Raw genomic sequence first — 55,192 nt, 5'->3', positions numbered from 1 at the left:
CCGTGGGCCGCCCTCTTGCATGTCAGGAGGCGCGGTGCGGCGGCGCGTCATTGCGCCATTCCACCAGGGGGCCGCCGCAGGGCGCGTAGATGCGGTCAACCGTCTCGACAACCGCCCCCGGCTCGGCTCGCGCGAACAATGCCTCGAAAGCGGCGATCAGCGCTGGGCCGATTTCGCTCTCCTCCTCGCGCAACAGGCGCAAGGCGTGCTTGCCGCGCCCGCTCCAGAGCCCGCGCGACCGGCGCAGGTGATCCAGCGCGTGCGGATAGAGCAGCGCACCGATGATGCGGATCTCGTCGGGATCGGTCGCGCCGCGCAGGTCTTCGAGCAGGTCGCCCGCGATGAAGCGAGAGCGCTCGAGCTCCGCGGCGCTCCAGGGGCGCGGACCGTCGGCAAGGCGGCGCTCGGCCAGACTTCGCGCCGCGTCCGCCACCGGGCCGGCGCGCAGGACGACGCTGCGGGTCACCATGTCCATGAGCACCGGCAGGCCGCGCGCGGAGTCCTTCTCGAAGAATAGGTCGAGCGAGTCGAGATCATGCACGAAGACCTCGAAGAGCCGCCCCTCTTCGAGAAAGCTCTCTCGCCATGCATGGTCGAGCCGGTCGAAGACGACGACGAGGTCGATGTCGGAGCTTTGCGTGCCAGTGCCGCGCGCCAGCGAACCGGTCCAGAACAGGGCCGCCGCCCCGGGGTAGCGGGCTTCGGCCACGCGCCGGGCCAAGGCTTCGTGAAGGATCATGATGTCACCGGTTCGAACGGTGGCGGGCGGCCATGGCGACCGCCCGCCGCTGGATCAACCCTCGAAGCCTTCGAGATAGGCGCTCAGGATGTCGCGCGCGGCCTCGAGATCGGTGCGGTCGACCATCTCGGTCACTGTGTGGATGTAGCGGGTGCCGACCACGATGCCCACGGCGCGGGCGCCCGCCGCCGCCTGCTGCGCCGCCGCGCCGTCCTGGCCGCCGGCGGCCAGCATGGTGCGCTGCAACGGGATGCCCTTGTTCTGCGCCAGCTTCTCGATCTCGGCGACGAGGCCGCGATCGGCGATGAAGCTGCTGTCGCGCACATGCAGGCCGAAGCCCTTGCCCTGCACCGTTGTGCGGTCCTTGTCGGGCACGCCGGGCGTGTCGCAGGCCAGCGTCGTGTCGACACCAATGCCGATATCGGGACGCACCTTGTAGGCGGCGGTGCGGGCGCCGCGCAGTCCGACTTCCTCTTGGGTGGTGAAGACGACGTGGATCTCGGCGCCGCGACCCTTATCGGCCAGCTGGCGGATCGCCTCGATGCCGAGCCAGCAGGCGACGCGGTTGTCGAGCGCCTTGGAAACGAACTTCTCGCCCATTTCGAGGAACGGCTCGTCCATCACCACCATGTCGCCGATCTTCACCTTGTCGGCGGCGGCTTTGCCGAGGCCGGTGTCGATGTAGAACTCGCCCAGCTCGGGCACCTTCTTGCGGTCCTCGGCCGAAGAGATGTGCAGCGGCTTGCCGCCCGGGTTCATGACGCCCTTGATGTCGCCCTGATCGGTGCAGATCAGCACCCGGCGCGAGAAAAGGTTGCGCGGGTCGAAGCCGCCGACCGGCTGCAGCCACACGAAGCCCTTCTCGTCGACATGGCTGACGAGAAAGCCGATCTCGTCCATGTGACACAGCAGCATGATCTTCGGCGCGCCCTCGTTGGCCGCGTCGCGGCGGCAGATCAGGCTGCCCATCGGATCGGTCTCGACATGGTCGAACAGGCCTTCGATCTCGGCGGTGATCAGGTCGCGCACACGGTGTTCGTGGCCCGGTACGCCGGGCATCTCGCATAGGCGCTTCAAGAGGTCGGTGTTCATGGCAGTCTCCCGTTTTGCGGCGGAGGCTGACGCAGCCCGCGATCGGGTGCAACGCCCGTCGTGACGGCAGCGTGCCCCTGCGGAACCGCCAAGGGGCGATTCGGTTATCCACAAGAAATGTCGGGAGTGATTCTCGAATCGGTCGAATCGGGGAGATTATCCCCAAGAAACGACTTTACAGCGACTCGGTCGAGACTCACCATATACACTCGAAGCCAAGCGGGTGGAAGAACCCCTGCCGCCGGATCCGAGACGGGCCTCCGCGTGCCCGTCGCCGCAAAGAAAAGAGGCCGTCATGGCGCTGTCAGAGTCCTATCTCGACGACGAGATCCACCCGATCGACCTGGTCGAACAGGTTGCCGACCTGCACGAATGGGCGGTCGAAAGGGTGGCCGAGGATCAGATCGCGATGACGCTCAAGGGGCAGTGGCGCGATTACGCGGTGACGCTGGCTTGGCAGCCCGCCGACGAAACGCTGCGGTTGGCCTGCATGTTCGAGATGGAGCCGCCCGAGCCGCGGTTGCCGCAGATCTACGACCTCATCAACCGCATCAACGACCGTTGCTGGGCCGGTGGCTTCACTTGGTGGGGCGCGCAGGGAATGATGGCCTATCGCTATGGGCTGGTATTGTCCGGCGGCCAGATCGCGGGACCCGAGCAGGTCGACACGATGATCCACACGGCATTCAACGCCTGCGAACGCTTCTACCCGGCCTTCCAGCTCGTGTCCTGGGCGCATCGCGATCCGGCTGCTGCGATGCAGATCGCCATCGCCGAGGCCTACGGCCGGGCCTGATCGGAAGCCCCGTTCAGAACCACTGCCCGGGTTCGATCAGCCCCAGATCGAGAAGCTGCCGCGACCGCCAGGCAAAAGGCGTGGCGCCGGGCCAGTCTAATCCGTCGATCACCCCGCGCGTGGCGGGGTTGCGGCGCAGCGCCTTTGCGGTACGAAACGAGGCGGTCGCCGCCGTGGGCGAGCGGTGCCACGGGCTTTGCAACGTGTTGTATTCTGCTTGGTTGAGCCGGTGATCTGCGCCGAGCTTGAGGCCCGGCGCCGTGCGGAACAGCGCGATCCGCAGGACCTGCCGCCGGTCGGCGGGCACGTGCTCCTCGAGGCGCCAGCGCAATCCGCCATGGATATCGGGTTGCCGCTCCAGCAACCGGCCCTGCGCGTCGTAGCGATCGCGTGCGAAGTAGCCGATCCGGTCGAGATGCGCGGCCTCGCGTGTGACGCCGGTTGGGTGGGTCTCGAAATCGGTGGCGAATAGGTCGAGCGTGACGCAGGGCACGCTGTCGCGCCGCTCCTCGGCCACGAAGGCGCAAAGATCGGCCACCCCGCGATCCTCCGAGAACGGGAAGAACAGGTATTCGGCATTATAGCAGTAGAACAGCCACTGGCCCGGTGCCGCGGCGGCGATCACGGCATTGACGAAATCGGAGCAAGCGCCATCGCGGCGCGTCTCGCCGCGCACCCAGTCGAGGCGGGGATCCGAAAGATCGGGCCGCGGCAGATCATCGGGGACGATGGCCACGACCTGCGAGAACCCCAGATCGAGGTGGTGGCGCAGCGTGCTTTCGATCTCGATGCCGTCCTCGATCAGCACCAGCGCGACCGGCCCCGAGGGGCCCTGCCGCGCCTTGCGCAGCGCCGCCGCGAACTGCTCGATGCCGTCATGCTCCATTGCCGTCTCCCGCCGTTCGCCCACAGGGATGGCGGGGGCGGGGCGACATTGCAAGATGCCGGGCTTTGGCTTAGACCCGGCCCCTGATCTCGCAAAGGATGGCCGCGATGGACCAGGCGCCCAAGAAGCTCTTCATCAAGACCTATGGCTGTCAGATGAACGTTTATGACAGCGAGCGCATGGCCGAGGCGCTGGGCGGGTCGGGCTACGTCACCACCGAGACGGCAGACGAGGCCGACATGGTGCTGCTCAACACCTGTCATATCCGCGAGAAGGCCGCCGAGAAGGTCTATTCCGATCTCGGGCGGCTGCGTCCGCTCAAGGAGGCCAAGCCTAGCCTGAAGATCGGCGTCGCGGGCTGTGTCGCGCAGGCCGAAGGCGAGGAGATCCTGAACCGGATGCCGCTCGTCGATCTCGTGGTGGGTCCGCAGAGCTATCACCGCCTGCCGGAGATGGAAGCCCGGGTCGGGCAGGGCGGTCGTGCCGTCGACACGGATTTCCCCGAAGACGACAAGTTCGCGGTGCTGAAATCCCGACCCAAGGCCAAGCGCGGTCCGACCGCCTTTCTTACCGTGCAGGAGGGCTGCGACAAGTTCTGCGCGTTTTGCGTGGTGCCCTACACCCGCGGCGCCGAAGTCAGCCGCCCGGCTGATCGCATCGTCGCCGAGGCGCGCGGGCTGGTCGAGGCCGGGGTTCGCGAGATCACGCTGCTCGGCCAGAACGTCAACGCTTGGCATGGCGATCTGGGCGGTGCCGAGGGTGGTCTCGCGGCGCTGGTAGGCCAGCTCGCGGCGATCGACGGGCTGGAGCGGATCCGCTACACCACCTCGCATCCCAACGACATGGACGAGGCGCTGATCGCGGCGCATGGCAACGAGGCCAAGCTGATGCCCTATCTGCACCTGCCGGTCCAGTCGGGCTCGGACCGGATCCTCAAGGCGATGAATCGCAAGCACACGGCCGAGCAGTATCTGCGGCTGATCGAACGGATTCGCGCGGCACGGTCCGACATCCTGCTGACCTCGGATTTCATCGTCGGCTTTCCCGGCGAGACCGACGCCGATTTCGACGCGACGATGCAGCTCGTGCGCGAGGTCCGCTACGGTTCGGCTTACTCGTTCAAGTATTCGCCGCGTCCCGGCACCCCGGCCGCCGAGCGCAAGGTCCAGGTGGAGCCCGCGGTGATGGATGAGCGGCTGCAGCGGCTGCAGGGTTTGCTCGGCGAGCAGCAGCGAGCCGCGCAGCAGGCGATGGTCGGCCGCGAGACTACGGTGCTGTTCGAAAAGCCGGGGCGGCTGCCCGGGCAGATGGTTGGCAAGTCCGAGCATCTCTTTGCCGTGCATGTTGACGCGCCCGAGACGCGGCGCGGCGACATCGCCCGCGTTCACATCACCGCCTCGGGGCCGAACTCCTTGGCGGGCGAGCTCCTGGAATAGGCGCCGGGCGAATCAAGCCCTCTTCGTTGTGAATGCGGCGGAAGCAAGGCGCGTTCAGTGACTTGGCACGCCCCAAGGGTGAATGAGTTGCCTGTACCGTGACAATGCCGGGGGCGCTGGACCTACTGTTGCCGCAATTCTCGGCAATTTACTGCCGAGGCCTTCCCAAGTCCTCGATCCGCATTAACACTCCTGCAACAGACCGCCTCCCAGCTGCCAGAGGAGGGGTTCGTCGGTATGTGTTCGGGAAGGAAACAGTCAATTGGCCTCATTCATCAAAGCTAAGCTACGCGCCGCGGTCGGGGGGATCGTCGTGGCCGGGCTGGCGCTCGGAGTATTGAGCGTGCCGGCTGCGGCGCAAGATCCCCGGATCGTCGATGCCGAGCGTTACAGCCCGAACATCTGGATCGACCCGGATGGTTGCGAGCATTGGGCCATGGATGACGGGGCCGAGGGCTATATGGGGCCGCGACGCCGCCGCGATGGCAGCCCGGTCTGTCACCGTTCCGAGATCTGTGGCGTGGTGCCGACCGACACGCTCTTTGCCACTGACCGCTACGATATCTCGGCGGCGGGCCGCGAGCGGCTACGCCAGTTCTTCACCCAGGCCAACGCCTTCGGTTTCCTGATTTACGGTCATACCGACAGCCGCGCGAGCGATGAGTACAACATCACCCTGTCCGACAACCGCGCCCGCGCGGTCGCCAGCGTGGCCCAGGGGGTTGGTGCCCGCGTTGTTGACGTGCGCGGCTTCGGGGAGCGCAAGCCCAAGGTGTCGAACGCGACCGCCGCCGGCATGCAGACCAACCGCCGCGTCGAAATCTACTGCCTGCGCTGAGGAGCGAGACATGACCATTCTCAAGAGTTTCGCGATCCTCGGCCTGTTGGGTTCCGCAGCCGCCTGCACGCCAATCGGGCCGGACAAGACCGCCGATCGCGGCATCAACTCGCACGATCTGTCGACGATGGTCGCCGGGATCTGGGTCGATCCCGATGGCTGCGACCACTGGATCATCGATGACGGGTTCGAAGGCTACATGAGCGAGCGCCTGACCCCCGACGGGCTGCCGGTCTGTTCCGGCGTGGCGCAGCCCGGCGTCGCGGTGGGCCCGTTCAAGGATGGCTCGCCGATCCCCGACCCCCTCTGACGAAGAAGGCGCTCGAACGCCCGGAAAACGGGCGCCGGAGCGGGGCCGTGCCGGAAGGCGCGGCCTTTTTCGTGCGAATGACCGGAAACGTGATCCGGGCTTGCGCGTTTTCTTTCAGGCTCCCATGTGATGCGCTTGCGCGGCCAGCCGCGAATTGCGACCATCGGGTTGCCGCTCGGCACCATCCGGCATGAGGAGTCCTGCTTGTCCATCGCCACCCCGACCGAGACCGTACTCGAGTTTCCGAACAATTTCCTGCTGATAGATCTTTGCGGTGAGCATGATCGCCACATCGCGGCGATCGAGGAGCGGCTGGGTGTGCAGATCCTGCGGCGCGGCAACCGCCTGTCGGTGATCGGCGAGGACGAGGCGGGTGCCGATGCGGCGCGCGTGCTTCGCGCTCTTTATGCCCGGCTCGAGGCCGGGCGCGCCGTAGAGCCCGGCGATGTGGACCGCGAATTGCGCATGGGCAGCCTCGAGCCCGCCGGCAGCGGCGAAGCCGACCAGATCGACCTGTTCAAGGCCGATCCCACCGCCGAGCGCATCGAGATCAAGACCCGCCGCAAGCTCGTCGAGCCGCGCACAGAGGCGCAGAAGGCCTATGTGCGTTCGCTGTTCGACAACGAGCTGTGCTTTGGCATCGGTCCCGCCGGCACCGGCAAGACTTATCTGGCGGTCGCAGTGGGCGTGTCGATGTTCCTGCAGGGTCATGTCGACAAGATCATCCTGTCGCGGCCGGCGGTCGAGGCGGGTGAGAAGCTTGGCTACCTGCCCGGCGACATGAAGGAGAAGGTCGATCCCTACATGCAGCCGCTCTACGACGCGCTGAATGATTTCCTGCCCGGCAAGCAGGCCTCCAAGATGATGGAGGAAAAGGTGATCGAGATCGCGCCGCTGGCCTTCATGCGCGGTCGCACGCTGTCCCGCGCCTTCGTGGTGCTGGACGAGGCGCAGAACGCCACGACGATGCAGATGAAGATGTTCCTGACCCGTCTGGGCGAGGGCTCGCGCATGGTGGTCACCGGTGACCGCAGTCAGGTCGACCTGCCGCGGGGCGTGACCTCGGGTCTGCATGACGCCGAGCGGCTGCTCAAGGGCATCCCGAAGATCAGCTTCAACTACTTTACCTCGAAGGACGTGGTGCGCCACCCGCTGGTCGCCGCGATCATCGATGCCTACGAAGCCGATGGCGCAGCGTAAACCGGCCCGGCCGCCATTGGTCGACTGCCTGATCGAAGATCATCGCTGGGAGGCTGCTGGGCTCGAAGCGCTGGCCGAGGCCGCCTGTGCGGCGGCGCTGCGCGGCGTCGGGCTCGACCCGGCAGGCTTCGAAATCAGCCTTCTGGGATGCTCCGACGCGCGGATCGCCGATCTCAACGCCGATTTCCGGGGAAAGCCAAAGCCGACCAACGTGCTGAGCTGGCCCTCCGAAGAGCGCGGCGCGGACCGGCCCGGCGCACGGCCTGCGTCGCCGCGGCGCGATTCGATGGGACCGACCGAGTTGGGCGATGTCGCCATTGCCTGGGAGACCTGTACCCGCGAAGCCGAGGCCGGGGGGCGGACAACCGCCGATCACGTGACGCATCTGTTGGTGCACGGGACCCTGCACCTGCTGGGCTATGACCATGAAACCGACGCCGATGCGGCGCTGATGGAAGGTCTCGAGACGGAGATACTTGGCAAGATGGGGGTGGCAGACCCATATGCCGCAACAGAGGCAGCACCGGAAGGAGACGATGGGCGACGCGTTTGACACGGCCGAAGCGGGACAGACCCGCGACGGCGACGGAGATGGTCCCGAGGGGCCAAGTAGCGTCACCGCCGAGAATGGCGGAGGGCGCGGTTTCTTCAGCCGCATCATCGGGGTGCTCAATCCCCCCGAGACGGACCTGCCGCCGATAGAGGCGCCGCGCAGTTTCGCGCAGGTGCTGCCGGTTCCGGGGATGCTCAATCTGCGCCGGATGCGGGTCGAGGATGTGATGGTGCCCAAGGCGGACATCACGGCGGTGCCCGTCACCATTCCGATGGAAGAGCTGGTCGAGGTGTTCCGCGAAAGCGGTCTCACCCGAATTCCGGTTTTCGACGGCACGCTCGATACGCCGATCGGGCTGGTGAATCTCAAGGACTTCGCGCTCAAGTTCTGCTTCGTGGCGGAGCGGCCCGATTTCAGCCTGCGCGATATGCTGCGCTCGCTGCTCTACGTGCCGCCCTCGATGCCGCTGGGCGTGCTGCTGCAGAAGATGCAGACCGAGCGGATCCACATGGCGCTGGTGATCGACGAGTATGGTGGCACGGACGGGCTCGTCACCATCGAGGATCTGATCGAAACCGTGGTCGGCGAGATCGAGGACGAGCACGACGTCGACGAGGCCCAGAGTTTCCTGCGCGAGAAGCCCGGGGTCTGGCTGGCGCTTGCGCGCACGCCGCTCGAAACCTTCGAACGGGCGATCGGCATGGATCTCACCGATCACGAAGAGATCGATGAGGAGGAGATCGATAGCCTCGGCGGCCTTGTGTCGATGCTGGCGGGTCACGTGCCCGCGCGCGGCGAGGTGATCGAGCACCCGGCCGGCATCGAGTTCGAGGTGATCGATGCTGATCCGCGCCGCATCAAGCGGCTCCGCATTCGCCTCCCCGAGAGCCGGGACGCCTGAGCGGATGAGTGCCGCCAGCTTGCGGTCCGGGGCCCGCCCCGCCGTGCGACGCATGGCGGCGCGGCCTTGGCCGCGGGCTGCAATGGCCGGTTTCGCGGGCGTGGCGGGGGCGCTGGGCCTCGCGCCGTGGGGGGCGTGGTGGCTGACGCTGCCGGCGATCCTCCTCCTTCTGGTGCTGCGCCGCCATGACGCGACGCGCGGCGGCGCCTTTCTGACCGGTTGGGCCTTCGCCGCGGGCTGGTTCGGGCTTGGTCTGTCCTGGATCGTCGAGCCCTTCTTCGTGGATGCCGCACGTGATGGCTGGATGGCGCCCTTCGCGGTGGTGCTGCTCTGTGGCGGGTTGGCGCTGTTCTGGGGAGCGGTCTTCGCACTCGCGCATCGCCGAAGCGCGGCCCTGCTGGTGGCACTCTGGGTCGCGGCGGAGATGGCGCGCGGCGTGGTCTTCACCGGCTTTCCCTGGGCAATGCCGGGACATGTCTTCATCGGCACGCCGGTGGCGCAACTCGCGGCGTTGGGCGGCGCGCCGCTTCTGACACTGATTACGCTGGGTCTGCCGGCGGTGGCGCTGTCCATCGGTCGCAGCCTCTGGCTTGCGGTGCCGGCGCTGGCCTGCGCCGGGGCATGGGTCATGCTCGATCCCGGCCCGGCGCCAGCCCCGTCCCCCGATGCCCCTCTAGTGAGGCTGGTGCAGCCCAACGCGGTGCAGTCGCTGAAATGGGACCCGGACTGGGCGCCTGTGTTTCACGACCGGTTAATGTCCCTCACGGCAGAAGGCCCCGTGCCCGACCTCGTCGTCTGGCCGGAAACGGCGCTGCCATGGCTTCTGGATCAGTCGGAGGCCGCCTTGGCCGAGGGTGTGGCGGCGGCGCGCGGAGCGCCACTGGCGCTGGGCATCCAGCGGCGCGAGGCCGCGCGCTACTACAATTCCGCCATCGTCGTGGACGGGAAAGGACGGATCGCGTCGCTTTACGACAAGACGCATCTCGTACCGTTCGGCGAATACATCCCCTTTGGCGAAGCGGCCGCGCGCTTCGGCATCCATGGTCTCGCGGCGAGCGAGGGCGGCGGTTACACGCCCGGCCCCGGGCTGCACCCGGTCGCGGTGCCGGGGATTGGTCTGGCGCTGCCGCTGATCTGCTACGAGGGGATCTTCGCGCGAGAGATCAACGCGGCTGCGGCGATCGGCGCGCTGCGGCCTCGGCTGATGCTCCTGATGACCAATGACGCCTGGTTCGGCACCCTGTCGGGGCCCTATCAGCACTTCGCACAGGCCCGGCTGCGCGCGATCGAGCAGCGCATGCCGATGGCGCGGGTCGCCAATACCGGCGTGTCGGGCATGATCGATGCCCAAGGCCGGGTGACGGCGCAGATCGGGCTGGACGAGACCGGGGCGCTGGATGCGGCGCTGCCGCCGCGCGGTGCCGCGCCTGCCTATGCGCGATGGGGCGATGGGCCGATGATCTCGGCGCTGCTGCTTCTGGGATTGGCTGCTATGCGCCGAAACCTGCTTGACCGGGGGCGGGTCGGGGCGTAGCGGAGGCGGATTCCCGGCACAACGGCTTCCTGGCGTGCCGGGCGAATTTCAATGGAGCGCCTCTTCATGTCCCGCCAGAACTACATCTTCACCTCCGAATCGGTGTCCGAAGGCCATCCCGACAAGGTCTGCGACCGGATCTCCGATGCGGTGCTCGACGCGCTGCTGGCCGAGGAGCCGGAGGCGCGCGTCGCCTGCGAGACCTTCGCCACCACCAATCGCGTCATCGTCGGCGGGGAGATCGGCCTGCGGGATCGGGGCCGTCTCGAGACGGTGCTCGGCGGGGTTGAGGGCATCGTGCGCGACTGCATCCGCGACATCGGTTACGAGCAGGACGCCTTCCACCACCGCGATGTCGAGGTAACCAACCTGCTGCACGCGCAATCGGCGCATATCGCCCAAGGTGTCGACGCCGCCGAGGGCAAGGAAGAGGGCGCGGGCGACCAAGGCATCATGTTCGGCTATGCATGCCGCGAGACGCCCGAATTGATGCCGGCGCCGATCCACTACGCACATCGCGTGCTCAAGCGGCTGGCCGAGGCGCGCAAATCCGGCGCCGAGCCGACGCTGCGCCCCGATGCCAAGAGCCAGATCTCGCTGCGCTACGAGAACGGCATGCCGGTCGGCGTCACCTCGATCGTGCTGTCGACCCAGCATTCCGACGAGGGCCAGACCAGCGCCGACATTCGCGAGATCGTCGAGCCCTATATCCGTGAGGTGCTACCGCAGGGCTGGATCACGCCCGAGACCGAATGGTGGGTGAACCCCACCGGCCGCTTCGTGATCGGCGGACCTGACGGCGATGCGGGGCTCACCGGTCGCAAGATCATCGTCGACACCTATGGCGGTGCCGCGCCGCATGGGGGCGGCGCCTTTTCGGGTAAGGATCCGACCAAGGTCGACCGCTCGGCCGCCTATGCCGCGCGCTACCTCGCCAAGAACGTGGTCGCCGCGGGACTCGCCGAGCGCTGCACGATCCAGCTCTCCTACGCGATCGGCGTCGCCCGGCCGCTGTCGATCTATGCCGACACCCATGGCACGGGCGAGGTCGCCAACGCGGCGATCGAGCGCGCCGTGGCGCAGGCGATGGACCTGACGCCGCGTGGCATCCGTACCCATCTCGGGCTGAACCGTCCGATCTATGCCCGCACTGCCGCCTATGGCCATTTCGGCCGCGCCCCCGAAGCGGATGGCGGGTTCTCCTGGGAACGCACCGATCTGGCCGAGGCGCTCAAGCGCGGGCTGTAAGGGCGGCGCTCCGCCCTGTTACGGGGCGCCTCGGAATGGGCGCTCCATTTGCGTAATTTGAGAAAGATGAACCATGAGGCGCGCTCGGCCCGGTTCATTTTCCCATAAATACGCATGGCGACCGGCCGGGGCGCCCTGCGCCGACAGGGATGTTGCGCGCTGGCGCGACCCGCGCTAACCCGCGCGCCATGACAAAAGGCTCGCACCCCACCGGCGCCCCTTGGCGCAACTTCTATGGCCGGATTCACGGCAAAACCCTGCGCCCGACGCAGAAGGACCATCTTGAGCACGATCTCGACGCGCTCTCGCCCGGCCCGGTGGGCTGGGACGTGAACCCAGAACGCGAAAAGCTCGATCTCATGGGACGGTTTGGCGACAAGCCGGTCTGGCTCGAGGTCGGCTTCGGCGGCGGCGAGCATCTCGTGCATATGGCGAAATCCTACCCCGAGGTCGCGATCATCGGCGCCGAGCCCTTCATCAACGGCGTGGCGATGCTGCTGGGCAAGATCCGCGACGCCGAGGTGGACAACATCGCCGTGCATCCGGGCGATGTGCGCGACCTGTTCGACGTGCTGCCCGACGGCAGCGTCGAGAAGGCCTTCCTGAACTATCCCGATCCCTGGCCCAAGGCACGGCACCACCGTCGGCGCTTCGTGACGCAGGAGCATCTTGAGCCGCTGTTCCGGGTGCTGTCGCCGGGAGCGGAGTTTCGCGTGGCGACCGACATTCCCGACTATGTGCGCCAGACGCTCGAGGAGGTGCCCGTCGCGGGGTTCGAACGCGTCGATCATCCCGACGATCAGGCCTGGAGCGACTGGCCCTCGACTCGCTACGAGCAAAAGGCCCTGCGCGAGGGACGGCGACCGCACTACCTGACCTTCCGCCGGCCGTGAAGCCGCAGCCGGGCGTATTGCGTATTTGAGGAACAAAGTGGCCATGGGCGTGGACCATGCCCCGGCGTCGGTCTAGGAACGCAGGCGATCAACTCACGAGGTGCCCCGATGTCCGGCCATGGCGATCCGATCCCGATGATGTCCCAGCGCGGACCCGCCCTCACGGGCGAGGCACATGTCCCCGGCGACAAGTCGATCAGCCACCGCAGCCTGATCCTCGGCGCGCTTTCGGTGGGCGAAACGGTGATCGAGGGGCTGCTTGAAGGGCAGGACGTGCTCGACACGGCGAAGGCGATGCGCGCCTTCGGCGCCGAGGTCACCGATCACGGCGAGGGCCGCTGGTCGGTCCATGGTGTCGGTGTCGGCGGCTTTGCCGAGCCCGCGGGCGTGATCGATTGCGGCAATTCGGGCACCGGCGTACGGCTGATCATGGGGGCTATGGCCACCACGCCGATCACCGTGACCTTCACCGGTGACGCCTCGCTCTGCACACGTCCGATGGGTCGCGTCACCGATCCGCTGGCGCTGTTCGGTGCGAAGGCCGAAGGGCGCGAAGGCGGGCGGTTGCCGATGACGATCACCGGCGTGCGCGATCCGATGCCGGTGCGCTATACCGTGCCGGTGCCCTCGGCACAGGTGAAATCGGCGGTGCTTCTGGCGGGTCTCAACGCGCCCGGCAAGACAGTGGTGATCGAAAAGGAGGCCACCCGCGACCATACCGAGCGGATGCTTGTGGGGTTCGGTGCCGAGATCACGGTCGAGGAGACCGAGGATGGCCGGGTGATCACGCTCACCGGCCAGCCGGAGTTGAAGCCGCAGCATATCGTGGTGCCGCGCGATCCCAGCTCCGCGGCCTTTCCGGTTTGCGCTGCCCTGATCGCCGAAGGCTCGGATGTGCTGGTGCCCAATATCGGGCTGAACCCGACCCGCGCCGGGCTGTTCGAGACGCTGCGCGAGATGGGGGCCGACCTGACCTACGAGAACCCCCGCGAGGAGGGCGGCGAGCCGGTGGCCGATCTGCGCGCGCGTTTCTCTCCGGACATGAAGGGCATCGAGGTGCCGCCCGCGCGCGCTGCGAGCATGATCGACGAATATCCGGTGCTCTCGGTCGTCGCGGCCTTTGCCGAAGGCCCGACCGTGATGCGTGGCGTGCGCGAGTTGCGCGTCAAGGAGAGCGACCGGATCGACGCCATGGCGCAGGGGCTGCGCGCCGCGGGTGTCGAGGTCGAGGAGGGCGAGGACTGGTGGATCGTGCATGGGCTCGGCCATGGCAAAGTACCCGGCGGCGCCACCGTCGAGAGCCGGCTCGATCACCGCATCGCCATGTCGTTCCTGGTCATGGGACTGGCCACGAACGCGCCGATGCGGGTCGATGACGGCGGACCGATCGCGACCTCCTTTCCGGTGTTCGAGCCGTTGATGACAGGGCTCGGCGCGGATGTGAGGCGGGCATGATCTTCACGGTAGCTATCGACGGCCCGGCCGCAGCCGGCAAGGGCACGGTGGGGCGCGCCGTCGCGGCGCATTTCGGCTTCGCGCATCTCGACACCGGGCTCCTGTATCGCGCCGTGGGCGCGCTGGTGCTCAAGGGCGCCGACCCGATCGCCGCGGCGCGCGGGCTGGTGCCCGAGGCGCTGGAGCAGCCGGGGCTGCGCAGCCCCGAGGTCGCGCAGGCGGCTAGCGAGGTCGCGGCGATCGGCGATGTGCGTGCGGCGCTGCTCGACTTCCAGCGTGGCTTTGCCCGGCGCGAGGGCGGCGCGGTGCTCGACGGGCGCGACATCGGCACGGTGATTTGTCCCGAGGCCGAGGTGAAGCTCTTCGTCACCGCCAGCGCCGAGGCTCGGGCCGGTCGCCGGCTGGCGGAACTGGTCGAGGCCGGGCATGCGGCGAGCTTCGACGGCGTCCTCGCCGACGTGAAAGCGCGCGACGCGCGAGATTCGGAGCGCGCCATGGCGCCGCTGCGCCCGGCGGATGATGCGCATCTGCTCGATACCTCGGAGCTAGACGCGGCACAGGCCGTCGCAGCCGCCATCGCGAGGGTCTCCGCCGCCCTCGGCCAATAGCGGGAGCGGCATGGCCGCGCCCCGCGGTTGGGAGCCTTGGCCCGGGCGACCCGGCAGGGCGGCGGCACGCATCGACGCAAGAGGGTGTGACCCTGCCGCTTGATCCGAAGGCCGGTTCGCTCTATAGACGCGAGCGTTGAGGGGCGGTGCGTATTGCGCGCGAGCAGGACGAGACAGGGTCGGAATTTCCGGCCCCGGTCGCGTTGGACGCCCTTTCGGCAAGCCGAAATTCAAAGACCGGCGGAGACAACCGCCTGGCCCGTATAGCGACTTACAAAGGAAAAACTGACCGCATGTGCGCTAAAGCATCCATGGAGGAATTCGAAGCCCTCCTGAACGAAAGCTTCGAAATCGACACGCCGTCCGAAGGCAGCGTCGTCAAAGGCCGCGTTCTCGCCATCGAGGCGGGCCAGGCCATCATCGATGTCGGCTACAAGATGGAAGGCCGCATCGATCTCAAGGAATTCGCCAACCCCGGCGAGCAGGCCGATCTCAAGCCCGGCGACGAGGTCGAAGTGTTCCTCCGCCAGGTTGAGAACGCCCGCGGCGAAGCCGTCATCTCGCGCGAGATGGCCCGCCGTGAAGAGGCGTGGGACCGTCTCGAAAAGGCCTATGCCGACGAGGAGCGCGTCGAGGGCGCCATTTTCGGCCGCGTCAAGGGTGGCTTCACCGTCGATCTCGGCGGCGCCGTGGCCTTCCTGCCCGGCTCGCAGGTCGATGTGCGCCCCGTGCGCGATGCCGGCCCGCTCATGGGTCTCAAGCAGCCGTTCCAGATCCTCAAGATGGACCGCCGCCGTGGCAACATCGTGGTGTCGCGTCGCGCGATCCTCGAAGAGAGCCGCGCCGAGCAGCGCGCCGAGGTCATCGCCAACCTGCACGAAGGCCAGACGGTCGACGGCGTGGTCAAGAACATCACCGAATACGGTGCGTTCGTTGATCTCGGCGGCGTCGACGGCCTGCTGCACGTCACCGACATGGCGTGGCGCCGCGTGAACCACCCGTCGGAGATCCTGTCGATCGGCGAGACCGTCAAGGTCCAGGTCATCAAGATCAACAAGGAAACCCACCGCATCAGCCTCGGCATGAAGCAGCTGCAGGACGATCCGTGGGATTCGGTGGAAGCCAAGTTCCCGATCGAGAGCGTCCACACCGGCCGCGTGACCAACATCACCGACTACGGCGCCTTCGTGGAGCTGGAGCCGGGTGTCGAGGGTCTGGTCCACGTCTCCGAGATGAGCTGGACCAAGAAGAACGTGCACCCCGGCAAGATCGTCTCCACCTCGCAGGAAGTGGAAGTGATGGTGCTCGAGATCGACAGCGCCAAGCGCCGCGTCTCGCTCGGCCTGAAGCAAACCCAGCGCAACCCGTGGGAAGTCTTCGCCGAGACCCACCCCGAGGGCACCGAGGTCGAGGGCGAGGTGAAGAACATCACCGAGTTCGGCCTGTTCGTGGGTCTCCCCGGCGACATCGACGGCATGGTTCACCTGTCGGACCTGACCTGGGAAGGTCGTGGCGAGGACGTGATCGGTGACTTCCGCAAGGGCGACGTCGTGAAGGCCAAGGTCACCGAGGTCGACATCGAGAAGGAGCGCATCTCGCTCTCGATCAAGGCGATGGACGGCGACCCGTTCGCGGATGCCATCGGCGGCGTGAAGCGTGGCTCGATCATCACCGTCGAGGTGACCAAGATCGAGGATGGCGGCATCGAGGTGACCTATGAGGGCATGAAGTCCTTCATCCGTCGCTCGGACCTGTCGCGCGATCGCGCCGAGCAGCGCCCCGAGCGTTTCGGCGTCGGCGACAAGATCGACGTGCGCGTGACCAACGTCGACAGCAAGACCCGCAAGCTGGGCCTGTCGATCAAGGCGCGCGAGATCGCCGAGGAGAAAGAAGCGGTCGAGCAGTACGGCTCCTCCGATTCGGGCGCCTCGCTGGGCGACATCCTCGGCGCCGCCCTCAAGGGCGACCGCTAAGCCCGACCGGGGCCTCTAGAGGCCCCGGACAGCTCTCCGGCCCCGTCGCCCCACTCGGGCGGCGGGGTCTTTTCGTGAACGGAGCTTCAAAAGCGTACCCTTGATTTACCAGACTATTTATCGGAACCCGGAGAGGGCCTATAGTCTTGAGGTCACAGCCTCGTGACGTCCGGCACCTGCAGGGCGAAGCAGGCAGGGGGAGGCCCGCTTATGATTCGATCCGAACTGATCCAGAAGATCGCGGACGAGAATCCGCATCTCTACCAACGCGACGTTGAAAAAATCGTGAACACCATATTCGACCGGATCACCCAAGCAATGGCCGAGGGCAACCGCGTCGAACTGCGCGGTTTCGGGGCTTTTTCGGTCAAGAAGCGCGACCAGCGGCTGGGCCGCAACCCTCGCACCGGCGAGGCGGTCGAGGTCGAGGAAAAACACGTCCCCTTCTTCAAGACCGGCAAGCTGTTGCGCGACCGGCTAAACGGGAAATAGAACCACCACATGAGAGCTCTCCGCACCGCCTTCTGGGGCATCGTCGCCATCTGTCTCGTCATCCTCGGCCTCGCCAATCGCGGCATGGTCACGCTGCGGGTGCTGCCCGAGGGGCTGAGCGGGCTGTTCGGCGTCTCGCCTGACATCGATATGCCGCTCTATGCCGTGATCCTGATCGGCGTGGCGCTCGGCCTGATGATCGGTTTCCTGTGGGAATGGCTGCGAGAGCACCGGCACCGCGCCGAGGCCCGCAAGCGCGCCCGCGAGGTGAACCGGCTCGAGCGCGAGGTCGACAGGCTGCGCCACGAGAAGCACGAGGGCCAGGACGAGGTGCTCGCGCTGGTCGATCGCCCGGCGACACCCGCCCGCGCTTGATCATGCCCGTCTCCGTCAAGATCTGCGGCCTGTCCGACAGAGCCGGGCTCGACGCTGCCGTGGCGGCGGGCGCGCGCTATGTGGGTTTCGTCTTCTTTGCGAAGTCACCGCGCGCCGTGACCGTCGAACAGGCCGCCGAATTGGCCGTCGAGGTGCCGCCGGGCATCGCCAAGGTGGCGCTGGTGGTCGATGCCGATGATGCCGTACTCGACGAGATCGTGGCCCGAGTGCCGCTCGACATGTTGCAGCTGCATGGCCGCGAGACTCCAGAGCGCGTGACCGAGATTCGTGCCCGTCACGGGCTGCCGGTAATGAAGGCGGTCGGGGTGGCCTCCGAGGCGGATCTGCCCGCGCTTGATGCCTATGCCGCGGTGGCCGACCAGCTTCTCGTCGATGCCAAGGCCCCGAAGGACGCGCCCCTGCCGGGCGGCAACGGGCTGGCCTTCGACTGGCGGCTGATCGCCGGGCGGCGCTGGCCGGTGCCGTGGATGCTGGCCGGCGGGCTGACGCCTGACAACCTCGCCGAGGCCGTGGCCCGGACCGGGGCGCGCCAGCTCGACGTCTCCTCCGGGGTGGAGAGTGCGCCGGGCGTCAAGGACGCGGCCCGGATCCGCGCCTTTCTCGACGCCGCACGCGGTTGAGCGCAACAGATTGCGCTGCCCCCTCGGCTGCCCTACATGCCGTCCATGAGCAAATCCGTCGATCACGAGCGTGAGAAGGCCCGGCTGCGCCGGCAGATGCGGGCCATGACCGGCGGATCGCCCCGCCTGCATGGGCTGACCGAGCGATTGATGGCGGATCGCGCGCGCTGGATCCGCATCCCGGCGGGGCTGTTCCTGATTCTCGGCGGTCTCGCGGCGATCCTGCCGCTCTTCGGCCTGTGGATGCTGCCGATCGGGCTGGCGCTTCTGGCTGTGGACCTGCCGATGCTGCGACCGGGCGTCAACACCGCGCTGATCCGCGGTCGTCGCTGGAGCGAGGGCATGCTGCGGCGCTGGCGCGACCGGGGCGACGAATGACCGCCTTGGCCCTTTACCGTCAGGCATGGCAGGGGTAGTTCGGGAGCCGAACGCGAGGAGGCCCAGCGCATGGCGGACGATCTCATCAACAGCTTCATGGCCGGGCCCGACGAGGGCGGCCGCTTCGGACAGTTCGGCGGGCGCTTCGTCTCCGAGACGCTGATGCCGCTGATCCTGTCGCTCGAGGCGGAATACGAGAAGGCTAAGACCGACCCGAGCTTCTGGGCCGAGATGGACGATCTGTGGACCCATTACGTCGGACGTCCCTCGCCGCTCTATTATGCTGAGCGGCTGAGCGAGCATTTGGGCGGCGCCAAGATCTACCTCAAGCGCGACGAGCTGAACCATACCGGCGCGCACAAGATCAACAACGTGCTGGGCCAGATCATCCTTGCCCGCCGCATGGGCAAGACCCGGATCATCGCCGAAACCGGCGCCGGCCAGCACGGCGTGGCGACCGCGACCGTTTGCGCCAAGTTCGGCCTGAAATGCGTGGTCTACATGGGCGCGCATGACGTCGAGCGTCAGGCGCCGAACGTGTTCCGGATGCGGCTGCTGGGCGCCGAGGTAGTGCCCGTTACCTCCGGGCGCGGCACCCTCAAAGACGCGATGAACGACGCGCTGCGCGACTGGGTCACCAATGTGCGCGACACCTTCTACTGCATCGGCACGGTGGCGGGGCCGCATCCCTATCCGGCGATGGTGCGCGATTTCCAGTCGATCATCGGCAAGGAAGTCCGCGAACAGATGCAGGCCGCCGAGGGGCGTCTGCCCGACACGCTGATTGCCGCCATCGGCGGCGGCTCGAACGCGATGGGTCTGTTCTTCCCGTTCCTCGACGATCGCGAGGTCAACATCATCGGCGTCGAGGCCGGCGGCAAGGGCGTGTCCGATAAGATGGAGCACTGTGCTTCGCTGATCGGTGGCCGTCCGGGCGTGCTGCACGGCAACAAGACCTATCTGCTGCAGGATGATGACGGGCAGATCCTCGAGGGTCACTCGATCTCGGCCGGGCTCGACTATCCCGGGATCGGACCCGAACATGCATGGCTGCACGAGATCGGCCGCGCCAAATACGTCGCGATCACCGACATAGAGGCGCTCGAGGCGTTCAAGCTCTCCTGCGCGCTCGAAGGCATCATCCCGGCCTTAGAGCCGAGCCACGCACTGGCCCACGTGATGAAGATCGCGCCCGAGCTGCCCCGGGACCACCTTCTGGTGATGAACATGTGTGGTCGCGGCGACAAGGACATCTTCACCGTTGCGAAGCACTTGGGCGTTGATATCGCGACCTGATCGGCCTCTCTTCACGTTTATGTGATCATTCGTCGTCGAACGGAGTCGTCTGACGACACGTTGGGCGGCGAACTCACAATTCGAGAGGACACGACATGCTGAACAAACTGAGTGCCACCCTCGCGACCACCGCTTTCGTTCTCGGCGCTTCGACCGCCGTGGCCCAGAGCATTCCCTTTGCCGAGGTCGATACCGACGGTGACATGATGCTCTCTCAGGAGGAGCTGGTCGCGGCCTTCGGCGAGGACGGCGCGATGATCCTCATGGAGGATGACACCGATGAGGACGGCATGCTGAGCGTGCAGGAAATCCGCATCGCGACCAACATGGATGCGACCATGGAGCCCGAGGCGCGCGCCGAATCCGACGATTCCGAGGATCCGGATTATCGCGATACCAGCGAGTCGCCGATCCAGACCAACAACACCGAGACCGAAGGCTTCGTCGAGGAAGGCGAAGACGGCGAAGGCGACGCTGGCGACGAGGACGACGGTCAGTAAGCACTACCTTTCTTCAACACTGCTGCGGGGCCGGTCGGACAATTGTCCGGCCGGCCTTTTCCGATTCCGTTCGAGCGATTTCTGAACTCACGGACGGGACACACGCATGTGTCGCGCTGTAACGAACCCAAACGCGCTGCAGGTGTTGGGAGGCGAACTCATTCTGGAGACCAACATGCTGAAAACATTTACCACTGCCGCCGCCCTGACGGCTCTCATGGCCGGTGGCGTCATGGCGCAAGACGACATGATGATCGACGCCGACGAAAACGCTATGGAGATGTCTATGGCGGATGGTCAGACCACCGTTACCTTTCCGCGCATCAATGCGCGCCAGGACGGCTACATCGTGCTGCACGCCGTTGCCGATGGCGAACCGGTGGCACCGGAATCGCTGGGCCACGCGATGGTCATGGCGGGCGAGAACATGGGCGTCGCCGTGACGGTGCCGATGGCGCTGGCTGCCGGTACGGAACTGGTAGCGATGCTTCACGCCGAAACGAACGGCAATGGCGTCTATGATTTCGGGCCGGGTATGACCGATGTCGATACCCCGGTGCTGGTGAATGGCGCGCCGGTGACGGCAATGTTCACCGTTCCCGAGGGGATGGCGGTCGATACCGTCGATGCCGTGTCCACCCCGGACATCGCCGAGCCTGAGGAGCGGGCCGAATCCGACGATGACGAGGATCCGGACTACCGCGACACGACCGAGAGCACGATCCAGCCCAACGATACCGAGACCGAAGGCTTCATCGAGGAAGGCGAGGACACGGAAGGCGCGGGCGACGAGGATGACGGCCAGTAAGCGGCTTAACGCTCAAGCAGCGATATGACGACATGAGGCCCCGACCGGATCCGTTCCGGTCGGGGTCTTTGTCTTCAGGCGGAATACGCTTCGAGCACTTTGAGCGGCACGATCTCCAAGGCCCGGCGATGCGTGGCCGCGAGGTGGACACGCGGGGCGCAGCCTTCGTCATGCGCCTGCAGGAACCGCCCCGCGCAAAGACACCAGCTGTCGCCCGGCTTCAGCCCAGCAAAGCCGAACTCGGGCCGAGGTGAACTGAGATCGTTGCCGACATATTTCGAATAGGCGAGGAATTCGGCGGTCATCACCGCGCAGACGGTATGACTGCCCGCATCCTCGGCGCAGGTGTTGCAATGCCCGTCCCGGAAAAAGCCGGTGAGCGGGTCGGTGGAACAGGGCTCCAGTGCCTCGCCGAGCACGTTGTACTTCTCGTCCATCTCCATGGCGGTCTCCTTCAGTTTCCGGCGGCGTCCAGCCGCTCCGGGCCGGTCCAGCACAACCAGCGCCCGTGAAAGTCGATCCGTCCCAGCGTGATGTCATGATCGCCGGGCCAGAGCCGCAGCCCGATCCGCGCTCCCGGCTCCTCGCCATCCGCTTCCATCGACACCCAGGCGAGCGGCGCCGCCTCGGAGGCGCAGGCGCCCGCGGCCTCGATCAACGCGCGGCCGCGCTCCTGAGCCTCGGGCGGGAAGTATTGCCAGGCGATCGAGTGAAACACGATGTGCAGATGGTCGGGCAGGGCGGCGGCGAGGCGCGGCTCCAGCCAATCGATCGCGTCGGCGCGGTCGACGAGACCCGGTGCGCGCAGGTCCATCGCGGCCCGAGTGCGTTCGATCCGGTCCGTTTGGTCCGGCCACAGATAGGCGATAAGACGCAGCGCGTCATCGGGGTGCGACGGTTCGAGCGGCGCGAGATCCACACCGCGCCGTTCGGCGACCGTGACCTCGGTGACGGGGGGAAGCGGACCCTTCCAATCGGGATGCAGCACGACGGAGGCTTCTTCAGGGCCGAAGCGCCGATCCTGCACCTCCATCCCGAAGCCATCGAAGCCGAGGTTGAGCCCACCGCTCGCCCCCAGCTCGGACAGCCGGATCGGCAGGCCGAAGCGATCGGTGAGCAGATGCGCCGTGGCGATCAGGGCCGCGGCCCGGCGCACTTCGTTGGTCTGGGGTGGGCTCTGGATCCAGTCGAGCAGAAACCCCTCGTGCCTCTGCATCGCACCGGTTACGGCGCTCAGCAGCTCGTCGTCGGAAACCGCATGGGGCGGATAGGCGGCGGCAATCTCCGCGTCCCGGCCCTGCAGCACCAGCGCGTGCAGCCCGCCTGCGAGGCGCAACGGCAAGGCGGCCGCCCGCGAACCCACCTCACCGGGCCAGGCATCGAGCCGTTCGGCAACCGCACCGGGCAGCGGCCAGTGCGCGGACAGCAATGCCATCAGCCGCCTCATGAAAGGGGAGCCCAGCGCGTCGCAATGGCGGGACTGGTCCGTCAGGGCCACGCGCATGCGGTTCATCTGAAGCGGTCCGCCAGCTTCTGCAGCGCCGAGCGGTTGTCGGGCGCTTCCGCGACGGATTCGGTCACGGCCGAGGCCTTCGGCGCGGGCTCTGCCGGAGCTGGTTTCGTTGCGGGGCCCTTGCTGCCGCCGCCGGAGCGCGGTGGGTTCAGCCGAAGCGCAACGGCGTTGAGGAAACGCGCATCGTCACCGGCGGCCAGCGCCACCGCCCCGTCGGAGACGCCGCGCAGCATGTCGTCGAGCCAGTCCTCGTCCGCCTTGGCGAAATCCTTGAGCACGTAGCCCGGCACCTTGTCCTTGTGGCCCGGATGTCCGACGCCCATCCGCACCCGATCGTAATGCGGACCGACATGCTGGTGGATCGAGCGCAGCCCGTTATGGCCGGCATGGCCACCGCCCGCCTTGGTCTTGAGCCGACCCGGTGCGAGGTCGATCTCGTCGTGGAACACGGTGATGTCGGTACTGTCGAGCTTGTGAAACCGCATCGCCTCGCCGACCGACTGGCCGGAGAGGTTCATGAAGGTGGCGGGCTTCAGCAGCAGCACCTTCTCGTGGCCGAGCCGCCCCTCGGCGACCTCGCCCTGGAACTTCGCGCGCCACGGCGAAAAGCCGTGATCCTCGGCGATCCGATCCACGGCCATGAAGCCGATATTGTGACGGTTCCGGGCGTATTTGGCCCCCGGATTGCCTAATCCGACAAAGAGTTTCATGCGCGCGAAACTAGCGCGCGGGGTCGGGCAGGGCCAGTGGCCGGATGCAAAACGGGGCCCCGAAGGGCCCCGTTCCATCAGATGCATCGTGATCGCGGTCGCGATCAGGCGTCGGACTGCTCGGTCGCTTCGACCTCGTCGGCGGCGGCCTCTTCCTCTTCGGCAGCGGCGGCGGCGAGCTTCGAGGGCGCCGAGATGTTGGCGATCACGAAGTTGCGGTCGATGGTCGGCTTGGCGCCGGCCGGCAGGGTAACGTCGTTGATGTGGATGACATCACCGATTTCCTTGCCGGTCAGGTCGACAACGATCTGCTCGGGGATCTCGCCGGCGAGCACGTTCAGCTCGACCTCGGGACGGACCACGGTGAGCACGCCGCCCTTCTTGATGCCGGGCGCGGCCTTGTGGTTCTCGAACTCGACGTGGATGTACAGGCTGATCCGGGTGGTGCGGCGCAGGCGCAGCAGGTCCACATGGGTCGGCAGGTCCTTGACCACGTCGCGCTGCACCGAGCGGCAGATGACGCGCACGTCGTCCTGGCCCTCGACCTTGAGGTTGAACAGCGTCGACAGGAACCGGCCCGCCTTCAGCTTCTTGATCAGCGCGTTGTAGGGCAGGTTGATGGGGAGCGGATCGGCGCCGCCGCCATACACGATGCCCGGAACGAGGTTCTCGCGACGTGCCTGACGAGCGGCCCCCTTGCCTGTCCCCGTGCGTGCCGTGGCGACGAGATCCGGAATCTCTTTGGCCATTGGTAAGTCCTTTCAGGTGATGGGCCATCCTCCAAGGGTGTATGGCCCGATTCAGAACCCGAGCCCTTAGCGCCGAATCCTCCGTTTGAAAAGACCTGCATGGGCGGAATCCGGCGCATCCGTGCCGCGTCGCTGGACTGTCCCCGTCGGGCATGCCACGCCGCCGCCATGGCCATTCTCTCCGCACTCCGCCTGACCCGCGCTCCGGGCGCCGCCTTCGTGGTGATGGGGCTCTACTGGGGCGTCTTCGCCGCGCATGTGCCGGTGTTCCGCGACAGGCTGGGCGTTGACGACGCGCTTTTCGGCACGCTGCTTCTCGGATCGTCGCTGGGCCTCCTCTCGACCATGTGGCTGGCACCGAAATTCGATCAGGGGCTTGGCCGTGCCGCGCTCCCCACCGCTGCGGCGTTGCTGGCGCTGGCCTGGATCGCGCCCTCGCTGGCGGTGGCGCCGATGGCCTTCGCGCTCGGCATGGTCGGGGTCGGCATGGCCTCGGGGTTGCTCGACGTGGTGATGAACGCGCGAGTGAGCCAAATCGAGGCTCGGTCGGGCCGGTCCCTTATGAACGCCAATCACGGGCTTTTCTCCTTGGCCTACGGCTTGGCTGCGCTGGCCTCGGGCGTGACGCGCGAAGCAGGGCTGCCGATGATCGCGGTGTTCGGCGGCGTCGGGCTGCTGGCTCTGGGCCTGATGCCGCTCCTGTCCCGTGCTCCGGCCCCGGCCGTCGCGCCGGAAGAGGGCGGGGCGGTGCGGCTGCCGCTCTGGCCGGTCATGCTCTGCGGGATCGTGGTGATGATCGCCTTCCTGAGCGAAGCCACCGTCGAGAGCTGGTCGGCGCTGCATATCGAGCGGACGCTTGGCGGCGGTGCGGCGCAGGGCGCACTCGGGCCGGCGCTTCTGGGCGTGACGATGACGCTGGGCCGGTTCGGCGGGCAGGGGCTGGCCGAGCGGCTCAGCGAAACGGCGGTGATCCGAGTGGCGGCGCTCGTTTCCGCGACCGGTGCCGCGATCGCGGCCACGGCGCCGGGGCCGATGGTCGCCTATCTGGGCTTCGCGGTGACGGGGCTTGGTATCTCGGTGATCGGGCCGATGGGGCTGGCGCTCGCGGGTCGCATGGTGGCACCGCATCAACGATCGCAGGCGATCGCCCGCGTCGCGGTCATCGCCTTCTGCGCCTTCCTGATCGCGCCGGTGCTGATGGGTGGATTGTCCGAGGCCTTCGGGCTGCGCGCGGCCTTCGGCGCCGTGGCGGTGCTGTTGCTGATGATCCTGCCACCGGTGCTGGCGTTGCGGCGCCGCGCCGCCGCGCCGCTGGCCGTTCCGGCCTGATCCGGTTTCGGCGTTCAGAATTATAAAGAGCGTTCCTGTACCGCATGAAGCCATCAGAGCGCCGAGCTGGCCGCATCGCTTGTGATGACGGGGTGCGACGTCTAGACAAACTGGGCAACGAATGAACGAGGCGCTCGATGGCCCGATCCCCGAAGACCAGTGACGAGGAGCGCGCAGGCTCGCGCGACATCGGCGCGCTGCGGGCGCTTTGGCCGTTTCTCGCGCCCTACCGCCTGAACATGGCGCTGGCGATCGCGGCGCTGGTGCTGACCGCTTGCGTGAGCCTCGTGCTGCCGCTCGCCGTGCGACAGGTGGTCGATAATTTCGAGATCGACGCAGGCGCGCTGCTCGATCGCTACTTTGCCGCGGCCCTCGTGATGGCCGCGCTTCTCGCCCTCGGCACGGCGACGCGCTACTACCTCGTCACCCGGTTGGGCGAGCGGGTGGTGACCGATATCCGCAAGGCAGTCTTCGCGCGGATGGTTGGCATGAGCCCGGCCTTCTACGAGCGGATCATGACCGGGGAGGTGCTGAGCCGGATCACCACCGACACGACGCTGATCCTGAGCGTCATCGGCTCCTCCGCTTCGATCGCGCTCAGGAACCTGCTGATCCTCGCGGGCGGGCTGGTGCTGTTGTTGCTGACCTCGGCCAAGTTGACCGGGCTGGTGCTGCTGATCGTGCCGGCGATAATCGTGCCGATCGTGGTGCTGGGCCGCCGCCTGCGCGAACTCAGCCGCGAGAACCAGGACTGGATCGCGGCCTCGTCCGGCAACGCCTCCGAGACGCTGCTCTCGGTGCAGACGGTGCAGGCCTACAGCCACGAGGCGCAGAGCCGGGCGCAGTTCGACGAGGTAACCGAAAAAAGCTTTGCCGCCGCGCAGCGCCGCATCGGTACCCGGGCGGTAATGACCGCGATCGTGATCTTCCTGATCTTCGCGGGCATCGTCGGGGTGCTGTGGATCGGCGCGCGCGACGTGCATGCCGGAGCGATGACCGTCGGCGCGCTGGTGCAGTTCGTCATTTACGCGGTGATGGTCGCGGGTGCGATCGGCGCGCTCACCGAGATCTGGGGCGAGTTGCAACGCGCGGCCGGCGCGACCGAGCGGCTGGTCGAACTGCTGAACGCGCAGGACAGCCTGAAGGAGCCCCTGGAGCCGCGCCCGATCGCGGCGGCGCGCGGCGAGATCACCTTCGAGAACGTTTCCTTCTCCTACCCCTCCCGACCCGACGTCTCGGCGCTCGACCATGTCAGTGTCTCGATCCGGCCGGGCGAGACGGTGGCGCTGGTCGGGCCCTCGGGCGCCGGCAAGACGACGATGATCCAGCTTTTGCTGCGGTTCTGGGACCCGGCGACGGGGCGGGTTCTGCTCGAAGGGACGGATCTGCGCGACATGGCGCGGCCTGCCTTCCGACGCCAGATGGCGCTGGTGCCGCAGGACCCGGTGATCTTCGCGGATACGGCGCGCGAGAACATCCGCTTCGGGCGGCCCGATGCCACCGACGAGGAGGTCGAGCAGGCCGCGCGGGCGGCGGCGGCGCACGAGTTCCTGATGGCGCTGCCCCAAGGCTATGACAGCCAGGTCGGCGAGCGCGGGGTGATGCTTTCGGGCGGCCAGAAACAGCGCATCGCGATCGCTCGGGCGATTTTGCGCGATGCGCCGGTGCTGCTGCTGGACGAGGCGACCAGCGCGCTTGATGCCGAGAGTGAGCGGCTGGTTCAGCAGGCGGTGGACCGGCTCGCGACGGGGCGCACGACGCTGATCGTGGCGCATCGGCTGGCCACGGTGAAGAAGGCCGACCGCATTCTTGTCTTCGAGGCGGGCCGGATCGTGGCGCAGGGCAGCCATGACGACCTGGTGGCCGAGGGCGGGCTTTATGCGCGGCTGGCGCGGCTGCAATTCACCGATGGGCTAGTCGAAGCCGCCGAGTAGCGCCAACGATCCGAAAATTATTGCGCTGCCGGGGGCTTTCGCGGCGTCATGCTTGCGTGACGCGAAGGTCAGCCGGATGCTCACCAATAGGGATGGAGCCGCGTCGCGGCACGGGAATGATATCGACAGGGAGGAATGGAATGGGCTTTGCGGGCATTGCCGATCGCGCGGCGATCGAGGCCGAGAAGAGCTGGGAGGCGCAGGGCCAGCCCGCGACCACTCACGGCCTGCTGGAACGGACCGCGAAGGCCTTTCCCAAACGCTCGGCGCTCAGCTTCCAGCTCTTCTCGGACCCCAAGGCGCCGGCCGAGACCTTGAACTGGGCGGAGTTGCACGCGAAATCGGTGCAGACCGCGAACCTTCTGCGCGAACTGGGCGTGGGCGAGACCGACGTGGTGGCGTTCCTGCTGCCGAACTGCACGGAGGTGGTCCTGAGCTATCTGGGCGGTCAGATCGCAGGGGTGGTGAACCCGATCAACCCACTGCTCGATGCCGGGCAGATCGGCGCGATCCTGCGCCAGACCAATGCCAAGGTGCTGATCACGCTCAAGGCCTTTCCCAAGACCGATGTGGCGCAGAAGGCCGCCGAGGCTGTGGCGCTCGCGCCCAACGTCCAGACCGTGATCGAAGTCGACCTGCATCGCTACCTGACCGGGGTGAAGAAACTGATCGTGCCGCTGATCCGGCCCAAGGTCCCGGTCCGGCACAAGGCGCGGGTGCTCGACTTCAATCGCGAGATCGCCAAGCGTTCGAGCAAGCTGGCCTTTGCCGACAGCGCCGGCGACAGGGTCGCGGCGCTGTTCCACACCGGTGGTACCACCGGCATGCCGAAGGTGGCGCAGCACCGCTATTCGGGCATCGTCTACAATGGCTGGCTCGGCCAGAGGCTGATGTTCTCGGACCGCGACAACATCATCTGCCCGCTGCCGATGTTCCACGTCTTCGCGGCGATCGTCATCATGGGCTCCTCGCTGGCGTCGGGCGCGCATGTGATCATGCCGACCCCGGCGGGCTATCGCGGCGAGGGGGTGTTCGACAACTTCTGGAAGCTGATCGAACGCTGGAAGGTGAGTTTCGTGATCACCGTGCCGACTGCGATATCGGCGCTGATGCAGCGCCCGGTGAACGCCGACATCTCGACGCTGAACCTCGCCTTTTCCGGCTCGGCCCCGTTGCCGGTGGAGCTCTACAAGCGCTTCGAGGAGGCTGCGGGGGTCACGATCTGCGAAGGCTACGGTCTGACCGAGGCGACCTGTCTCGTCTCGATCAACCCGCCCGAAGGCGAGAAGAAGGTTGGCTCGGTCGGCGTGCCGTTCCCCTATACCCAAGTGCGGATCATCAACCCCGATACCGGCGAGGACTGCGCCCCCGACACGGTGGGCGAGATCTGCGTTTCCAGCCCTGGCGTGGCGCGGGGTGATACCTATACCGACCCGCTCAAGAACGAGCATCTCTACTGGCCAGGCCCGGCGCATGAGCATCAGTTCCTGCGCACCGGCGACCTCGGACGGATCGACGCGGACGGCTATCTCTGGATCACCGGGCGCGCCAAGGATCTGATCATTCGCGGTGGCCACAACATCGATCCTGCCGAGATCGAGGAGGCGCTTGCCGCGCATCCCGCCATCGCCTTTGCCGGAGCGATCGGTCAGCCCGATGCCCATGCCGGCGAGATCCCTTGCGTCTATGTCGAACTGTGCGACGGCGCGAGCGCGACCGAGGCCGAACTGCTCGAATATGCGCGCGAGCACGTGCCCGAAAAGGCGGCGCGGCCGCGCCATCTCGAGATTCTTCCCGAGCTGCCGAAGACGGCGGTGGGCAAGATCTTCAAGCCTGAGCTGCGCAAAATGGCGATTGCGCGCGTCTATGACGCGGCGCTGGCCGCGGCCGGGGTAGGGGCCGAGGTGGCCGAGGTGGTCGAGGACAGCCGCCGCGGTCTCGTCGCCAAGATCCGCCGCACCGGTACCGCCACGGAGGCCGATGCCGCCAAGGCGCTCGGCGCCTTTACCCGGCCCTGGGACTGGATCGGCGATTGACGCCCGGGCATTGATGGTTGGCCCCCGCCGCCGGAGCGGCGGGGGCCATTTCAGATCGACCCACCCTTCGATGGCCTGCTCTGAGGCACGGCCCAATCGACCGCGCGCATCGGCGCCGCGAGCGTCTTGGCGATGATGGCATCGTCAGGTAACACGGGCGGCTCGCTCGGCCCCGCCGGCCAACTCGAGGTCCCCGACATGGCGAGGACGACAAGAGCCCCAAGGGCCAACGGTAGCAACGGATCAATGGTAGGCATGAGAAAACTCTCGAACACTGGTCAAACAACACAACCATTAGGAGAGTAAAAATTACCTTACGCAAGCCTAGGCGTTGTTTCGACGAGCGAAACGATCGCTCTGCAGCAGCGCTGCACTCATTCATTGGGGCTTGTCGGGGGGGGGAGGGAGATGGTGCTGCAGGAGAGGATTGAACTCTCGACCTCACCCTTACCAAGGGTGTGCTCTACCACTGAGCTACTGCAGCGTCTCGTCTGGGCGGGCTTTTACCTGCCGTGACAGCGAGCGCAAGAGCTTTTTGACCTGCTTGACGCCGGGGCGGGCTGCTACGCTCCAACTTGACCCATCATCCTGCCGTGCCGGCAAGGAACTGGACGCTCGGGGGGGAGAACGCTATCTGCGCAAGCATGAAAGCACCCCGTCAGGACCCGCCCCGCGCGGCCGATCGCAATGACCGGCTGAAGGCCGCCCTCAAGGCCAACATCGCCCGCCGCAAGGCGCAGGCGCAGGCCCGCGCCGCCGGAGCCCGGCCCGATGACGCCCCAGACGCAGAAGAGAAAGAGTAGCAGGCATGGATTCGATCATCGTACGCGGCGGCGCCGAGCTTCGCGGCCAGATCCCGATCGCGGGCGCCAAGAACGCTTGCCTCGCCCTGATGCCGGCAACCTTGCTCTCCGAAGAGCCGCTGACGCTCACCAATGCGCCGCGCCTCTCGGATATCCGCACCATGACGCAGCTGCTCGAATCGCTTGGCGCCGAGGTGTCGTCGATGCAGGGCGGCAAGGTGATCGCCATGTCGACGCATGACCTCGGCTCGACCCGCGCGGATTACGAGATCGTCCGCAAGATGCGCGCCTCGAACCTCGTGCTCGGCCCGCTGCTGGCGCGGGCGCATGAGGCAGTGGTCTCGCTGCCCGGCGGCTGCGCCATCGGCGCGCGTCCCATGGACATCCATATCGAAGCGCTCGAGGCGCTCGGTGCGCAGATCGAGCTCAAGGATGGCTATCTGCACGCCGTGGCGCGCGGCGGCCTCAAAGGCGGTCGGGTGAAGCTGCGCTTCGCTTCGGTAGGCGCGACCGAGAACGTTCTGATGGCCGCGACCCTCGCCAAGGGTACGACGCTGATCGAAAACGCCGCACGCGAGCCCGAGATCGTCGATCTGGCGCGCTGCCTGCGGGCGATGGGGGCCCAGATCGAAGGTGAGGGCAGCTCGACCATCGAGGTGCAGGGCGTCGACCGGTTGCACGGGGCCACGCACCAAGTGGTCACCGACCGGATCGAGCTCGGCACCTACATGCTGGCGCCGGCCTTCACCGGTGGCGAGGTCGAATGTCTGGGCGGCAAGCTGGAGCTGATCGGCGCCTTCGTCGAGAAGCTCGACATGGCCGGCATCGACGTGACCGAGACCGAGGCCGGGCTCAAGGTGAAGCTGCGCGGCGACCGGCCGCGCGCGGTCGACGTGATCACCGAGCCGTTCCCGGGATTCCCCACCGACCTGCAGGCGCAGATGATGGCGATGCTCTGCACCGCGCAGGGCACCTCGCGGCTCGAAGAGAAGATCTTCGAGAATCGCTTCATGCATGCGCCCGAGCTGGTGCGCATGGGCGCGCGGATCGAGGTGCATGGCGGCCACGCCACGGTGACCGGCGTCGACAAGCTCAAGGGCGCCCAGGTGATGGCGACCGACCTGCGGGCGAGCGTCTCGCTGATCCTCGCCGGTCTTGCGGCCGAGGGCGAGACGGTGGTGAACCGGGTCTACCACCTCGACCGGGGCTACGAGCATGTCGAGGACAAGCTCGGCGCGGTGGGCGCGCGGATCGAAAGGGTGAGCGCATGACCGAGACACGCGACGCGACATTCGAGGAGGGCGTGCAACGCCCGCTCCGGCTCAAGGCTCTGGATGGCGACGACGTGCAGGTGATTTCGGCGCTGGTGCAGGATTCCGTCCTGCCCGCCTCCGAGATGGCCTGGAAAAAGAGCGAGCGGCGCTTCGCGATGCTGCTCAACCGGTTCCGCTGGGAAGACCCGGTCACCACGCGCGAGGCCGAGCGGGTTCAGGCAGTGCTGTGCATCGAGAACGTGACGGCCGTCCGCGCGCAGGGGCTCGACCCGAAGGACCGCGACACGGTGCTGTCGCTGCTCGCGGTGGTGTTCGAGGCCGCCGAGGCGGAGCCTGCGGGCACGATCCGGCTGATCCTCGCGGGCGATGGCGAGATCGCCATCGACGTCGAAGCACCGGAGTTGCTGCTGCGTGATGTGACCCGCCCCTATGCCGCCCCCTCGGGCAAGGCACCCCGGCACCCCGAGTGATCCGCGACCTCGGACCCGGTGATCTGGCTGTCTGGCGCCGGATTCGCGCCGAGGGGCTGCGCCTGTTTCCCGACGCCTTCCTGACGACGCTGCAGGAGGAGTTGGCCCGCTCTGACGAGGAGGTGGCAGAGAGCCTCGCGGGGCGTCTGGTGCTGGGCGCCTTCGACGGCGACCGGCTGATCGGCACGGCGGCGCTCGATCCGGTCGTCGAGGCGGCGGCGGCCGCGCACCGCGTGGCGCTCAACGCCTTTTACGTGAGTCCCGAAAGCCATGGCACCGGTATCGGCACACGGCTTCTGCGCGCCGCGCTCGATCGGGCGGCCGCCGATGGCAAGCTGCAGGTCGAGTTGTTCGTGGCCGCGCATAACGCCCCCGCGATCCGGCTCTACGAGAAGCACGGTTTCGTCCGACACGGTCTCCTGCCACGCGCTGCGCGCCTCGAGGACGGCTTTGTCGACGACCTCTACTACGTGCGGCAACTGGACGGTTGAGCAGGGGGGCAGGCGGGGCTATGCCCCTGAGCCGAAGGAGACCGCCATGCCGCACCGCCTGTCCAGCACCGATCCCGATTTCGAGGCCCGCTTCGCCGCGCTGCTGACCATGAAGCGCGAAGACAGCCCCGACGTGGACGACGCCGTGGCCGCGATCATCGCCGATGTGCGGGCGCGCGGCGATCTTGCGCTGGTCGATTACACCTCGCGTTTCGACCGCATGGCGCTGCCGGTGGAGCGTTTGCGGTTCACCTCAGAGGAAATCGAGGCGGAGTGCGACAAAGTCTCTGACGAGGATCGCGCTGCGCTCGAACTCGCGGCCGAGCGCATCCGCGCCTATCATGCACGTCAGATGCCCGAGGATCAGAGCTGGACCGACGAGGTAGGGGCGATGCTGGGCTGGCGCTGGACCCCGGTTTCGGCGGCGGGGCTCTACGTACCCGGCGGTCTGGCCTCCTATCCCTCCTCGGTTCTGATGAACGCGGTGCCCGCCAAGGTGGCCGGTGTCGAGCGGCTTGCCGTGACCGTGCCGACGCCGGATGGGCTTGCCAACCCGCTGGTGCTGATGGCCTGCCGCATCGCCGGGGTGGACGAGATCTACCGGATCGGCGGCGCCCAGGCGATCGCGGCGCTGGCCTATGGCACCGAGAGCATCGCGCCGGTGGACAAGATTACCGGGCCGGGCAACGCCTATGTGGCAGCGGCCAAGCGGCGGGTCTTCGGTCGGGTCGGTATCGACATGATCGCCGGGCCCTCGGAGATCCTCGTCATCGCCGATGCCGACAACGATCCCGACTGGATCGCGCTCGATCTGCTCAGCCAGGCCGAGCATGACGAAAGCGCGCAATCGATCCTAATCACCGATGACGCCGGTTTCGGCGACAAGGTGGCTGCCGCCGTCGAGGCGCGTCTGGAGACACTGGAGCGGCGCGCCATCGCCGGCGCCAGCTGGCGCGATTTCGGCGCCATCGTCATCGTACGGGATCTGGACGAGGCAGTGCGGCTGGCCGACCGGGTCGCGGCCGAGCATCTCGAGCTTTGCGTGGCCGATCCGGAGGCGCTCGCGGACAGGATCAGCCATGCGGGAGCTATCTTTCTCGGCCACTGGACGCCGGAGGCGATCGGCGACTACATTTCGGGGCCGAACCACGTTTTGCCCACGGCGCGGTCGGCGCGGTTCTCCTCTGGGCTGTCGGTGATGGATTTCCTGAAGCGTACCACATTGTCGAAGATGACCCCCGAGGCGCTGGCTGCGATCGGCCCCGCCGGGGCGCGTCTGGCGCGGGCCGAGAGCCTCGAGGCGCATGGGCTGTCGCTGACCGCCCGGCTCGATCGGCTGAACCGGAGCACGACATGACCCGGATCGCCGAAATCCGGCTGCATGACGCGGGTCAGACGCCGACGCCCGAGATCGAGCAGGAACGCCGCGTCGCGGTGTTCGACCTGCTGGAGGAGAACAGCTTTGCCCTGCCGGGGCGCGACACGGGGCCCTATCACCTCAGCCTAGGGATCCGCGAGAAGCGGCTGGTCTTCGACGTGGCCAATACCGAGGGCGAGCGCGCGGCCGAGTTCCACCTGTCGCTCGGACCGTTCCGGCAGGTGGTGAAGGATTACTTCCAAATCTGCGAAAGCTACTACGACGCGGTCAAGACCTTGCCGCCGAGCCAGATCGAGACGATCGACATGGCCCGGCGCGGCATCCATAACGAGGGTGCGCGGGTGCTGCAGGAGCGGCTGGAGGGGAAAGCCGATGTCGATACCGACACGGCACGCCGGCTCTTCACCCTCATCTGCGTGCTGCATTTCGGGGCCTGACATGGAGTTGGCCGCGACAGTGCAGCCGCTTCCGCAATCGGTTCTGTTCTGCTGCGACCACAACGCCGTCCGGTCGCCCATGGCCGAGGCGATCATGAAGAAGTTCTACGGCTCCGACTGCTATATCCAGTCGGTCGGCGTGAAGAACGACCTCGAGATCGACGGCTTCGCCATCGCGGTCTGCGCCGAGATCGGCGTGGAACTGCACCGGCACCGTTCGCGCAGCTTCGACGAGATGCATGATTGGGGCGATGACCTGTCCTCCTTCGATCTGGTCTTGGCGCTGTCGCCCGCGAGCCAGCGTCGCGCGCTCGATCTGACCAGCTACTTCCATCTCGACGTGGAGTACTGGCCCGTCCTCGACCCCACCGGTCTCGGCGAGGGCCGCGAGGAGCGGCTGCGCAGCTACCGCCAGACCCGCGACATGATCATCGAGCGGCTGATCGAGCGCTGGGGGCCGCCACGCGAAAGGGCCAATCCTTAGACCTCTCGTGGCGCTACGCGGGAGGCCACGAAAAAGGCCGCCCCGTGGGGCGGCCTTTCGTTCGAGAAGGGGCGAGGCTTACTGCTCGACTTCCTGCATCGACTCGAGCTGTTCCTCGGTGGCTTCGATGAAGACGCGGACTTCACCGGCTTCCGAGCGCAGCACGCTCATCTGGTCGAAGGGGATGGCGACGGGCTTCTCGCCGATGCCGAGGAAACCGCCGACTTCGACCACGACGTTCTGAATCTGGCCCTGATCGTCGACCATGATGTCGCCGATGTCGCCGATCCGCTCGTCATTGATGCCGTAGACGGTCGAACCTTCGAGGTCGGTAACCGCGATCTCGTTGGCGGGAACCATCGCGAAGCCTTCACGCTCGACCACCGGGCCGGTGCTTTCGATCATGGCTTCGTCGGTCATCTCGGCGGTCTCGGCTTCGACGGTCTCCATTTCGGCGACCTCGCCTTCGACCTCAGCTTCGGCCTCGGCGGCCTCGGTCTCGATCGCGGCTTCGGCCTCAACGGCCTCGGCTTCGATCTCGGCGCCGGCCTCGGCCATCTCGGCCTCGACCTCTTCGGCGGCACCTTCGACTTCGGCACCGGCTTCGGCCAGTTCGGTCTCGACCTCGGCTTCAAGCGCCTCTTCGGTGTCGACGGCAGCCTCGGACTCCATCTCGGCCTCGGCCTCGGGGTTGTCCATGACGGGGGCGGCTTCGCCTTCCATCGCGGCTTCGTTGATGGTCACCACCGGCTCGCCGGTCTGCACCATCTCGATCACCGGCTCACCGGCTTGGGTGAACTCGATCACCGGCTCGGCGCTCTCGAAGCGAATCTGCGGCTCGGCGCGCTGCACCGAGACATTGGCGTTCTCGCCGTCGCGGCTCTCTTCATAGGTGATGGTCGGCTCGACCGTGGTAAGCTGCACCTCGGCGTTCTCGAGGGCACGGGCTTCACCCGCGGCTTCGCCGGTGGCGAAGGTCTCGCCGGTGGCGCGGTCCGTGACTTGGATGCCGCCTTCGGAGCCTTCCGGGGCACGCTGCAGTTCAAGCTCGACCTGCGGGCGGGCCTGGGTCACGGTGACGACCGGGTCGGCCTGACGGATCTCGACCTGCGGCTGGGTGTTGGCCACGTCGACCGTCGGGTCGGGCATGGTGATGATGATCTCGGGTGCCGGCTGCTCGATGCGGATCGTCGGCTGCGGCATGTCCATGGTGATGGTGGCGGGCGCCTGACGGATCAGGATCTCCGGCTGACCCTCGTTCACGGTCACGTCGGGGGTGGCGTTCGATACCATCACGTCGGTCTGGCCGCTCTCGACATTGACCGTCGGGGTCGACTGCTCGAGATAGACCATGCCCTCGATCACGACCTCATCCTCGAGGCGGACCGTGGCGGTCTCGGTTTCGGCCAGTTCGGCCTCTGCTTCGGCGCTCTCGCCTTCGACCGCAACGATGCGCTCGAGTTCGACATAGGCGACGGCGCACTGCTCGTTGTCCTGCGCCTCGATCAGCGCGGCAATCTCATCCTCGGTCATGGGGGCATCGGCCGGCACGCCATCGGCCATCCGGTCGGTCAGCAGCAGTTCCAGGTCGGAACAGGTCGCATCCGTGGTCTGCGCCTGGGCTGCGGCCGCCAGCGGCAGGGTCAGCGCCGTCGACAGCAGAAGCTTGGTCATCCGCGTGGTCATGGATCGTCTCCCGTAAAATCTTCGCTTCGGCCACACAACGGCGCATCTCCGAGGTCGTTCCCCCGAATGCCACGAAATTTTGATTGCATCCGGGCGGCGCGATGGTGAAGCTCGCAGGGAAGCCGGCCAGACTGGACCGGATCGGGACCTGTTTGCACTTGAAACTCAGGCCCTGAAGGCGCATCTACTCCGCATGGCCCGCGTATTTCGCGGGTACCACTGGACGGAGAGACCATGGCCAAGGAAGAACTGCTCGAATTTCCCGGTGTCGTGAAGGAACTCCTGCCGAATGCGACGTTCAGGGTCGAGCTGGAAAACGGCCATGAGATCATCGCGCACACGGCAGGAAAGCTTCGCAAGAACCGGATCCGCGTCCTCGCCGGCGACAAGGTGCAGGTCGAAATGACCCCCTACGATCTGACCAAGGGTCGGATCAACTACCGCTTCCGCTGATCGCCGCATGAGCGCGCTACCGCCCGAGACCGGGCTGAGGCTGATCCTCGGCTCGGCCTCGCCGCGCCGCCGCGACCTGCTGGCGCAGATCGGCCTCGTGCCGCACGAGGTGCGCCCCCCTGAAATCGACGAGACACCGGCGCGTGGCGAGTTGCCGCGCGCCTATGCGCGCCGCATCGCCTTGGAAAAGGCGCGGGCGGTTTCGCTCGACGAGGGCGAGGTGCTGCTCTGCGCCGACACTACCGTCGCGCTGGGCCGGCGCATCATGGGCAAGCCCGCCGATGCCGCGGAGGCGGCGCGCTTCTTGCATCTCCTGTCGGGTCGCAGGCACACCGTCATCACCGCGGTCGCGGTGCGACGCGGTGACCGGCTCTGGCAGCGCGAGGTCGAGACCGCGGTCAAGATGAAGCGACTGTCGAATCCCGAGGTCAATGCCTACCTCGCCACCGGCGACTGGCAGGGTAAGGCCGGGGGCTACGCGATCCAAGGGCCCGCTGGCGCCTTCATCCCTTGGATCAATGGCTCCTTCACCGGCGTGGTCGGCCTGCCGCTGGCCGAGGCCGCGGGCCTGCTGACCGCGGCCGGATATCCTGCATATGGAGAGAACGCATGAAGGGACGCCGCATCGTCCTCGACCATATCGGCGACCGCGAGGCGGCGGCGCTCCTGGTCGATGGTCAGCTCGACGACCTGTTGATCGAAGAGGGCGACGCCCCGCGGCCCGGTGCGATCTACCGCGCCATCTGCGACCGGCCGCTCAAGGGGCAGGGCGGCATGATTGTGCGTCTGCCCGAGGGTGGCAGCGGCTTCCTGCGGCAGGGCAAGGGGCTGCGTCCCGGACAGGCGCTTCTGGTGCAGGTCACCGGCATTGCCGAAGACGGGAAGGCGGTGCCGCTCACCGACCGGGTCCTGTTCAAGAGCCGCTATGCCATCGTCACCCCCGGCGCGCCGGGGCTCAACGTGTCGCGTCGAATCTCCGAGGAAGAGGAACGCGCGCGTCTGCGCATTCTCGCCGAGGAGGGCATGGAAGGCGCGCCCGAGGGCTTTGGCCTGATCCTGCGCTCGGTCTGTGAGGGCGCCGCCGAGGACGATATCGTCGAGGACATCGCCGCGATGCGTGGCCTCGCCGAGGCGGTGACGGCGGATGCTGACGGCACCGAGCCCGAGGCGCTTACAGAAGGCGACGGGCCGCATCTGCTGGCTTGGCGCGATTGGAGCGCGAGCGACGTGGTGACCGAGCCCGGTGGCTTCGAACGCGAGGGCGTGCTCGACCAGATCGAAGATCTTAAAAGCGCGCGCGTGGCGACGGGCGAGGGTACGATCTTCGTCGAGCCGACCCGGGCGCTGGTGGCGATCGACGTGAACACCGGCGGCGACACGACGCCCGCCGCCGCGCTCAAGGCCAACCTCGCCGCCGCCCGCGCCTTGCCGCGGGCGCTGCGGCTGCGCGGCCTCGGCGGCCAGATCGTCGTGGATTTCGCGCCGATGTCGAAGGCGCATCGCAAGCAGCTCGAGCAATCGCTGCGTGCCTCGTTCCGCAACGATCCCGTCGAGACTTCGCTGGTGGGGTGGAGCCCGATGGGCTTGTTCGAGCTTCAACGCAAGCGCGAGCGCCCCGGCTTGGTGCGGCTTCTGGAGCGGCTGTGATGGCCTGCCCGATCTGCGGCAAGGCGACGGTTCAGGCCGTACGCCCCTTCTGCTCCAAGCGCTGCGCCGACGTGGATCTCGCGCGCTGGCTCGGCGGCGGTTATGCCGTGCCGTCTCAGGATCCCGAAGACGTCGAAAAAGCCATCGAAGAGACGGCCCGGGCGGCTTCCGAACCGCCCCGTCGCGATCACTGAGACGGGGTGGCATTTTTCCGTCGAATGCCTCTGGACACCCCTTTGCGGCTCGCCTAGAAGGCCCACACCCGATGACGGCAGCAGCCATCATCCCCGTGCCCGGGTAGCTCAGGGGTAGAGCAGTGGATTGAAAATCCTCGTGTCGGTGGTTCGATTCCGCCCCCGGGCACCATTCCTCAAGAATGTCAAAGTACTTCTGTGAGAAGGCAGGCGCCTACCGGTGCCTGCCGAGCTGCGGCTCAAGCGGCCGCGGCGGGTTCCGTAGCAGCGATCGAGGATCATGTCCTAGAGCGTGGTGATCGCCGGCGGAAGTGAACCGCCGGGATCGTGATTGAGGCTTGGCAATTTGGCCGTGGGCCGCAGTGGCCTAGTCTCTTGACTGGAGGTCAAAGCAACGGAGCCGCAGGCTGCGCCATGAAGTTGCCACCCTGGATAACAAGCCTGCGCTCGGAATGGCACAAGCGTCGGCGCGACGCGCTGCGCCTCGGTCTGCAGGGCGCTGTCTCAGCGAGCGCCTTTTACCTCCTGATGACTTGGCTGGGGCTGCCTGAGGTCTTCGTCGGAACGATCTCGGCCGTCTACATCCTGCAAGAAAGCAGCGATGGCACGATCGGCTCGGCCATGGGCCGCCTGTCGGCGACGCTGGTCGGCTCGCTGATTGCCATCGCTTGCCTCTTCGTTCTGCCGCATGGATACGGCACCGCCGTCGCACTCTTCGTCACCATGTTCGCGATGAATACCATCGCTGCGCTGAAGTCGAACTGGCAGTACGGGATCGTCGCCGCGATCGCTTTGGCCCTCGGGTCCCAGCAGAACGTGATCGAGGTCTCGATCGACCGCGGTATTTCAATCGGGCTGGGCGCCGCCGTGGGTCTCGCCGTGGCGTTGCTCATCTGGCCGGATCGGGCCGCGAAGCGCTTCGAGCGACATGTCAGGCATGCGCTGGCGGCACTGGCCGACCGGCTGGAGCATGCAGGCACCGCGACGGAGAAAGGGGCCGATCCGCTTCATCCCGGGCATGAGGCGCGCTACCAGGAAGCCGTTCGCTTGGCGGCGGAGGCCAAGGACGTCATGCGGATCGCCCCAGCTCGAGACGCAGAAGAACGTCTCAAGCATCTTCGGCGCCTCCACAATTCCATCGTGATCCTCGATCGAACCCTCGAGGGAGCAGCGGCCTCGCCGCTTCAGGGCGACGAGGACTTCTTGCGGCAAGAGGTAGGTAAGGTGGTTGAGGCTATCCGCGCGTTGGCCGCCGGAGAGCTCGACGATATCCCGCAGCTGGCCGATCCGGCGGGGATACGCGAGGGCGATCGGGAGGCTACCCTACGCTTTGGCATGAGAGAGTTGAACCTCGAGTTGCAGAAGTTGGCGGATGAGAGTCGAGCATGATGGATGTGCGCGACGGGTGACTCCAATATCGCTGCTCCCCTACCGGCGTGAGAAGGTAGTTCCAAGGTTTCCGTAGGAAAACAGGCGGTTGAATTGGGGTATATCCCCCAGTTTTTACATCTTCCGGGCGATGACGGCCGTCGAGAATCATTTCAGACTTTGGAACGGAGCCGATGAGTGGGCAGTGGTCCACCTGTCTTTTTGCCGATCGGCCTAGGCACTCGTATTTTTTTGAGAGGCTGTCCAATGGATCAAAATGTTGCTTTTCAGCAGGTGCACCACCACCTGCGCGGGGGCATGCCGATTGGGCCAAGCTCCGATGCGCGCCCTGTAGCCGAGCCCGCTTCGTCGCAGGGCATCTTACCGCAAAAGAGCCAGTTTCTGGGGTTGGTGACGCCTTCCTATTTGCTCTGCGCGGCGCTGCTTGCAGCGATGGTGGCCGCGGCGGGGATCTGGGAGTTGCTCGCCAACACGCGCCTGCTGGCAGCCTTGCTCGCCGGCGGCATCGTCGCCTTGGGCGAAGATGATGCCGGCCTAGGGACCGGGGTGCCAGGTGTGCACTATTTCATCCGTTCGCAGGAGCTTGTGACCTGGTCGCTGGTCCTGTTGGCCGCTTCGATCTTCATCGCCGTCGCGTTGCTTAAGGGGCTGCAGTTCCATCGGATCGCCCGGCTCTTGGGCATCGAGGGGACACTCGGCCAGCACCTCAAGATATTTATCTACGGACACGGTCTCGGCCGAATGACCCCCTACCGGCTGGGCGAGGTGGCTTGGGCGGCAGGGCTGAAGGGGCAGGGCGCGACGCTGCAACAGGCGGTGCGACTGGTCTTCATCTTCAAGGGGTTCCTGCTGTTCGAACTTGCCTTCTTTGCGCTGATCGGCCTCGTGATGAACGGGCTTTTGAACTGGGCGCTCGCCTTGGTTCCGCCGCTTGCGATCCTGCTGGTGTCGTGGCTGCTGATGCGGCCCAGTGCCGAGGAGCGCGCCGGGGAGGCGTCATGGTGGTCGCGCGCGGCGGAGGCGTTCGGCGATTTGTGCCGTGATCCGCAGATGCTGTTTGGACTGGCACTGCTCTCGCTGCTCTCCTTCGCGCTGGTCGAGTTCGCGACCTACATCGTGCCGCAGGCCTTCACGAGCCGGGTGGTCCCACTGGTGCAGGACGTGTTGCGCTATGTGGTCGTCACGCCGAGCGTTATCGTGATGGCCGTGGTCGGCGGCTACATCGCCCGGCTGGTGCAGGTCACCCCGGGCGGCATGGGCCAGTTCGAGCTCGCGTTCGCGCTGATCCTCATGGTCAATCGCCTGCCGGTAACGGAGGCGATCACCTTGGCTTTCCTCGTCAGCGCGGTCCGCTACGCGGCGGGCCTGCTGCTGTTCGGTGGCACCATGCTCGTCTTCGGGACGACGACCAATTTTCAACAAGTGCGGATGCTGTTCGGGCAGCCGGTACGGCTGAAGGAGGAGTGAAGCGATGAGCGTGCAAACCGATATCCCGGCCCGGCCGCAATTCGCCAAGCTGCCGAAGGTGCCCACTGCCGCATGGATGTGGACGCGGGTTCTGATCGTCGCGAGCCTGGCGCTGGCGCTGTTCCTGCTCGACCGGTTCAGCGGTCTGCTGCTGAACTATTGGCTGCTCGACAGTCTCGGCTATGCCGAGGTGTTCTGGACCAACTTCTACATGCAGACGGCGCTCTTCGCCGGGGGATTGATCGCCATGATACTGGCGGTGGCGACCCCGGCCTGGCTGCATGGGCTGCCGCAGGCCGACCGGCTTAAGACCCTGTGGTTTGCCGCGATTGGCGGATCGCTTCTCGGCTACGTCCTGAACCTGCAGTTCTACGAGTTCCTCGGCCCGATCAGCGCGGTGCCGTTCGGCGAGGTCGATCCGATCTTCGGAAACGACATCAGCTTTTATGTCTTCGACCTGCCACCGATCGTGACGGCCCTGTTCGCGGTGCTGTTCGTGGCCATCGCGGGCCTGTTCGCTTCGATTTGGACCGCGCTTGCCGGCAGCCGTGATGCCGGCTGGCCAGAGGGTATGAACGGCTTCGTGCGCTGGCTCGGTCGGGTCGGCACGCCCTATAGTTGCCTGATGCTGCTGCTCACCGGTCTGACCGCCGCGACGCTGATCTGGCTGCGGCGCTATGGCCTCCTGACCATGCCCAATTTCGAGGATTCCACCGAAGGCACCGGCGCGGGCGCGGAATACGTGGACATCGTGGGCTTCTTCTCGACCAAGAACGCGATCTATGTCGAGGCACTCGCGATCCTCGCCCTGACCGTGGGGCTGACGCTGACGATCTGGAAGGCGCGAAAGGCCCTGCGACAGCCGGGCAGCATCGATCTGCAGCGCGCCTTCGGCCCGCTCGCCTTCGCGCTGGTGCTACTTCCGGGGATCACCACGGACCTGGCCTTCCGGTCGGTCGTGGCCTTGCGCGACCAGATCTTCGTGAAGCCCAACGAGCCGGTGATCCAGTTGCCCTATCTGCAGCGCCATATCGATGCGACCAACAAGGCCTTCGGCACCGACAGGATCATCGAGAAGACCCTCGTGCCGCCGATGGGCGACGCACCGCTGCCGCCGCTCGAGGCGTTCCTAGACAGCCCAACGATAAAGAACGCCCCGCTCTGGTCCGGCTCGGTGAGCCGCTACAGCCGGCGGGTCGCGCCGCAATACGTGCAGCGCATTCTGCAGGCGGAAGGCGACATGACGGTGTATTCGCCCACGTTGCAGATCCTCGAAGCCCAAGAGACGCTGCGCCCCTATTACGGCTTCATGGATGTCGACACGATCATCTCGGAGGTCAATGGCGAGATGACCATGATGGCCAGCGCGGTGCGCGAACTGCCGCAGGACATCATGCGGCCATGGATCGTGGCCTGGAACCAGCGGTCGTTCCTGTTCACCCATGGTCACGGGCTGATCACCATGCTCGCCTCCCAGCGGACGCCAACCGGCGATCCGGTCTATGGCAGCTCGGGCGTGCCGGTTTCGGCACGGTTCGACGCGCTGGCAGTGGACAACCCGGCCATTTATTACGGCGAAGGTGCGGTCAACGCCGCTTTCTCGAATGCGGTCGGCCTTGCGGAGCACGATGTGGCGACCGAGCAGGGTCGGAGCGAGGTGCAGTTCCCGCAGGATGTCGCAGCGGGCATCCGGGTCGACAATCCGCTCAAGCGACTGGTGATCGGCTATCAGACCGGGCACTTCTTCCAGACCCTGTTCTCGGAACTGATTGGACCCGAGACCCGGGTGCACGTCTTTCGCAGGCCAATCGAGCGGCTGGAGCAGATCGCGCCATTCATCGATGTCGACACCGATCCCTATGCGGTCCCGACCGGGGATGGGGTGAAGTGGATGGTCAACGCGGTCACCTACAGCGACGCCTATCCCTACAGCGCCCTGACAAATTTCGGCGATCCTGCGGATCTGCGCACCGAATGGCGGCCTCTGCAGCGGATGAACTACATCGCGGATTCGGTGAAGGTCGTAGTCGACGCCATGACCGGGCAGGTCGATCTCTACCAGTTCGTCGACGAGCCGGTGGTCCAGACCTGGGCCGCGATCTACCCCGGCCTTTTCAAGCCGAAGGGCGCCATGCCGCCCGAGATCCGCGCGCATGTGCAATATCCTCAAGAACTGATGTCGATCCAGTTCAACAAGATCTACCCGTTCTACCACCAGCGCGATGCGCTGACCTTCTATAGCGGCGAGGATCTGATCGACGATGCCGACGAGGTGGTCGGGCCGATCCTGGGCGAAAGCGGCGCTGCAATTACCTTCAGCCAAGGGCTGTTCTGGTGGGTTGCCGAAGCGGGCGGGGCGATGGTCGATGCCGAGAACCCCGTGCAGTTCGCCCTGTCCAAGAGCTACACGCCGCAGGATCCGCTCAACCTGCGGGCCTTGGCGACGGTCTACCAGACGGGTGAGGATTACGGGACGCTGTCCGTGCTGAAACTGCCCAAGGGCATGTTCTTCATGGGGCCGGAACAGGCCGATGCCGCCATCGACCAGGATTCCTTCATCGCGCAGGAGATCGGTCTGTGGAACCGGCTCGGCGTCGAGGTCATCCGCGGCCGGACCTCAACCCTGATCGTCGAGGGTGAGGTGCTCTATGTCGAGCCGATCTTCATCCGCTCGCGGCAGAACCCGGTGCCGCAGCTTCAGCGGGTGATCGTAGTGTTGCGCGGCCAGCCGCATATGGGCCGCACCATCGAGGAAGCGCTGAAATTCGCCATAGAGGGGGGGCGACTCGACATGGAGGAGCGCCAGATCCGCGCCTCCTTGGAGGAGTAGGGCCGATGGGCGAAGCATCCGCTCTTTCGGCGCTCGGCGTGACGATCATCCTCGCGCTGTCGCGCCCGGCCCTCGGCTTTCTCGTCGTTGGCCCGGCACTGGCCGCGATCGCCGGCATCACGCTGATGACCGCGGCCGGTCACGTCGCGATCGTCGACATCTTTGAGGCGATCGGCGTGCTCTGGCGGCCGATGATCGCGATCGCCTCGATCATGGTGATCGCGGCGGCGGCCGGGCATCTGGGCGTGGTCAACCGTCTCGCCGGGGCGGTGATCCGGCTCGGCGACGGCTCGGCGCGGACGTTGTTCCTGCTGGTGTTCTGCCTGAGCGCCTGCACGGCGGCGATACTCAATAACGACAGCGCGATCCTCGTGCTGACGCCGCTGGTCGTCACCATCGTCCGCGCGCTCTATCCGGAGAACCCGGCGCTGCTGACGCCATTCGTCTTCGCGGTATTCATGGCGGCCGGGATCGCGCCCATCGTGACCTCGAACCCGATCAACCTGATCGTCTCCGACGTAGCCGAGCTGGACTTCAACGCCTATGCAATGCGGATGGTGCCGGTGGCCCTGGCCAGCGCGGTGATCAGCTTCCTGACCTTGCGCTGGATCTTTTCGGCCGAACTCGACCGGCGGGGGCCGGGCGTGGCCGACCCGAAAGTCGTGGCCGCCCGCTTTTCCGAAAGCGGCTGGGCACCTGCGGAGAAGCATGGGCTGATACTGGCGCTGAGCGTACTCGGCGCCTATCCGGTGATCGAGTATCTCGGCGGGTCGGTCTGGATTGTCGCGCTGTGCGGCGCGATCGCCGCCTGCATGCTCTGCGCCTTTCACGATGCGGTCAGACCGGGCTATCTCCTCCGGACCGGCGTCGCCTGGCAGATCCTGATATTCCTGTTCGGGGTGTACCTGATCGCGCTGGGCCTGAGGAACGCCGGGGCGGTCGACTGGTTGGTCGATGTCTATAACCCGCCGGGCATCGCGACGATCGGAGTCGTCTCGGCGGTGGGGTCGGCGCTGATCAACAACCACTCCATGGCCCTGACCAACGTCGTGGCGATCGGCGCGCTTCCAGGCGAGCAGCATACCACCGAGTATCTTGCCGCGTTGGTCGGGGGCGATCTCGGGCCACGGCTCCTGCCGATCGGTTCACTCGCCGGGCTGCTCTGGTACGCCGCCTTGGAGCGCTCGGGCGTGCATGTTCCGGTGCGCCAATTCATCCGGATCGGGGTGATCGTGACGGTGCCGTCCCTAACGGCCGGACTGCTGATGCTAGGAGCGATTTCTTGACCCCCCGTGTCTGTAATACGGAAGGTAATGAGCAAAGGCCGCGAACTCTGCCATGGAGAATTCAGGCTCTAATTGTTGGCCTTCGTCGTCTTGGTAGAGTAGCCGGGATTGGACGGAAGGTTGAAGGGACCGGTAGAGCCCCTCTGTTCCGGGCACGAAAAGCTCAGCAAGGCAGCGTTGGCCTCAATGGGCCTCCAGGTCGAACTTCCGCATGCGGTAGCGCAGCGTATCGCGGCTGATACCGAGCATGGTAGCGGCCTGCGAGACGTTGCCTTTGCTACAATGAAGCGCCTGACGGATCGCGCTCAGTTCAAGCTCCTTAAGGGTCGGGACGCTGAACCTGTCTTCTGCGGACTGATCGATAAGGCGGATATGAGAGCCTTCGATCAACCCGTCGGTCTGTTCCAGCATCGCCCGCTCGATGCAGTTCACCAACTCGGCCACATTGCCTGTCCACTCGTGTTCCAAGAGCTTCACGCGCGCGGCAGGGGTGAATTTCGGGCGGGGCTGGCCCGCCGCCCGGGCCACCCGGTTCGCGACATGCTCGGCGATGAGCAAGACGTCGGCCGCGCGATCGGACAGCGAGGGTACGTCGATCCAACCCACCTGGATGCTGTAGAGTAGCTGCGGCAGGATCCCTCCGGACCCCGTGCTCGGCGCGAGGTAGGTCTCCGTCGTGGCGATCAGGGAAGGTGGCGGATCGAGGCGGTTGAGCAAGCGCAGCAGCATCGACTGCGCATCCATTCCCAAATGGGAGACGCCGCGCAGCACCAGGGTGCTTGGCCCTGTGATATCGGCGAGGCACCGGTGTATCTCGTCGCTTTCCAGCGCGCAGTCGAGCACCGTCATGCCTTCGCTGCTGCCAGTGGCGGTCTCGTGCAGAGCCTGCGCGATCAGGAACTTGCCCGATCCGGGCGGGCCGACCACCAGCACCCCGGGGCGTGGTCCCGGGCCGGATCCGCGGGCGAGCCGCGTCACGGCGCGGCGCAGGGCATTGGCGGCGGAGGAGCGACCGATGATCCGGTCGGCGCCGAAACAGTCGAGGCCACCCATCCTCTCGTCCAGCATGAGTCCCCGGGCGATCGAAGCCACGGCAGACAGCGGGGCCGGCTTGACGAGGAAGTCCCTCGCTCCGGCCTTCATCGCCCGAACCGCGATATCCACGTCGCCATGGCCTGTCATCATGATCACCTGCGCCTCAGGGCAGTTCGCCTTGAACCAGTCGAGCAGGGCCAATCCGTCATCTTCGTTCAGCTTGTAGTCTAGGATCACGAGCCGCGGTGCCTCGCGCTCGCACTGCACCTTTGCCGATGCGGCGTCGACGGCGTAATCGGCCGAAAATCCACGGCGCTCAAGATAGCTGACGATCGAGCGGGCCAAGACCATTTCGTCTTCGATGACCAGGACCTCGCCCATCGCTATGCCCTCGCCGGAAATGTCAGCGTGACCACGACGCCCTTCTGGATGCCGTTTCGCAGATCGAGAGTTCCGCCGAATCGCTCTGCGATACGCCGCCCGAGTGCCAGCCCGACCCCTAGCCCCGACGGCTTCGATGTCTTGAACGGAACAAACAGGCTTTGCAGCTGATCCTCATCCAGGCCTGGTCCGGTATCCGATATTTCGATCGCGATGCGGCGGCCTGGCGCATTCGACCAGTTGATGTGCAGGCGGCCGCCATTCTTCATGGCTTCGACCGCATTGGCGAGGATGGTGTTGACGACCTGCTCCATTTCGCCTGATCCCGCCGCCGCGATCGGGTGGCCATCGCAACGGCCCAGGACGACTTCGATATTGTGCCGCAGCAGTTGTGGCCGAAAGCTCTCGATGCAGCGCTTGATGATCACGTCGACATGGGCCGTGTCGACGGCGTCCTGCGGTTCCGCGCGAGTACCGTTCAGGAAGGAACGGATCCAGACCTCGAGTCGGTCCACCTGATCCACGATGTCCAGCACGGTCTGGCGTGTGCTTTCTTCGATCTTCTCTTCTGCGACCAACTCGGCGCAGGAGCGGATCGCCGCCAGCGGGTTGCGCAGACCATGGGCGATAGCCGAGGCCATCTCGCCAATCACGGCCAGACGTTCCGCCTCGACCAGACGCTTCTCCTGCCAGTGCAGGGTGCGCATCGTGTAGATCACGACCGAGATCAAGGCCGCGAACAGCACCGCTCCGGCCAAGAGCGCGCCGACCTGGGCCAGGCGCTCGATATCCTGAAGCACAGCGAGCAGGGTCGTCGGGGTTTTGTAGACCTCGATCGCTCCGATGACGGAAGTGCCGTCGCTCGACCAGATCGGAACGTAGATCTCTACGAATTCTTCGACATCGTCGGGCAGGCCGGCATGTTCGATCTTGTGTTCGAAATCCAAGGACGCGATCGCGGGGTGGAGTTCTCCACGTAGCGCCCCGCTCAATTCCTCGTTGTCGTCAAAAGTCCGGCCGATGAGGGCGGGATCGCTGGACCAGATAACTTCGCCGGATAGCGAATAGATGTTCGCTCGGGCCATCTCGGGAAGTTGCAGGATATGTTCGAAGACCTCTCCCATCTCTCCCGCGGTGGGGCGGAGTTCGCGTTCGAAGAAGAAGAAGCGCTCGGCTCCCTCGACATGGACAATGGAGTTCAGGAATTCCATCGAGACCATCGCGTCGCGCTGCATCATCTGACGCTTCATGTAGCTGGCCATGTAGGTGCTGAGCACGATGGTCGTCGCGAAGATTGCTGCGAAACTTGCGAGAATGAAGATCGACAACACTCGGACATACTGAGGAGATTCATGCAGCGAGTGGTGTTTTTGCATCGCGGCGTACTCCCTTCCCTGCCGCTCCTTGGGCGCAGCAGGCAGTACAAGCATATTTGCAAGTTCGGGCATCCAACAATTAAGACGTCCGGCTATCGAGACTGCTTTTTTGGGCTATTTGACCCAGATTTGCCGCGTCTTTTGCCCCAATTTGTCGGTTCCGGGGCTCTCTGCGGCTCAGGCGTCCGCTGCTATCATGAACAGGTGACGGTATCGGGGGACGGGATGACTACTGTACTGCTTCGAGAAGGTGAGCCGGTTATGGCGGACAGAACGCGGCGCACTCTCTAGGGAGTAAGGCTCGAGGTCAGGTTTGCAGCGGGAGCCCCCAAGGGCCGCGATCCCATGGCCGCCGATCGTCACGACCTGCTGGTGGCCTAAATTGCACTTGGCCATGGTATCGACGAGTTTGCGCGAGGCGGCTCGTCGATACCCCGGGCTGAAGATGATCGGACTAGGCAGTATTCTTCACCATTCTCGCAGCCTTCATGGCAAGTAGCGGCAGGCTATACACAAGCATCGATCACGTCCCGAAGGTAGGGTCGCAACGATTGAGAACACGAACTCGGCCGCGCCCATATCGGCAGGCGCCGCCCTGACGAGCATGACCTTATGGTCAAATGCGTTCTCGCAAGGCGGTTAAGATTTCGGTAAGATCTGCGGCAGCATCCTGCCCTTCGCCAACCCGCTCAGAGTCGCGCCATGCCGAGCGCCCAAGCCCCCGCTGATCCAGCCGAGACCGAACCCGGTCTGTTGCCGGAGGCGCAGACGCTGGTCGAGGCATTCTGCCGACATGGTGCCAGCATCATCATCGGCGTCATTGGCCTGTCGGGGCGCCCGCTTGCGGGTGTGGCGCTGGGCTGTACCGAGTTCGGGCCGAACAAGGTCAGGGTCCTTCTGTCGCGACCGCTCAATTCCGAGCTGCTGCACGGGTTGATGCGCAACAGCCGGATCGCCCTGACCGTTTCTGAGGTGCCGACGCACCGTTCGATCCAGATCAAGGGCGAAGGCGCGGTGCTGCTGGCGGCACAGGCGGAGGATCTGCAAATTGCCAAGCGGCAACTTCGCGCCTTTCGCGATCAGCTCATCGATGCCGAATATGGCGAGGCCTTCGCCACGGCCTATTGCCGCTTCGACCCTGCCGAAGCGGTGGCGGTGGAGTTCATTCCGCGTGCCGCCTTCACGCAGACCCCTGGACCTAGGGCTGGAGAGAGGCTGCAGGAGAGCGTGCGATGACCACGCTCGACCAGATCCGGAACTGTCTCGAAGGCGTGGTACCCGCCTTTCTCGCGACTTCGGACGGCGAGGGCATGCCGAACGTCTCCGAGATCTCGCAGGTCCATTACGTCGATCCTGGTCATGTCGCACTCTCCTACCAGTTCTTCAACAAGACCCGCCGCAACGTGCTTGCGACCCGCGTCGCCTCGGTGATCGTGGTCGATCCTGACAGCAACGCGCAGTACCGGTTGGAGCTCGACTTCGAAGAGACCCAGACCAGCGGCCCGCTGTTCGAGGCGATGCGCGCCAAGCTCGCCGGCATTGCCTCGCACACCCATATGGAATCGGTGTTCCGACTACTCGGCTCGGACGTCTACGAGGTCCGCGTGATCGAGCCCCTGCCGTCGCGGCGGCTCGAGGTGCTGCGGCCCTGCAACCCGCTCAGCGCGGCGCGGCGCGTGGCGGCGGAGTTGACGACGTCCGAAGAGGTCGGGCCGCTGCTCGACCGGTTTCTCGCGGCGCTGGAGCGGCAGATGGGGATCGGTCACTCGATGGTGCTGATGCTCGACCCTGAGACCGGACGACTCTTCACCGTCGCCTCGCATGGCTATCCGAGCACCGGGATCGGCTTCGATGTCGGTCTCGGGCAGGGGGTGATCGGAGTCGCGGCGGCCGAGGGGGTGCCGATCCGCATCGGTCATCTCGCCGCCGACTACAGCTATGGCGAGGCGGTGCATTCGGCCGCGGGCATCGACGGTCCCGCCGGCTCGGCTACGGGCGTTCCCTATCCGGGCCTCGAAGCGCCGCTGAGCCAGATCGCGCTGCCGCTGCGACCCATGGGCGAGACGGTGGGCGTGCTCTTTGCCGAGTCGCCGCAGCGCAACAGGTTCGGCTATGACGACGAGGACGCGTTGCAGCTGGTGGCGCAAAGCCTCGGGATGCGGCTCCTGCTCGGGCGCCAGGACGGGCGCGAACCGGCCGCGCCGCAATCGATCGAGACAGCGAGCAGCGCGGCGCCCCTGCGACTGCGCCATTACCGTTTCGACGACACGGTCTTCATCGAAGATGCCTATCTCATAAAGGGCGTGGCCGGGGCGATCTTCTGGAAGCTGGCGACCGAACATGCCGAGACCGGACGGACCGAGTTCTGCAATCGCGAGCTGCGGCTCGACGCGACGCTGCGGCTGCCGGCGCATTTCGACAATCTGGAATCACGCCTGCTGCTGCTGCAACGTCGCCTCGCGGAGCGCGGCGGCGGCATCCAGATCCATCGCTCGGGGCGCGGCAGGTTCCGCTTCGACGTCGCGGGCGATCTGACCTTGGAAGAGCTCTGAACGAGCATCGCCGCCGTTAAGAAAATTTTCAGATTTCGCGAGCAATGACTTCCGATGAGCGTGTGTGGGTTTCGGCGTATCCCCGGACCAGGGCCGCTCGCATCCGGTGCGGGGGCCTGATGGAGGCTCGCACCGATGTCCGTCCCGATCATTGCACGTTCCCGCCGCACCGGCGCGACGCTGGGCGTGGCGCTGGCCCTTTCGGCCATTCTCGCAGCTCTCGCGGAACCGGTTCAGCCGTCGCTGGGGGAAACCGCCCCCGCCGATCTTTTTGCCACGGGTCTCTACACCGACCCCGCAGCCCGATCCGTCGATCCACGTCATCTCGTGTTCTCGCCGCAATATCCGCTCTGGACGGACGGTGCGGCTAAGCGGCGCTGGATGTCGCTGCCGCCGGGCACGCAAATCGACGCGTCCGATCCTGACCGCTGGGCCTTTCCGGCGGGCACGCGCTTCTGGAAGGAGTTCGCCTTCGACGGCCACCCGGTCGAGACCCGCTACATGGAGCATCTCGGCGAAGGGCGCTGGGTCTTCGCGACCTATGAATGGAGCGCCGACGGACGGCAGGCGCCGCTGGCGCCAGAACGCGGCCGCGCCGATGCCTGGCCGTTGTCGGACGGGCGCACCCACGCCATCCCGGGCCGCACGGATTGTCGGGTCTGCCACGGCAGCGGTCCGGCCCCGGTTCTGGGTTTCTCCGCCCTGCAGCTCTCGCCGGACCGCGATCCCGGCGCGCCGCATGCCGAGCCATTGCCGCTCGACGCCGTGGATCTCGCGGTGCTGGTGGAGCGCGGACTGATCGCGAATGCCTCGGCAGGGCCCGCGCCGCGCATTCCCGCGGCCGATCCGATGGAGCGCGCGGCGCTGGGCTACCTGCATGCGAATTGCGGGCATTGCCACAACGATCGCGGCGCGCTTGCCGATCTCGGTTTCGATCTGGCCCACGGCCTGAAGGACGGGTCCGCCGCGGCGCGCACCACCAGTTTCGGGGTGGCCTTGAAGGATCCGCCGGCCGGGCTGCCCGATGGCGTCGAACTGCGCATCGCGCCGGGCGATCCGGCGGCCAGCGCTTTGCTGTACCGGGCCGGTTCGCGTGATCGGTTGCTTCAGATGCCGCCGCTCGGCACCGCTCTCGTCGACGAGGAGGCGATCGCGCTCCTCGCGCGATGGGTCGCCCAACAACCCCGCGCGGGAAAACCCGCGCCGCAAACCGAAGGAGAAATCAGATGATGTTCCTCAGAGCCGTCGCCACGATGTTTCTCGGCCTCAGCTTCATTCTCGTCGTGGCGCTCTCCAGCACGGGCCTGCTGGCCCAGGAAGCCGACCCGGTGGCCCGCGGCGAGTATCTCGTGAACACCTCGGGCTGTCACGACTGCCACACGCCCTGGGGGATGGGGCCGAACGGTCCCGAACCCGACATGAGCCGGGCCCTGTCCGGGCATCCCGCCGATCTTCAGGTCGGCCCGCCGCCCGATCTGTCCGAGGAATGGGTTTGGGCCGGGAACCCGACGAACACCGCCTATGTCGGACCATGGGGGGTCAGCTTCACGGCAAACCTGACCCCCGATCCGGAAACCGGGGTGCTGCGCGACATGAGCGAGAGCCAGTTCATCGACACCATCCGCAACGGGCGGCATATGGGGCAAGGGCGGCCGATCCTGCCACCGATGCCCTGGCCGGCCTACCGCAACATGACCGATGAGGATCTGAGCGCGATCTACGGCTATCTGCAGCAGATCGATCCGATCCCGAATGCCGTGCCCGAGCCCTTACCTCCGGGCCAGTAAGTGACGGGACTGCCCGGCATGCGAATGCCGGGCGGCTTATTCAGCCAGCCATTTCCAAGTGCGCACATCGGGAAGGAATACGGACCAAGCCCTGTCAGGCGCGTCGGCGCCACAGTGAACGGCCCGCGTCAGACCCGAGTTTCAGCCTGCACCTACAGGTCGTGAATAGCGTCGCAGCGGGATTGAAACAATCAAGGCTGAGCGAGGGCGCGGACACCGTTCGTACCGTACAGCGCTCTGCTCGAAGGTTTCAAATGTTGGCGGCCGTCCTCACATCGGTCGGCATGTGAAGGCCGTCAGGCGTCGGCGGCCAGGGCGGGGCAAGCGCTTCGCCAGCTTCGAGGAAATCCTTCAACTCCGCTGTCCGACCTGCACTGACCAGGGCCGCAGGCGTTTGGCCACCGAAGCATTCCAGACGTTTCCCATGATACCACGTCCAAGTGTCGGCAGCCGATTTCGTCCAGGGACGAACGATGCTGATGACGCTGTAGGTCACCTGTAGTCGTGCCTGATTCGGCGCGGCGCGCAGCAATTCCGCCACGTCGATGCCCAATGCACGTGCCATGATCTTGGCGTTGATCGTCGCCTCGCGCGGGACCCGATGTCATATCCTGGTAACGGTGTTGGAGGCACACTGCTTGGAACTGCCTTTTCCTGTGTCATGCGGAGCAGGGGCAGCGGCGTATGCCTGATCGGCGAAAGGGGAGCAGTAAGGTGCTGGCAGCGACATCTCCAAGGGACGGTTGCAAAGGAGATGCAGGTCAGCCCTCCGCATGCCATGTCCCGCGATGGACAGGGCTGCCGTAAGGGCATATAAATACGGACCCGGACGCGCATGCAGGGATCACGTGCAGCACCGGAGCCGGCGACAGCGCGATGCCGGATCGCCGCCTCTTCGCAGCCAGAGCGACGCCCCGTTTCGGCCGGGTGGTCCCGACATTCGGTCGGGACAACAGCTCGGAGGTCGTCATGACGACACAACATTCGCTTATCGAAAGACTGGATGAGGTCGGTCACAAGATCGAGGATGCCGAACATAGGCTAAAGGCTCGTGCGGACTGGACCCATGGCAACGCACTCACCCAGAAGGAACTTCTGGCCCGCTATGCCGTGATCAAGCGCAAGCTGAACCGCGACATCGCCGATCTGGAAGCCCATGGGCATCACGTGACGGCGCTGGAGGCGTCGTTGCGGGAATGGTGGCTCTCGGTCAACCTGACGGTGAGGTGAAAGGCACCGCCAAAGGGCTCGTCACCAGCGTGCAGACGTTCCGAACTGCGCAGGACAGGGAACTGCGTATGAAGTTCGACGTAGCCTGATAGGTGCCTGATGAAAGTCGGTTCAAAGATCATGCTCGGTTCCTCGGTACGCCAAATCGTCGGCTTCGAGGGCCGTCGGAGACGGAAGACCGTAGCGGCGCGAGCAAAGTCCGTTGCGCGAGTAGGAAGCGGAGCGCCACTATGCAGCCTTTAGGTTGGCACGCGCTTTTCTCTACCTGATGTCAGCGGGTGTAGTCGGACGCTGCCCCGCTCATGTTGCGCAGGATTGTTGCGTCGCGGTAGCGCGGTTCTGTTCGCAAATTGTATCGTGAGCGATGCCAACCGTGCCCTCGCGTTGGTATCAAAAGCGATCCAGTCCCAGCCGATCGGTTGGGAGGGGGATCGCCATGCTCTTGGGGATCGAAAAAAGCGTACACTCAAGCTGATATCCAGCAATTCGGCCGGAACTCGGACATTAGCGAGATCCTGCCATTGCCGCCATGGATTCCGAAGTTCCACTTGTCAGCGAAGAATCCGAAGTCTGAACAGTCGAGCGCCCCCATTGGCGTTTCACCGCGAGCATCGCGACGCCTTCGAGTATTTCCCTCGACAGAAAGGGCGCAGATCGGCTGCGGAGGTCTTTGAGGGGTTCGGAGTGACCGAGGCGACCGGCCTGCGTATTTTCTCCACTTCCAAGGATCGGAGCAAGCAAAGCAGGAGCCGAAATCCTCATGCCGCTCCGCCTCCTGCCTCTCGATTTAGCGGAATTTCTTCAACCGAAACCGGCTCTAATTCGTAACAAGATGTTTTGGCATCAGGCATTAAATCTCTTGTCCCCACGGGTCAGGTGCAGAAACGAATCAGGCTATCGCGACCCCGTCGGGTAAATTCCTAATAGTCACGGAACAATGGCTGCGTACACGAATAATTGTATCAGCTACATCCGTTCGTGGTGAGAAAGTGTTTGTCGTGTGGCGGATCGTGGCCGACGATCGGACGGAGGCCACAAGGGAGTAGTTGATCCGGAGATGCCTCTTAGGTCAGATTTGGGGAAGGACTCGGGAGGGCCGCCACGCATTCGGCGGCCGCTGCTGATTTTGGGTCAGAAGCACCTCCGATGAGGCGAAATTGCCGTGGGAACGCAAGTGCTGCGCTCCCGATGGTTTTAACGAGTGTTTCGAAGGGTAATGGTCGTGGCTGTTTCCAACAACTTTTCTGCCAGCTCGCTTGATTTCAACGGTTTCGGCGGTCTTTCCCAACCCACCGCGCTGGTGTGGGGGGCGGATGGGC

54 protein-coding genes, 2 tRNA genes and 1 riboswitch are annotated in these 55,192 nt (G+C 66.0%); of the genes, 44 read left to right on the top strand and 12 right to left on the bottom strand.

Features of this window, described 5'->3' with window-relative positions:
• Positions 1–22: 22 nt before the first annotated feature.
• Positions 23–739 carry a nucleotidyltransferase domain-containing protein gene (locus LOS8367_RS13800; protein ID WP_085897109.1) on the bottom strand — a complete coding sequence of 239 codons (717 nt, stop codon included), beginning with the start codon at positions 737–739 and terminating at the stop codon, positions 23–25.
• Positions 740–793: 54 nt separating this feature from the next.
• Positions 794–1,831 (bottom strand): M42 family metallopeptidase, encoded by a 1,038-nt coding sequence (locus tag LOS8367_RS13795; protein ID WP_085897108.1) that lies wholly within the window; start codon positions 1,829–1,831, stop codon positions 794–796.
• Between the two features lie 295 nt (positions 1,832–2,126).
• Between LOS8367_RS13795 and LOS8367_RS13790 the strand changes: the two genes are divergently transcribed.
• Positions 2,127–2,627: a type III secretion system chaperone family protein gene (locus tag LOS8367_RS13790; RefSeq protein WP_085897107.1), complete on the top strand. Its 501-nt coding sequence runs from the start codon at positions 2,127–2,129 to the stop codon at positions 2,625–2,627.
• A 13-nt stretch (positions 2,628–2,640) separates the two neighbouring features.
• Here LOS8367_RS13790 and LOS8367_RS13785 read toward each other — a convergent pair whose 3' ends face one another.
• On the bottom strand, positions 2,641–3,513 hold the full coding sequence (locus LOS8367_RS13785; protein WP_085897106.1) for a glycosyltransferase family protein: 873 nt from the start codon (positions 3,511–3,513) through the stop codon (positions 2,641–2,643).
• Between the two features lie 107 nt (positions 3,514–3,620).
• Between LOS8367_RS13785 and miaB the strand changes: the two genes are divergently transcribed.
• From miaB to LOS8367_RS13690, 19 genes are all read left to right on the top strand, one after another.
• Positions 3,621–4,949, top strand: a complete 1,329-nt coding sequence (gene miaB / locus LOS8367_RS13780) for a tRNA (N6-isopentenyl adenosine(37)-C2)-methylthiotransferase MiaB (RefSeq protein ID WP_085897105.1) — start codon at positions 3,621–3,623, stop codon at positions 4,947–4,949.
• Between the two features lie 262 nt (positions 4,950–5,211).
• Positions 5,212–5,787 (top strand): OmpA family protein, encoded by a 576-nt coding sequence (locus tag LOS8367_RS13775; RefSeq protein WP_085897104.1) that lies wholly within the window; start codon positions 5,212–5,214, stop codon positions 5,785–5,787.
• Between the two features lie 10 nt (positions 5,788–5,797).
• Positions 5,798–6,097 carry a hypothetical protein gene (locus LOS8367_RS13770; RefSeq protein WP_085897103.1) on the top strand — a complete coding sequence of 100 codons (300 nt, stop codon included), beginning with the start codon at positions 5,798–5,800 and terminating at the stop codon, positions 6,095–6,097.
• A 204-nt stretch (positions 6,098–6,301) separates the two neighbouring features.
• Positions 6,302–7,297: a PhoH family protein gene (locus LOS8367_RS13765; RefSeq protein WP_370737705.1), complete on the top strand. Its 996-nt coding sequence runs from the start codon at positions 6,302–6,304 to the stop codon at positions 7,295–7,297.
• Positions 7,284–7,850: an rRNA maturation RNase YbeY gene (ybeY, locus tag LOS8367_RS13760; protein WP_085897102.1), complete on the top strand. Its 567-nt coding sequence runs from the start codon at positions 7,284–7,286 to the stop codon at positions 7,848–7,850. The genes LOS8367_RS13765 and ybeY overlap by 14 nt, the downstream gene beginning before the upstream one ends.
• Positions 7,834–8,751 (top strand): CBS domain-containing protein, encoded by a 918-nt coding sequence (locus tag LOS8367_RS13755; RefSeq protein ID WP_085897101.1) that lies wholly within the window; start codon positions 7,834–7,836, stop codon positions 8,749–8,751. The genes ybeY and LOS8367_RS13755 overlap by 17 nt, the downstream gene beginning before the upstream one ends.
• Before the next feature lie 82 nt (positions 8,752–8,833).
• The gene (lnt, locus tag LOS8367_RS13750) at positions 8,834–10,285 is read left to right on the top strand and encodes an apolipoprotein N-acyltransferase (RefSeq protein ID WP_242665598.1); all 1,452 of its coding nucleotides are present in this window, start codon (positions 8,834–8,836) and stop codon (positions 10,283–10,285) included.
• A 10-nt stretch (positions 10,286–10,295) separates the two neighbouring features.
• Positions 10,296–10,344, top strand: a riboswitch (SAM-SAH riboswitch).
• A 7-nt stretch (positions 10,345–10,351) separates the two neighbouring features.
• Complete coding sequence (gene metK / locus LOS8367_RS13745) at positions 10,352–11,533, top strand: methionine adenosyltransferase (protein WP_085897207.1); 1,182 nt, start codon at positions 10,352–10,354, stop codon at positions 11,531–11,533.
• A 188-nt stretch (positions 11,534–11,721) separates the two neighbouring features.
• Positions 11,722–12,426 carry a tRNA (guanine(46)-N(7))-methyltransferase TrmB gene (trmB, locus tag LOS8367_RS13740; protein WP_085897099.1) on the top strand — a complete coding sequence of 235 codons (705 nt, stop codon included), beginning with the start codon at positions 11,722–11,724 and terminating at the stop codon, positions 12,424–12,426.
• Between the two features lie 108 nt (positions 12,427–12,534).
• Entirely contained in the window at positions 12,535–13,881 is a 1,347-nt protein-coding gene (gene aroA / locus LOS8367_RS13735) for a 3-phosphoshikimate 1-carboxyvinyltransferase (RefSeq protein ID WP_085897098.1), read from the top strand.
• Positions 13,878–14,489, top strand: coding sequence for a (d)CMP kinase (locus LOS8367_RS13730; protein ID WP_085897097.1), 612 nt, complete (start codon positions 13,878–13,880; stop codon positions 14,487–14,489). Before aroA ends, LOS8367_RS13730 begins: the two co-directional genes overlap by 4 nt.
• 293 nt (positions 14,490–14,782) lie before the next feature.
• Positions 14,783–16,462, top strand: coding sequence for a 30S ribosomal protein S1 (gene rpsA, locus LOS8367_RS13725; protein ID WP_085897096.1), 1,680 nt, complete (start codon positions 14,783–14,785; stop codon positions 16,460–16,462).
• A gap of 210 nt (positions 16,463–16,672) precedes the next feature.
• The gene (gene ihfB, locus LOS8367_RS13720) at positions 16,673–16,954 is read left to right on the top strand and encodes an integration host factor subunit beta (protein WP_085897095.1); all 282 of its coding nucleotides are present in this window, start codon (positions 16,673–16,675) and stop codon (positions 16,952–16,954) included.
• 9 nt (positions 16,955–16,963) lie between these two features.
• The gene (locus LOS8367_RS13715) at positions 16,964–17,329 is read left to right on the top strand and encodes a lipopolysaccharide assembly protein LapA domain-containing protein (RefSeq protein WP_085897094.1); all 366 of its coding nucleotides are present in this window, start codon (positions 16,964–16,966) and stop codon (positions 17,327–17,329) included.
• A gap of 2 nt (positions 17,330–17,331) precedes the next feature.
• Positions 17,332–17,970, top strand: a complete 639-nt coding sequence (locus LOS8367_RS13710; RefSeq protein ID WP_085897093.1) for a phosphoribosylanthranilate isomerase — start codon at positions 17,332–17,334, stop codon at positions 17,968–17,970.
• Positions 17,971–18,015: 45 nt separating this feature from the next.
• Positions 18,016–18,348 carry a tryptophan synthase subunit beta gene (locus LOS8367_RS13705; RefSeq protein ID WP_085897092.1) on the top strand — a complete coding sequence of 111 codons (333 nt, stop codon included), beginning with the start codon at positions 18,016–18,018 and terminating at the stop codon, positions 18,346–18,348.
• Positions 18,349–18,417: 69 nt separating this feature from the next.
• Positions 18,418–19,644 (top strand): tryptophan synthase subunit beta, encoded by a 1,227-nt coding sequence (trpB, locus tag LOS8367_RS13700; RefSeq protein WP_085897091.1) that lies wholly within the window; start codon positions 18,418–18,420, stop codon positions 19,642–19,644.
• A gap of 95 nt (positions 19,645–19,739) precedes the next feature.
• The gene (locus LOS8367_RS13695) at positions 19,740–20,144 is read left to right on the top strand and encodes an EF-hand domain-containing protein (RefSeq protein ID WP_085897090.1); all 405 of its coding nucleotides are present in this window, start codon (positions 19,740–19,742) and stop codon (positions 20,142–20,144) included.
• A 175-nt stretch (positions 20,145–20,319) separates the two neighbouring features.
• Complete coding sequence (locus LOS8367_RS13690; RefSeq protein ID WP_133056336.1) at positions 20,320–20,952, top strand: DUF7282 domain-containing protein; 633 nt, start codon at positions 20,320–20,322, stop codon at positions 20,950–20,952.
• Positions 20,953–21,026: 74 nt separating this feature from the next.
• Here the strand turns inward: LOS8367_RS13690 and LOS8367_RS13685 are convergent, their stop codons facing one another.
• From LOS8367_RS13685 to LOS8367_RS13670, 4 genes are all read right to left on the bottom strand, one after another.
• A complete protein-coding gene (locus LOS8367_RS13685) occupies positions 21,027–21,395 on the bottom strand; it encodes a DUF2237 family protein (RefSeq protein ID WP_085897088.1) in 369 nt (122 codons plus the stop codon).
• Positions 21,396–21,406: 11 nt separating this feature from the next.
• Positions 21,407–22,456 carry a DUF2332 domain-containing protein gene (locus LOS8367_RS13680; protein ID WP_306456264.1) on the bottom strand — a complete coding sequence of 350 codons (1,050 nt, stop codon included), beginning with the start codon at positions 22,454–22,456 and terminating at the stop codon, positions 21,407–21,409.
• 5 nt (positions 22,457–22,461) lie between these two features.
• Entirely contained in the window at positions 22,462–23,175 is a 714-nt protein-coding gene (pth, locus tag LOS8367_RS13675) for an aminoacyl-tRNA hydrolase (protein ID WP_085897086.1), read from the bottom strand.
• A gap of 104 nt (positions 23,176–23,279) precedes the next feature.
• Entirely contained in the window at positions 23,280–23,924 is a 645-nt protein-coding gene (locus LOS8367_RS13670; RefSeq protein ID WP_085897085.1) for a 50S ribosomal protein L25/general stress protein Ctc, read from the bottom strand.
• Between the two features lie 168 nt (positions 23,925–24,092).
• Between LOS8367_RS13670 and LOS8367_RS13665 the strand changes: the two genes are divergently transcribed.
• The 3 genes from LOS8367_RS13665 to LOS8367_RS13655 all read left to right on the top strand — a co-directional run bounded on the left by LOS8367_RS13665 (position 24,093) and on the right by LOS8367_RS13655 (position 29,223).
• On the top strand, positions 24,093–25,253 hold the full coding sequence (locus LOS8367_RS13665; protein ID WP_242665597.1) for an MFS transporter: 1,161 nt from the start codon (positions 24,093–24,095) through the stop codon (positions 25,251–25,253).
• 137 nt (positions 25,254–25,390) lie between these two features.
• Positions 25,391–27,187 carry an ABC transporter transmembrane domain-containing protein gene (locus LOS8367_RS13660; RefSeq protein ID WP_085897084.1) on the top strand — a complete coding sequence of 599 codons (1,797 nt, stop codon included), beginning with the start codon at positions 25,391–25,393 and terminating at the stop codon, positions 27,185–27,187.
• Positions 27,188–27,327: 140 nt separating this feature from the next.
• Positions 27,328–29,223 (top strand): acyl-CoA synthetase, encoded by a 1,896-nt coding sequence (locus LOS8367_RS13655; protein ID WP_085897083.1) that lies wholly within the window; start codon positions 27,328–27,330, stop codon positions 29,221–29,223.
• A 409-nt stretch (positions 29,224–29,632) separates the two neighbouring features.
• Here the strand turns inward: LOS8367_RS13655 and LOS8367_RS13645 are convergent.
• Positions 29,633–29,707, bottom strand: a tRNA-Thr gene (locus LOS8367_RS13645).
• Positions 29,708–29,867: 160 nt separating this feature from the next.
• Here LOS8367_RS13645 and LOS8367_RS19085 point away from each other — a divergent pair.
• The 7 genes from LOS8367_RS19085 to LOS8367_RS13615 are packed head-to-tail and all read left to right on the top strand — an operon-like array spanning position 29,868 to position 34,560.
• Positions 29,868–30,026 (top strand): hypothetical protein, encoded by a 159-nt coding sequence (locus LOS8367_RS19085; RefSeq protein WP_165761473.1) that lies wholly within the window; start codon positions 29,868–29,870, stop codon positions 30,024–30,026.
• Positions 30,027–30,031: 5 nt separating this feature from the next.
• Positions 30,032–31,297 (top strand): UDP-N-acetylglucosamine 1-carboxyvinyltransferase, encoded by a 1,266-nt coding sequence (gene murA, locus LOS8367_RS13640; RefSeq protein WP_085897081.1) that lies wholly within the window; start codon positions 30,032–30,034, stop codon positions 31,295–31,297.
• On the top strand, positions 31,294–31,770 hold the full coding sequence (locus LOS8367_RS13635) for a DUF2948 family protein (protein ID WP_085897080.1): 477 nt from the start codon (positions 31,294–31,296) through the stop codon (positions 31,768–31,770). The genes murA and LOS8367_RS13635 overlap by 4 nt, the downstream gene beginning before the upstream one ends.
• A complete protein-coding gene (locus LOS8367_RS13630; protein ID WP_085897079.1) occupies positions 31,767–32,261 on the top strand; it encodes a GNAT family N-acetyltransferase in 495 nt (164 codons plus the stop codon). The genes LOS8367_RS13635 and LOS8367_RS13630 overlap by 4 nt, the downstream gene beginning before the upstream one ends.
• Positions 32,262–32,307: 46 nt before the next feature.
• Complete coding sequence (gene hisD / locus LOS8367_RS13625) at positions 32,308–33,618, top strand: histidinol dehydrogenase (protein WP_085897078.1); 1,311 nt, start codon at positions 32,308–32,310, stop codon at positions 33,616–33,618.
• Positions 33,615–34,076 (top strand): UPF0262 family protein, encoded by a 462-nt coding sequence (locus LOS8367_RS13620; RefSeq protein WP_085897077.1) that lies wholly within the window; start codon positions 33,615–33,617, stop codon positions 34,074–34,076. Before hisD ends, LOS8367_RS13620 begins: the two co-directional genes overlap by 4 nt.
• 1 nt (position 34,077) lies before the next feature.
• The gene (locus tag LOS8367_RS13615; RefSeq protein ID WP_085897076.1) at positions 34,078–34,560 is read left to right on the top strand and encodes an arsenate-mycothiol transferase ArsC; all 483 of its coding nucleotides are present in this window, start codon (positions 34,078–34,080) and stop codon (positions 34,558–34,560) included.
• A 78-nt stretch (positions 34,561–34,638) separates the two neighbouring features.
• Here LOS8367_RS13615 and LOS8367_RS13610 read toward each other — a convergent pair whose 3' ends face one another.
• Positions 34,639–36,246: a PRC-barrel domain-containing protein gene (locus tag LOS8367_RS13610; RefSeq protein WP_085897075.1), complete on the bottom strand. Its 1,608-nt coding sequence runs from the start codon at positions 36,244–36,246 to the stop codon at positions 34,639–34,641.
• Positions 36,247–36,480: 234 nt separating this feature from the next.
• On the opposite strand from LOS8367_RS13610, the gene infA reads away from it, so the two are divergent.
• The 9 genes from infA (at position 36,481) to LOS8367_RS13565 (ending at position 45,512) form a co-directional block, all read left to right on the top strand.
• A complete protein-coding gene (gene infA, locus LOS8367_RS13605) occupies positions 36,481–36,699 on the top strand; it encodes a translation initiation factor IF-1 (protein WP_013384801.1) in 219 nt (72 codons plus the stop codon).
• 7 nt (positions 36,700–36,706) lie between these two features.
• The gene (locus tag LOS8367_RS13600) at positions 36,707–37,312 is read left to right on the top strand and encodes a Maf family protein (protein WP_085897074.1); all 606 of its coding nucleotides are present in this window, start codon (positions 36,707–36,709) and stop codon (positions 37,310–37,312) included.
• Positions 37,309–38,346, top strand: a complete 1,038-nt coding sequence (locus LOS8367_RS13595; protein WP_085897073.1) for a ribonuclease E/G — start codon at positions 37,309–37,311, stop codon at positions 38,344–38,346. The genes LOS8367_RS13600 and LOS8367_RS13595 overlap by 4 nt, the downstream gene beginning before the upstream one ends.
• Positions 38,346–38,540 (top strand): DNA gyrase inhibitor YacG, encoded by a 195-nt coding sequence (locus tag LOS8367_RS13590; protein WP_085897072.1) that lies wholly within the window; start codon positions 38,346–38,348, stop codon positions 38,538–38,540. Before LOS8367_RS13595 ends, LOS8367_RS13590 begins: the two co-directional genes overlap by 1 nt.
• Positions 38,541–38,637: 97 nt before the next feature.
• Positions 38,638–38,712 (top strand) — tRNA-Phe (locus tag LOS8367_RS13585).
• A gap of 242 nt (positions 38,713–38,954) precedes the next feature.
• On the top strand, positions 38,955–39,929 hold the full coding sequence (locus tag LOS8367_RS13580) for an FUSC family protein (protein WP_085897071.1): 975 nt from the start codon (positions 38,955–38,957) through the stop codon (positions 39,927–39,929).
• A 246-nt stretch (positions 39,930–40,175) separates the two neighbouring features.
• A complete protein-coding gene (locus LOS8367_RS13575) occupies positions 40,176–41,396 on the top strand; it encodes a lysylphosphatidylglycerol synthase transmembrane domain-containing protein (protein WP_106535074.1) in 1,221 nt (406 codons plus the stop codon).
• A 4-nt stretch (positions 41,397–41,400) separates the two neighbouring features.
• Complete coding sequence (locus LOS8367_RS13570; RefSeq protein ID WP_085897069.1) at positions 41,401–44,226, top strand: UPF0182 family protein; 2,826 nt, start codon at positions 41,401–41,403, stop codon at positions 44,224–44,226.
• 5 nt (positions 44,227–44,231) lie between these two features.
• Positions 44,232–45,512, top strand: coding sequence for an ArsB/NhaD family transporter (locus LOS8367_RS13565; RefSeq protein WP_085897068.1), 1,281 nt, complete (start codon positions 44,232–44,234; stop codon positions 45,510–45,512).
• Between the two features lie 183 nt (positions 45,513–45,695).
• On the opposite strand, the gene LOS8367_RS13560 is transcribed toward LOS8367_RS13565, so the two are convergent.
• Complete coding sequence (locus LOS8367_RS13560; RefSeq protein ID WP_085897067.1) at positions 45,696–46,928, bottom strand: sigma-54-dependent transcriptional regulator; 1,233 nt, start codon at positions 46,926–46,928, stop codon at positions 45,696–45,698.
• 2 nt (positions 46,929–46,930) lie between these two features.
• Complete coding sequence (locus LOS8367_RS13555; RefSeq protein WP_085897066.1) at positions 46,931–48,376, bottom strand: sensor histidine kinase; 1,446 nt, start codon at positions 48,374–48,376, stop codon at positions 46,931–46,933.
• A 630-nt stretch (positions 48,377–49,006) separates the two neighbouring features.
• Here LOS8367_RS13555 and LOS8367_RS13550 point away from each other — a divergent pair.
• The 4 genes from LOS8367_RS13550 (at position 49,007) to LOS8367_RS13535 (ending at position 52,643) form a co-directional block, all read left to right on the top strand.
• Complete coding sequence (locus tag LOS8367_RS13550) at positions 49,007–49,540, top strand: hypothetical protein (RefSeq protein WP_106535075.1); 534 nt, start codon at positions 49,007–49,009, stop codon at positions 49,538–49,540.
• A complete protein-coding gene (locus LOS8367_RS13545) occupies positions 49,537–50,856 on the top strand; it encodes a GAF domain-containing protein (protein WP_085897064.1) in 1,320 nt (439 codons plus the stop codon). Before LOS8367_RS13550 ends, LOS8367_RS13545 begins: the two co-directional genes overlap by 4 nt.
• 135 nt (positions 50,857–50,991) lie before the next feature.
• Complete coding sequence (locus tag LOS8367_RS13540) at positions 50,992–52,086, top strand: hypothetical protein (RefSeq protein ID WP_085897063.1); 1,095 nt, start codon at positions 50,992–50,994, stop codon at positions 52,084–52,086.
• Complete coding sequence (locus LOS8367_RS13535; protein WP_207569268.1) at positions 52,083–52,643, top strand: c-type cytochrome; 561 nt, start codon at positions 52,083–52,085, stop codon at positions 52,641–52,643. Before LOS8367_RS13540 ends, LOS8367_RS13535 begins: the two co-directional genes overlap by 4 nt.
• A gap of 250 nt (positions 52,644–52,893) precedes the next feature.
• Here the strand turns inward: LOS8367_RS13535 and LOS8367_RS18860 are convergent, their stop codons facing one another.
• Positions 52,894–53,208: a hypothetical protein gene (locus LOS8367_RS18860; RefSeq protein WP_133056335.1), complete on the bottom strand. Its 315-nt coding sequence runs from the start codon at positions 53,206–53,208 to the stop codon at positions 52,894–52,896.
• 404 nt (positions 53,209–53,612) lie between these two features.
• Between LOS8367_RS18860 and LOS8367_RS13530 the strand changes: the two genes are divergently transcribed.
• Positions 53,613–53,873, top strand: coding sequence for a 3-ketoacyl-ACP reductase (locus LOS8367_RS13530; RefSeq protein WP_133056334.1), 261 nt, complete (start codon positions 53,613–53,615; stop codon positions 53,871–53,873).
• Positions 53,874–55,192: the final 1,319 nt, after the last annotated feature.

The organism is Limimaricola soesokkakensis, from assembly GCF_900172345.1.
Taxonomy (GTDB): Bacteria; Pseudomonadota; Alphaproteobacteria; order Rhodobacterales; family Rhodobacteraceae; genus Limimaricola; species Limimaricola soesokkakensis.
The sequence above is the reverse complement of the archived record's forward strand: the minus strand, read 5'-3'. Positions and strand labels throughout refer to the sequence as shown.

Excerpts from the sequence above, each read along its gene's own strand:
- LOS8367_RS13800 (WP_085897109.1), bottom strand. The coding sequence starts at position 739 with ATGATCCTTCACGAAGCCTTGGCCCGGCGCGTGGCCGAAGCCCGCTAC.
- LOS8367_RS13795 (WP_085897108.1), bottom strand. The coding sequence starts at position 1,831 with ATGAACACCGACCTCTTGAAGCGCCTATGCGAGATGCCCGGCGTACCG.
- LOS8367_RS13790 (WP_085897107.1), top strand. The coding sequence starts at position 2,127 with ATGGCGCTGTCAGAGTCCTATCTCGACGACGAGATCCACCCGATCGAC.
- LOS8367_RS13785 (WP_085897106.1), bottom strand. The coding sequence starts at position 3,513 with ATGGAGCATGACGGCATCGAGCAGTTCGCGGCGGCGCTGCGCAAGGCG.
- miaB (WP_085897105.1), top strand. The coding sequence starts at position 3,621 with ATGGACCAGGCGCCCAAGAAGCTCTTCATCAAGACCTATGGCTGTCAG.
- LOS8367_RS13770 (WP_085897103.1), top strand. The coding sequence starts at position 5,798 with ATGACCATTCTCAAGAGTTTCGCGATCCTCGGCCTGTTGGGTTCCGCA.
- ybeY (WP_085897102.1), top strand. The coding sequence starts at position 7,284 with ATGGCGCAGCGTAAACCGGCCCGGCCGCCATTGGTCGACTGCCTGATC.
- LOS8367_RS13755 (WP_085897101.1), top strand. The coding sequence starts at position 7,834 with ATGGGCGACGCGTTTGACACGGCCGAAGCGGGACAGACCCGCGACGGC.
- lnt (WP_242665598.1), top strand. The coding sequence starts at position 8,834 with ATGGCCGGTTTCGCGGGCGTGGCGGGGGCGCTGGGCCTCGCGCCGTGG.
- metK (WP_085897207.1), top strand. The coding sequence starts at position 10,352 with ATGTCCCGCCAGAACTACATCTTCACCTCCGAATCGGTGTCCGAAGGC.
- trmB (WP_085897099.1), top strand. The coding sequence starts at position 11,722 with ATGACAAAAGGCTCGCACCCCACCGGCGCCCCTTGGCGCAACTTCTAT.
- aroA (WP_085897098.1), top strand. The coding sequence starts at position 12,535 with ATGTCCGGCCATGGCGATCCGATCCCGATGATGTCCCAGCGCGGACCC.
- LOS8367_RS13730 (WP_085897097.1), top strand. The coding sequence starts at position 13,878 with ATGATCTTCACGGTAGCTATCGACGGCCCGGCCGCAGCCGGCAAGGGC.
- rpsA (WP_085897096.1), top strand. The coding sequence starts at position 14,783 with ATGTGCGCTAAAGCATCCATGGAGGAATTCGAAGCCCTCCTGAACGAA.
- ihfB (WP_085897095.1), top strand. The coding sequence starts at position 16,673 with ATGATTCGATCCGAACTGATCCAGAAGATCGCGGACGAGAATCCGCAT.
- LOS8367_RS13715 (WP_085897094.1), top strand. The coding sequence starts at position 16,964 with ATGAGAGCTCTCCGCACCGCCTTCTGGGGCATCGTCGCCATCTGTCTC.
- LOS8367_RS13710 (WP_085897093.1), top strand. The coding sequence starts at position 17,332 with ATGCCCGTCTCCGTCAAGATCTGCGGCCTGTCCGACAGAGCCGGGCTC.
- LOS8367_RS13705 (WP_085897092.1), top strand. The coding sequence starts at position 18,016 with ATGAGCAAATCCGTCGATCACGAGCGTGAGAAGGCCCGGCTGCGCCGG.
- trpB (WP_085897091.1), top strand. The coding sequence starts at position 18,418 with ATGGCGGACGATCTCATCAACAGCTTCATGGCCGGGCCCGACGAGGGC.
- LOS8367_RS13695 (WP_085897090.1), top strand. The coding sequence starts at position 19,740 with ATGCTGAACAAACTGAGTGCCACCCTCGCGACCACCGCTTTCGTTCTC.
- LOS8367_RS13690 (WP_133056336.1), top strand. The coding sequence starts at position 20,320 with ATGCTGAAAACATTTACCACTGCCGCCGCCCTGACGGCTCTCATGGCC.
- LOS8367_RS13685 (WP_085897088.1), bottom strand. The coding sequence starts at position 21,395 with ATGGAGATGGACGAGAAGTACAACGTGCTCGGCGAGGCACTGGAGCCC.
- LOS8367_RS13680 (WP_306456264.1), bottom strand. The coding sequence starts at position 22,456 with ATGCGCGTGGCCCTGACGGACCAGTCCCGCCATTGCGACGCGCTGGGC.
- pth (WP_085897086.1), bottom strand. The coding sequence starts at position 23,175 with ATGAAACTCTTTGTCGGATTAGGCAATCCGGGGGCCAAATACGCCCGG.
- LOS8367_RS13670 (WP_085897085.1), bottom strand. The coding sequence starts at position 23,924 with ATGGCCAAAGAGATTCCGGATCTCGTCGCCACGGCACGCACGGGGACA.
- LOS8367_RS13665 (WP_242665597.1), top strand. The coding sequence starts at position 24,093 with ATGGCCATTCTCTCCGCACTCCGCCTGACCCGCGCTCCGGGCGCCGCC.
- LOS8367_RS13660 (WP_085897084.1), top strand. The coding sequence starts at position 25,391 with ATGGCCCGATCCCCGAAGACCAGTGACGAGGAGCGCGCAGGCTCGCGC.
- LOS8367_RS13655 (WP_085897083.1), top strand. The coding sequence starts at position 27,328 with ATGGGCTTTGCGGGCATTGCCGATCGCGCGGCGATCGAGGCCGAGAAG.
- LOS8367_RS19085 (WP_165761473.1), top strand. The coding sequence starts at position 29,868 with ATGAAAGCACCCCGTCAGGACCCGCCCCGCGCGGCCGATCGCAATGAC.
- murA (WP_085897081.1), top strand. The coding sequence starts at position 30,032 with ATGGATTCGATCATCGTACGCGGCGGCGCCGAGCTTCGCGGCCAGATC.
- LOS8367_RS13635 (WP_085897080.1), top strand. The coding sequence starts at position 31,294 with ATGACCGAGACACGCGACGCGACATTCGAGGAGGGCGTGCAACGCCCG.
- hisD (WP_085897078.1), top strand. The coding sequence starts at position 32,308 with ATGCCGCACCGCCTGTCCAGCACCGATCCCGATTTCGAGGCCCGCTTC.
- LOS8367_RS13620 (WP_085897077.1), top strand. The coding sequence starts at position 33,615 with ATGACCCGGATCGCCGAAATCCGGCTGCATGACGCGGGTCAGACGCCG.
- LOS8367_RS13615 (WP_085897076.1), top strand. The coding sequence starts at position 34,078 with ATGGAGTTGGCCGCGACAGTGCAGCCGCTTCCGCAATCGGTTCTGTTC.
- LOS8367_RS13610 (WP_085897075.1), bottom strand. The coding sequence starts at position 36,246 with ATGACCACGCGGATGACCAAGCTTCTGCTGTCGACGGCGCTGACCCTG.
- infA (WP_013384801.1), top strand. The coding sequence starts at position 36,481 with ATGGCCAAGGAAGAACTGCTCGAATTTCCCGGTGTCGTGAAGGAACTC.
- LOS8367_RS13600 (WP_085897074.1), top strand. The coding sequence starts at position 36,707 with ATGAGCGCGCTACCGCCCGAGACCGGGCTGAGGCTGATCCTCGGCTCG.
- LOS8367_RS13595 (WP_085897073.1), top strand. The coding sequence starts at position 37,309 with ATGAAGGGACGCCGCATCGTCCTCGACCATATCGGCGACCGCGAGGCG.
- LOS8367_RS13590 (WP_085897072.1), top strand. The coding sequence starts at position 38,346 with ATGGCCTGCCCGATCTGCGGCAAGGCGACGGTTCAGGCCGTACGCCCC.
- LOS8367_RS13580 (WP_085897071.1), top strand. The coding sequence starts at position 38,955 with ATGAAGTTGCCACCCTGGATAACAAGCCTGCGCTCGGAATGGCACAAG.
- LOS8367_RS13575 (WP_106535074.1), top strand. The coding sequence starts at position 40,176 with ATGGATCAAAATGTTGCTTTTCAGCAGGTGCACCACCACCTGCGCGGG.
- LOS8367_RS13570 (WP_085897069.1), top strand. The coding sequence starts at position 41,401 with ATGAGCGTGCAAACCGATATCCCGGCCCGGCCGCAATTCGCCAAGCTG.
- LOS8367_RS13565 (WP_085897068.1), top strand. The coding sequence starts at position 44,232 with ATGGGCGAAGCATCCGCTCTTTCGGCGCTCGGCGTGACGATCATCCTC.
- LOS8367_RS13560 (WP_085897067.1), bottom strand. The coding sequence starts at position 46,928 with ATGGGCGAGGTCCTGGTCATCGAAGACGAAATGGTCTTGGCCCGCTCG.
- LOS8367_RS13555 (WP_085897066.1), bottom strand. The coding sequence starts at position 48,376 with ATGCCCGAACTTGCAAATATGCTTGTACTGCCTGCTGCGCCCAAGGAG.
- LOS8367_RS13550 (WP_106535075.1), top strand. The coding sequence starts at position 49,007 with ATGCCGAGCGCCCAAGCCCCCGCTGATCCAGCCGAGACCGAACCCGGT.
- LOS8367_RS13545 (WP_085897064.1), top strand. The coding sequence starts at position 49,537 with ATGACCACGCTCGACCAGATCCGGAACTGTCTCGAAGGCGTGGTACCC.
- LOS8367_RS13540 (WP_085897063.1), top strand. The coding sequence starts at position 50,992 with ATGTCCGTCCCGATCATTGCACGTTCCCGCCGCACCGGCGCGACGCTG.
- LOS8367_RS13535 (WP_207569268.1), top strand. The coding sequence starts at position 52,083 with ATGATGTTCCTCAGAGCCGTCGCCACGATGTTTCTCGGCCTCAGCTTC.
- LOS8367_RS18860 (WP_133056335.1), bottom strand. The coding sequence starts at position 53,208 with ATGGCACGTGCATTGGGCATCGACGTGGCGGAATTGCTGCGCGCCGCG.
- LOS8367_RS13530 (WP_133056334.1), top strand. The coding sequence starts at position 53,613 with ATGACGACACAACATTCGCTTATCGAAAGACTGGATGAGGTCGGTCAC.